Annotated in this window: 50 protein-coding genes and 1 pseudogene (2 of these 51 running past the window's edge); 25 read left to right on the plus strand and 26 right to left on the minus strand. The window is 63.5% G+C overall.

From position 1 onward, the window contains the following. The 8 genes and pseudogenes from LPA34_RS11130 to LPA34_RS11165 form a co-directional block, all read left to right on the plus strand. Positions 1 to 1,061 carry the 3' portion of an ABC transporter ATP-binding protein gene (locus LPA34_RS11130; protein ID WP_228977991.1) on the plus strand. Its footprint begins 784 nt before the window's first position, so 1,061 of the gene's 1,845 nt are visible here — the last part of the coding sequence; the start codon falls outside the window, past its left edge; its stop codon occupies positions 1,059 to 1,061. Continuing rightward, positions 1,058 to 1,372, plus strand: a complete 315-nt coding sequence (locus tag LPA34_RS11135) for a (2Fe-2S)-binding protein (RefSeq protein WP_228977994.1) — start codon at positions 1,058 to 1,060, stop codon at positions 1,370 to 1,372. Before LPA34_RS11130 ends, LPA34_RS11135 begins: the two co-directional genes overlap by 4 nt. Then, the gene (locus LPA34_RS11140; RefSeq protein WP_228977997.1) at positions 1,357 to 2,727 is read left to right on the plus strand and encodes an FAD/NAD(P)-dependent oxidoreductase; all 1,371 of its coding nucleotides are present in this window, start codon (positions 1,357 to 1,359) and stop codon (positions 2,725 to 2,727) included. Before LPA34_RS11135 ends, LPA34_RS11140 begins: the two co-directional genes overlap by 16 nt. Further along, entirely contained in the window at positions 2,724 to 3,902 is a 1,179-nt protein-coding gene (locus LPA34_RS11145; RefSeq protein WP_228977999.1) for an NAD(P)/FAD-dependent oxidoreductase, read from the plus strand. The genes LPA34_RS11140 and LPA34_RS11145 overlap by 4 nt, the downstream gene beginning before the upstream one ends. Further along, positions 3,899 to 4,276, plus strand: a pseudogene (locus LPA34_RS11150) (helix-turn-helix domain-containing protein); the annotation flags it as partial. The gene LPA34_RS11145 and the pseudogene LPA34_RS11150, both read left to right, overlap by 4 nt. A gap of 573 nt (positions 4,277 to 4,849) precedes the next feature. Continuing rightward, a complete protein-coding gene (locus tag LPA34_RS11155) occupies positions 4,850 to 6,106 on the plus strand; it encodes an MFS transporter (RefSeq protein WP_228978001.1) in 1,257 nt (418 codons plus the stop codon). A 207-nt stretch (positions 6,107 to 6,313) separates the two neighbouring features. After that, positions 6,314 to 7,390, plus strand: a complete 1,077-nt coding sequence (locus LPA34_RS11160) for a porin (protein WP_228978003.1) — start codon at positions 6,314 to 6,316, stop codon at positions 7,388 to 7,390. A 12-nt stretch (positions 7,391 to 7,402) separates the two neighbouring features. Continuing rightward, the gene (locus tag LPA34_RS11165) at positions 7,403 to 8,989 is read left to right on the plus strand and encodes a methyl-accepting chemotaxis protein (RefSeq protein ID WP_228978004.1); all 1,587 of its coding nucleotides are present in this window, start codon (positions 7,403 to 7,405) and stop codon (positions 8,987 to 8,989) included. On the opposite strand, the gene LPA34_RS11170 is transcribed toward LPA34_RS11165, so the two are convergent. Continuing rightward, positions 8,966 to 9,430 (minus strand): MarR family winged helix-turn-helix transcriptional regulator, encoded by a 465-nt coding sequence (locus tag LPA34_RS11170; RefSeq protein WP_411178935.1) that lies wholly within the window; start codon positions 9,428 to 9,430, stop codon positions 8,966 to 8,968. The genes LPA34_RS11165 and LPA34_RS11170 overlap by 24 nt on opposite strands. 164 nt (positions 9,431 to 9,594) lie before the next feature. On the opposite strand from LPA34_RS11170, the gene LPA34_RS11175 reads away from it, so the two are divergent. The 5 genes from LPA34_RS11175 (at position 9,595) to LPA34_RS11195 (ending at position 15,098) form a co-directional block, all read left to right on the plus strand. Then, positions 9,595 to 10,377 carry a crotonase/enoyl-CoA hydratase family protein gene (locus LPA34_RS11175; RefSeq protein ID WP_228978007.1) on the plus strand — a complete coding sequence of 261 codons (783 nt, stop codon included), beginning with the start codon at positions 9,595 to 9,597 and terminating at the stop codon, positions 10,375 to 10,377. A 75-nt stretch (positions 10,378 to 10,452) separates the two neighbouring features. Then, positions 10,453 to 12,336 (plus strand): feruloyl-CoA synthase, encoded by a 1,884-nt coding sequence (locus tag LPA34_RS11180; protein WP_228978009.1) that lies wholly within the window; start codon positions 10,453 to 10,455, stop codon positions 12,334 to 12,336. A 14-nt stretch (positions 12,337 to 12,350) separates the two neighbouring features. Continuing rightward, a complete protein-coding gene (locus LPA34_RS11185; RefSeq protein ID WP_228978011.1) occupies positions 12,351 to 13,253 on the plus strand; it encodes an amidohydrolase family protein in 903 nt (300 codons plus the stop codon). Between the two features lie 21 nt (positions 13,254 to 13,274). Beyond that, positions 13,275 to 14,048, plus strand: coding sequence for an SDR family NAD(P)-dependent oxidoreductase (locus LPA34_RS11190; RefSeq protein WP_228978012.1), 774 nt, complete (start codon positions 13,275 to 13,277; stop codon positions 14,046 to 14,048). A gap of 117 nt (positions 14,049 to 14,165) precedes the next feature. Then, on the plus strand, positions 14,166 to 15,098 hold the full coding sequence (locus LPA34_RS11195; protein ID WP_228978014.1) for an alpha/beta hydrolase: 933 nt from the start codon (positions 14,166 to 14,168) through the stop codon (positions 15,096 to 15,098). 84 nt (positions 15,099 to 15,182) lie between these two features. On the opposite strand, the gene LPA34_RS11200 is transcribed toward LPA34_RS11195, so the two are convergent. After that, positions 15,183 to 16,286 (minus strand): NAD(P)-dependent alcohol dehydrogenase, encoded by a 1,104-nt coding sequence (locus LPA34_RS11200; RefSeq protein WP_228978015.1) that lies wholly within the window; start codon positions 16,284 to 16,286, stop codon positions 15,183 to 15,185. A 27-nt stretch (positions 16,287 to 16,313) separates the two neighbouring features. After that, complete coding sequence (locus LPA34_RS11205; RefSeq protein ID WP_228978018.1) at positions 16,314 to 17,795, minus strand: benzaldehyde dehydrogenase; 1,482 nt, start codon at positions 17,793 to 17,795, stop codon at positions 16,314 to 16,316. A 340-nt stretch (positions 17,796 to 18,135) separates the two neighbouring features. On the opposite strand from LPA34_RS11205, the gene LPA34_RS11210 reads away from it, so the two are divergent. The 4 genes from LPA34_RS11210 (at position 18,136) to LPA34_RS11225 (ending at position 23,039) form a co-directional block, all read left to right on the plus strand. Continuing rightward, on the plus strand, positions 18,136 to 19,983 hold the full coding sequence (locus tag LPA34_RS11210; RefSeq protein WP_228978020.1) for a sigma-54-dependent Fis family transcriptional regulator: 1,848 nt from the start codon (positions 18,136 to 18,138) through the stop codon (positions 19,981 to 19,983). 225 nt (positions 19,984 to 20,208) lie between these two features. Continuing rightward, positions 20,209 to 21,255, plus strand: coding sequence for an aromatic ring-hydroxylating oxygenase subunit alpha (locus LPA34_RS11215; protein WP_228978022.1), 1,047 nt, complete (start codon positions 20,209 to 20,211; stop codon positions 21,253 to 21,255). A gap of 8 nt (positions 21,256 to 21,263) precedes the next feature. Then, positions 21,264 to 22,211, plus strand: coding sequence for a PDR/VanB family oxidoreductase (locus LPA34_RS11220; RefSeq protein ID WP_228978024.1), 948 nt, complete (start codon positions 21,264 to 21,266; stop codon positions 22,209 to 22,211). Positions 22,212 to 22,265: 54 nt separating this feature from the next. Beyond that, positions 22,266 to 23,039, plus strand: coding sequence for a GntR family transcriptional regulator (locus LPA34_RS11225; RefSeq protein ID WP_228978025.1), 774 nt, complete (start codon positions 22,266 to 22,268; stop codon positions 23,037 to 23,039). Between the two features lie 124 nt (positions 23,040 to 23,163). Here the strand turns inward: LPA34_RS11225 and LPA34_RS11230 are convergent, their stop codons facing one another. The 4 genes from LPA34_RS11230 to LPA34_RS11245 form a co-directional block, all read right to left on the minus strand. Continuing rightward, complete coding sequence (locus LPA34_RS11230; RefSeq protein ID WP_228978026.1) at positions 23,164 to 26,313, minus strand: error-prone DNA polymerase; 3,150 nt, start codon at positions 26,311 to 26,313, stop codon at positions 23,164 to 23,166. Between the two features lie 6 nt (positions 26,314 to 26,319). Continuing rightward, on the minus strand, positions 26,320 to 27,789 hold the full coding sequence (locus tag LPA34_RS11235) for a Y-family DNA polymerase (protein ID WP_228978027.1): 1,470 nt from the start codon (positions 27,787 to 27,789) through the stop codon (positions 26,320 to 26,322). After that, the gene (gene imuA, locus LPA34_RS11240) at positions 27,719 to 28,426 is read right to left on the minus strand and encodes a translesion DNA synthesis-associated protein ImuA (RefSeq protein WP_228978028.1); all 708 of its coding nucleotides are present in this window, start codon (positions 28,424 to 28,426) and stop codon (positions 27,719 to 27,721) included. The genes LPA34_RS11235 and imuA overlap by 71 nt, the downstream gene beginning before the upstream one ends. 500 nt (positions 28,427 to 28,926) lie before the next feature. Continuing rightward, complete coding sequence (locus LPA34_RS11245) at positions 28,927 to 29,559, minus strand: substrate-binding domain-containing protein (RefSeq protein ID WP_228978031.1); 633 nt, start codon at positions 29,557 to 29,559, stop codon at positions 28,927 to 28,929. Between LPA34_RS11245 and LPA34_RS11250 the strand changes: the two genes are divergently transcribed. Continuing rightward, on the plus strand, positions 29,537 to 29,683 hold the full coding sequence (locus LPA34_RS11250; RefSeq protein ID WP_411178938.1) for a hypothetical protein: 147 nt from the start codon (positions 29,537 to 29,539) through the stop codon (positions 29,681 to 29,683). The genes LPA34_RS11245 and LPA34_RS11250 overlap by 23 nt on opposite strands. 261 nt (positions 29,684 to 29,944) lie before the next feature. On the opposite strand, the gene LPA34_RS11255 is transcribed toward LPA34_RS11250, so the two are convergent. Next, a complete protein-coding gene (locus tag LPA34_RS11255; protein WP_228978032.1) occupies positions 29,945 to 30,559 on the minus strand; it encodes a TetR/AcrR family transcriptional regulator in 615 nt (204 codons plus the stop codon). 85 nt (positions 30,560 to 30,644) lie between these two features. Between LPA34_RS11255 and LPA34_RS11260 the strand changes: the two genes are divergently transcribed. Beyond that, positions 30,645 to 31,775, plus strand: coding sequence for an MBL fold metallo-hydrolase (locus LPA34_RS11260; protein ID WP_228978033.1), 1,131 nt, complete (start codon positions 30,645 to 30,647; stop codon positions 31,773 to 31,775). A 356-nt stretch (positions 31,776 to 32,131) separates the two neighbouring features. Here LPA34_RS11260 and LPA34_RS11265 read toward each other — a convergent pair whose 3' ends face one another. Beyond that, on the minus strand, positions 32,132 to 33,331 hold the full coding sequence (locus tag LPA34_RS11265) for a GGDEF domain-containing protein (protein ID WP_228978035.1): 1,200 nt from the start codon (positions 33,329 to 33,331) through the stop codon (positions 32,132 to 32,134). Positions 33,332 to 33,734: 403 nt separating this feature from the next. Here LPA34_RS11265 and LPA34_RS11270 point away from each other — a divergent pair, with 403 nt between their 5' ends. Further along, on the plus strand, positions 33,735 to 34,196 hold the full coding sequence (locus LPA34_RS11270) for a carboxymuconolactone decarboxylase family protein (RefSeq protein ID WP_228978037.1): 462 nt from the start codon (positions 33,735 to 33,737) through the stop codon (positions 34,194 to 34,196). 61 nt (positions 34,197 to 34,257) lie between these two features. Here the strand turns inward: LPA34_RS11270 and LPA34_RS11275 are convergent, their stop codons facing one another. The 14 genes from LPA34_RS11275 to LPA34_RS11340 are packed head-to-tail and all read right to left on the minus strand — an operon-like array spanning position 34,258 to position 47,582. After that, positions 34,258 to 35,661 (minus strand): MFS transporter, encoded by a 1,404-nt coding sequence (locus tag LPA34_RS11275; RefSeq protein ID WP_228978039.1) that lies wholly within the window; start codon positions 35,659 to 35,661, stop codon positions 34,258 to 34,260. Between the two features lie 26 nt (positions 35,662 to 35,687). Continuing rightward, complete coding sequence (locus LPA34_RS11280; RefSeq protein WP_228978041.1) at positions 35,688 to 36,935, minus strand: NAD(P)/FAD-dependent oxidoreductase; 1,248 nt, start codon at positions 36,933 to 36,935, stop codon at positions 35,688 to 35,690. Next, positions 36,932 to 37,894, minus strand: coding sequence for a VOC family protein (locus tag LPA34_RS11285; RefSeq protein ID WP_228978045.1), 963 nt, complete (start codon positions 37,892 to 37,894; stop codon positions 36,932 to 36,934). The genes LPA34_RS11280 and LPA34_RS11285 overlap by 4 nt, the downstream gene beginning before the upstream one ends. A 25-nt stretch (positions 37,895 to 37,919) precedes the next feature. Continuing rightward, on the minus strand, positions 37,920 to 39,410 hold the full coding sequence (locus tag LPA34_RS11290) for an aldehyde dehydrogenase (RefSeq protein ID WP_228978047.1): 1,491 nt from the start codon (positions 39,408 to 39,410) through the stop codon (positions 37,920 to 37,922). A gap of 33 nt (positions 39,411 to 39,443) precedes the next feature. Continuing rightward, on the minus strand, positions 39,444 to 40,262 hold the full coding sequence (locus tag LPA34_RS11295) for an aspartate dehydrogenase (RefSeq protein ID WP_228978049.1): 819 nt from the start codon (positions 40,260 to 40,262) through the stop codon (positions 39,444 to 39,446). Beyond that, positions 40,255 to 41,913 carry a thiamine pyrophosphate-binding protein gene (locus LPA34_RS11300; RefSeq protein WP_228978051.1) on the minus strand — a complete coding sequence of 553 codons (1,659 nt, stop codon included), beginning with the start codon at positions 41,911 to 41,913 and terminating at the stop codon, positions 40,255 to 40,257. The genes LPA34_RS11295 and LPA34_RS11300 overlap by 8 nt, the downstream gene beginning before the upstream one ends. Then, positions 41,906 to 42,712, minus strand: coding sequence for an SDR family oxidoreductase (locus LPA34_RS11305; RefSeq protein WP_228978053.1), 807 nt, complete (start codon positions 42,710 to 42,712; stop codon positions 41,906 to 41,908). The genes LPA34_RS11300 and LPA34_RS11305 overlap by 8 nt, the downstream gene beginning before the upstream one ends. Beyond that, entirely contained in the window at positions 42,712 to 43,560 is an 849-nt protein-coding gene (locus LPA34_RS11310; protein WP_411178936.1) for an IclR family transcriptional regulator, read from the minus strand. Before LPA34_RS11310 ends, LPA34_RS11305 begins: the two co-directional genes overlap by 1 nt. A 12-nt stretch (positions 43,561 to 43,572) precedes the next feature. Continuing rightward, complete coding sequence (locus LPA34_RS11315; RefSeq protein ID WP_228978064.1) at positions 43,573 to 44,472, minus strand: alpha/beta fold hydrolase; 900 nt, start codon at positions 44,470 to 44,472, stop codon at positions 43,573 to 43,575. A gap of 28 nt (positions 44,473 to 44,500) precedes the next feature. Then, the gene (locus LPA34_RS11320; protein WP_228978065.1) at positions 44,501 to 45,028 is read right to left on the minus strand and encodes a cupin domain-containing protein; all 528 of its coding nucleotides are present in this window, start codon (positions 45,026 to 45,028) and stop codon (positions 44,501 to 44,503) included. Positions 45,029 to 45,054: 26 nt separating this feature from the next. Next, positions 45,055 to 45,822, minus strand: coding sequence for an SDR family oxidoreductase (locus tag LPA34_RS11325; RefSeq protein ID WP_228978067.1), 768 nt, complete (start codon positions 45,820 to 45,822; stop codon positions 45,055 to 45,057). Next, complete coding sequence (locus LPA34_RS11330) at positions 45,815 to 46,906, minus strand: aromatic ring-hydroxylating dioxygenase subunit alpha (RefSeq protein WP_228978068.1); 1,092 nt, start codon at positions 46,904 to 46,906, stop codon at positions 45,815 to 45,817. Before LPA34_RS11330 ends, LPA34_RS11325 begins: the two co-directional genes overlap by 8 nt. Positions 46,907 to 46,954: 48 nt before the next feature. Then, positions 46,955 to 47,266: a recombinase-like helix-turn-helix domain-containing protein gene (locus LPA34_RS11335; RefSeq protein WP_228978071.1), complete on the minus strand. Its 312-nt coding sequence runs from the start codon at positions 47,264 to 47,266 to the stop codon at positions 46,955 to 46,957. Between the two features lies 1 nt (position 47,267). Then, positions 47,268 to 47,582, minus strand: coding sequence for a non-heme iron oxygenase ferredoxin subunit (locus LPA34_RS11340; protein WP_228978072.1), 315 nt, complete (start codon positions 47,580 to 47,582; stop codon positions 47,268 to 47,270). A gap of 437 nt (positions 47,583 to 48,019) precedes the next feature. Between LPA34_RS11340 and LPA34_RS11345 the strand changes: the two genes are divergently transcribed. Next, positions 48,020 to 49,093: a porin gene (locus tag LPA34_RS11345; protein ID WP_228978074.1), complete on the plus strand. Its 1,074-nt coding sequence runs from the start codon at positions 48,020 to 48,022 to the stop codon at positions 49,091 to 49,093. Positions 49,094 to 49,138: 45 nt separating this feature from the next. Here LPA34_RS11345 and LPA34_RS11350 read toward each other — a convergent pair whose 3' ends face one another. Further along, entirely contained in the window at positions 49,139 to 50,113 is a 975-nt protein-coding gene (locus tag LPA34_RS11350) for an IclR family transcriptional regulator (protein ID WP_228978075.1), read from the minus strand. A 344-nt stretch (positions 50,114 to 50,457) separates the two neighbouring features. Between LPA34_RS11350 and LPA34_RS11355 the strand changes: the two genes are divergently transcribed. The 4 genes from LPA34_RS11355 to LPA34_RS11370 all read left to right on the plus strand — a co-directional run bounded on the left by LPA34_RS11355 (position 50,458) and on the right by LPA34_RS11370 (position 56,116). Then, positions 50,458 to 52,140 carry a phospholipase C gene (locus LPA34_RS11355; protein WP_228978077.1) on the plus strand — a complete coding sequence of 561 codons (1,683 nt, stop codon included), beginning with the start codon at positions 50,458 to 50,460 and terminating at the stop codon, positions 52,138 to 52,140. Between the two features lie 90 nt (positions 52,141 to 52,230). After that, on the plus strand, positions 52,231 to 53,676 hold the full coding sequence (locus LPA34_RS11360) for a cytochrome-c peroxidase (RefSeq protein ID WP_228978079.1): 1,446 nt from the start codon (positions 52,231 to 52,233) through the stop codon (positions 53,674 to 53,676). 194 nt (positions 53,677 to 53,870) lie between these two features. Further along, positions 53,871 to 55,067, plus strand: a complete 1,197-nt coding sequence (locus tag LPA34_RS11365; protein ID WP_228978082.1) for an amino acid aminotransferase — start codon at positions 53,871 to 53,873, stop codon at positions 55,065 to 55,067. Between the two features lie 74 nt (positions 55,068 to 55,141). After that, the gene (locus tag LPA34_RS11370) at positions 55,142 to 56,116 is read left to right on the plus strand and encodes a 2-dehydropantoate 2-reductase (protein WP_228978200.1); all 975 of its coding nucleotides are present in this window, start codon (positions 55,142 to 55,144) and stop codon (positions 56,114 to 56,116) included. A 67-nt stretch (positions 56,117 to 56,183) separates the two neighbouring features. Here the strand turns inward: LPA34_RS11370 and LPA34_RS11375 are convergent, their stop codons facing one another. Then, complete coding sequence (locus LPA34_RS11375) at positions 56,184 to 57,101, minus strand: pyridoxal-phosphate dependent enzyme (protein WP_228978083.1); 918 nt, start codon at positions 57,099 to 57,101, stop codon at positions 56,184 to 56,186. 196 nt (positions 57,102 to 57,297) lie between these two features. Then, positions 57,298 to 57,671, minus strand: the 3' end of a protein-coding gene (gene benD / locus LPA34_RS11380; protein WP_228978085.1) for a benzoate diol dehydrogenase BenD. 403 nt of this gene lie beyond the right edge of the window; only the last 374 of its 777 coding nucleotides appear in the window; the start codon falls outside the window, past its right edge; the stop codon is at positions 57,298 to 57,300.

The raw sequence follows: 57,671 nt of genomic DNA on the forward strand, positions 1-57,671 counted from the left end.
GCCGTCCGGAGGCCGGGTTCGACACGCTGCCGGGCGCCGGCAAGCAGGTGCCGCCGTTGCTCGAAATTCGCGGCCTGGCAGCGGGCTACGGACACATTGACCGCTTTGGCTCGCCTGCCGTGCGCGTGCTCGACGACGTCAGCCTGTCGATCCCGCGCGGTAGCACGCTCGGCGTGATCGGCGAATCCGGCTCCGGCAAGACGACGCTCGCGCGCGTGGTGGCGGGTCTCGTCGACCGGGCGCGCGGCGAGGTGCTGTTCGACGGCAAGCCGTTGCCCGCGCAATTGTCACGGCGCACGCCGGAGCAGTACCGGCAGATCCAGATCGTGTTCCAGAACGCCGACACCGCGCTGAACCCGAGCCATGCGATCGCCGATATCCTCGCGCGGCCGCTCGCGTTCTATCACCATCTGCGTGGCGCGGCGGCGCATAAACGGATGCTGGAATTGCTCGATCTGGTGAAGCTGCCGGCCTCGATCGCCATGCGCGTGCCCGCGGGACTCTCCGGCGGTCAGAAGCAGCGCGTGAATCTGGCGCGCGCGCTTGCCGCCGATCCCGCGCTGATCCTTTGCGACGAAGTGACCTCGGCACTCGATACGGTGGTCGGCGCCGCGATTCTCGATCTGCTGGCCGAGTTGCGCCGTGAACTCGGCGTGTCGTACATGTTCATCAGCCACGACATCTCGACCGTGCGGGCGATCTGCGACGAAGTGATCGTGCTGTATGCGGGACATCGGGTGGAAGCGGGGCAGCGTGACCTGCTCGCGGCGCCGCCGTATCACCCCTACACGGGCTTGCTGGTCGATTCCGTGCCCACGCTGAAACCCGGCTGGCTCGATGCGCGCCGCGAGATCGGCCTGACCGCCTTGCCGCAACTAGGGCCGAGTGCCAATGTCCCCGAGCTGTGCGCGTTCCGGGCGCGCTGCCCGGTGCGCATCGACGGGATGTGCAATATGACGCCGCCGGACATGAAGAAGCTGCCTTCGGGTGCGGAGATTCTTTGCCATCATCCGGTGGCCGAGCTGCACCGGTTGCAAACCGTGGAGGTAACGCCGGCATGAACGGACGATTTGTGCGAGTCGCGGAGAGCGGGCGCAAGACGTTCCCGATCACCGTCGACGGCGTAGTGCGCGAGGCGGCCGAGGGCGACACGTTGATGGTCGCGTTGCTGACCAGTGTGACGACGCTACGCGATTCCGAATTCGGTGATGGGCGCCGTGCGGGTTTCTGTTTGATGGGCGCCTGCCAGGACTGCTGGGTGTGGACCACGGACGGCGAGCGCGTGCGCGCCTGCAGTACACCCGCCGCGCCCGGCATGTCGATCGTTACCACGCTGGCGATTGCCGGGGAGGGCGTATGGCCCCGCGTGTAGTCATCATCGGGACCGGGCCGGCGGGCGTGCGCGCCGCGCAGGCGCTGGTGGAAGCGGGGCTGCGGCCGACCGTGATCGACGAAGGACGGCGCGACGGCGGTCAGATCTACCGCCGGCAACCGGAAGGCTTTTCGCGCAGCTACGAGATGCTGTACGGCACCGAGGCCGCACGTGCCGCCGCGTTGCATCAGAGCTTCGATGCCCTGAAGGGCAAGCTCGACTATCTGCCGGAGACACTGGTCTGGAATATCACGCCGGACACCGTCCATCTGATGAGTGGCACGCGCTACCGGACGCTGTCGTTCGACAGCCTGATCGTCTGCAGTGGCGCGACGGACCGGCTGATGCCGGTCAAGGGCTGGCACTTCGCCGGCACCTATAGCCTGGGCGGCGCGCAGGTCGCGCTGAAATCGCAGGGCTGCGCGATCGGCGCGCGCACGGTAATGATGGGTAGCGGCCCGTTGCTGTATCTGGTGGCCGCGCAATATGTGAAGGCGGGCGCGCAGGTCGCGGCGGTGCTCGATACGTCGACTTTCATGCAGCGTGTGGCCGCGCTGCCTCGTTTGCTGGCGATTCCGTCCGCGCTCAGAAAAGGGATCGCGTTGACGCGCGTGCTGGCGCGAGCGGGTGTGCCGGTGCATCGCGGTGTGCAGCCCATCGAAATCAAAAGTTCGCCGCAGACAGGAGTGAGCGGTGTCGAGGTCGCCTTGCCGGGCGGCAAGCGCTTCGAGGTGGCCTGTGAGGCGGTGGCGCTCGGCTATCACCTGCGTCCCGAAACGCAGCTTGCGGACCTCGCGGGTTGCCAGTTCGTTTTCGACGACAACGCGCAGCAGTGGCTGCCGCGCATCGACGAAGACGGCCGCAGCAGTGTGAAAGGGGTCTATCTGGCCGGTGACGGCGCCCGCGTGCGCGGTGCGGACGCTGCTGAGCGTTCGGGCCGTCTCGCGGCGCTGGCGGCGCTGCAGGATCACGGCGTCCAGGTCGAGGGTGTCGAGCGTCTGCGTGCCGAACTGGCGCGCTTCACGCGCTTTGCCGCGGGCTTGCGGGCCGCTTTCCCTTGGCCCGCAAGATTCGCCGCGTCGATTCCGGACGAGACGATCGTCTGCCGCTGCGAGGCCATTACGGCCGGCGAATTGCGTCGTGTCGTGCGTGAGAGCGGCGCGCAGGAGGCCAATCGCGCGAAAGCGTTTTCGCGTGTCGGCATGGGCCGTTGCCAGGGCCGCTATTGCGGCCACGCGGGCGCTGAAATCATCGCGGCGGCGGCTTCGGTGCCGTTGTCGTCGGTGGGACGACTGCGCGGGCAGGCCCCTGTCAAACCGTTACCCGTGGCGCTGGTCGAGGAGGCGGAGCAATGAGCGCGCCGACCGCATCCAACGCCAGGGAAGCCGATGTCATCGTGATCGGCGGCGGCATCATGGGCACGACCACCGCCTTTTTCCTGCGTCGGCGCAACCGTTCGGTGATTCTGCTGGAGCGCGGCCTCACCGGGCAACAGGCGAGCGGCGTGAACTTCGGCGGCATTCGCCGCCAGGGGCGCGCGCTGCCGCAACTGGCCATGGCCAACCGCGCGTTGCGTACATGGCAGCGTTCGTCCGAACTGCTTGGCGAGGATATCGAATTCCTGCCCTCGGGCCACACGCGCGTGTGTTACCACCAGAAGGATGTCGAGAATTTCGATCAGTACGCGATCGACGCCCGCGCCTGCGGTCTCGAACTCGACGTGCTGCACGGCGAAGCCATGTTCAGACGCTTTCCGTTTCTCGGACGGGAAGTACTGGCAGCATCGATCTCGCTGCTCGATGGCCACGCCAATCCGCGGCTTGCCGCGCCCGCGTTTGGCCGGGCGGCCGCACGACTCGGCGCGCGGATCGTCGAGAACACGGAAATCGTTCGCGTGGAAAAAGACGGCGACCGGTTTCGTGTGGAGAGCGCGCGCGGCGACGTGTATTGGGCCGCGCAACTCGTGATCTGCGCCGGCGCCTGGGCAAGCCGGCTGACCGAACAGTTCGGCGAAACGGTGCCGCTGACCGCCAGCGGCCCGCAAATGGCGGTGACCGAACCGGTGCCGTACGTGTTCCGCTCATCGATGGGCGTGTTTACGTCAATCAAGGAAGAGAGCATCTATTTTCGGCAGATTCCGCGCGGCAATATCATCCTCGGCGGTGGCCCGGGCGGCCCGGCCGATGCGGCAACCTCGCGCGCGTCGGTCCTGCCTCGCAACACCGTACGGCAACTGGCGCAGTTGCGCCGCCTCGTACCCGCGATGGCGCCGCTGCATGTGATTCGCGTGTGGAGCGGTGTGGAAAGTTATCTACCCGATGGCGAACCGGTGATCGGCCCGAGCAGCAAGGTGGATGGCCTCTACTACGCGTTCGGTTTCAGCGGCTCGGGATTCCAGATCGGTCCGGGTGTGGGCGAGACGCTGGCCGAACTCGTCGACACCGGGAGCACGCCCATTCCGCTCGACGTGTTTTCCATCCTGCGCTTCGCGAAGAAAACAGCGGGCCGCTCTGAGACCGCGACGTCATGAAACAACCCCTGACCCTCAACGCCGCACGCGACTTCATCGAGGCGCATTTCGACGAACAGGTGACGCTCGCGCAACTCGCCAAACTGTCCGCGCTCAGCGTGTCAAGATTCGCGACCGTGTTCCGGCAGCAGTACGGTTCATCGCCCTATCGCTATCTGTGTGGCCTGCGCATACAGCGCGCGCAAACCTTGTTGCTGGAAGGCGTGCCCGGATCGGCCGTCGCGACCGAGGTTGGCTTCTTCGACCAGAGTCATTTCGGCCGGCATTTCAAACGATGCTGCGGCATGACACCGAGCACGTTTATCGAGCGCGCGGCGGCGAGCGCAGCGAGCTCGGCGAAGACAGCGACGCGTGGCGGCGTGCAAACTTCTGCTGCGTCGTCTGCGGGCGCGCGGCGCGCGGCCAGAGCAAAATCCACGGCCCCGGCGATGAGCGCCGAGCGCTCAGTCGAGCACCAGCTTTCCCGATTCCAGAATGCCAGTTCTGGCCACGTAATGTAGTCTTCACACGGTTCGACATTGCACGTCCGGCACGTGAGCATCAGGTTGTAGATCATTGCACCGGCCCGGAGCGCTGAGCGCCTGGTCACAAGCCTGCGCATCTCGACGATCCTGTTCAGGGCTACACAAGGATTCGTTTGCATTCTCCCATGGCGTGTCCCACGCCTGTCCGGATCAGGGTTTGACCGGCGGCCATCCAGGCTGAGACACGGCGATCCAGTACGGTTCAAGTTCATCAAGTGCGCCGCGAACATCGTTGCATATCAAGATTTCGGGCACTTTGCCGTCCAGATTTATCTCCATGACACCCCACAGTTGACAATATTGAAAGATAGGTCATTCAGCGTTTTCCCCTAGCAGGCGTCGCTTGCATTCACCGGTAAACAACTTATCATCTATAACAAATATAGATCATAAGTAAAATGCCGGACAACAGGAGACGCCTTCATGAGCACTACCCCCCAACACGACACAGCCTACGAGCGCAAGACACTCATCCTGCTCGGCCTTGGGTTCGGCCTTGTCGGTCTTGACCGATGGATCGTCGCGCCACTATTCCCTTACATGATGCACGACCTCGGGCTCAATTTTCAGCAGCTCGGCAGTCTGATTGGCATCCTGAGCGTGACATGGGGCATCTGGGCGATCGCCATGGGGCCGGTATCGGACCGCATCGGTCGCAAGAAAATGCTGGTGGTCACGATGGTCGCCTTCTCGCTCCTGTCGAGCCTGTCGGGGCTTGCCACCAGCTTCGCCAGTCTGATGCTGATCCGCGCGGTGATGGGTATTGCCGAAGGTGCATTCACGCCGGCCAGCGTCGCCGCCACCGGGGAGGCCTCGTTGCCGGCGCGCCGTGGCTTTAATCAGGGCTTGCAGCTCAGCATGTTTTCCCTCCTCGGTCTCGGTTTCGCTCCCATCCTCGCGACGCAGTTGTTGCGCGTCGTGCCGTCGTGGCACTGGGTATTCATGATTTCAGCGGTACCGGGGCTGATCGTGGCAGCGCTGATCGCACGCACGCTGCGCGACAAACCGCGCAGCGAACTGAAGACTGCGATGTCCGGTGCGACGCGACCGCGCTGGACGGCACTCTTCGCCAGTCGAAACGTATGGCTGGCCATGGCGGCGATCCTGTGTGCGATGGCCGGCATATTCGTCGTCAGCGCGATGGTGCCGACGTACCTCGTCGAAGTGCTGCATCTGGATACGCAGAGCATGGGTTTCGTCGTGTCGGCGATCGGCTTCGGCGGCTTCATCGGCTCGTTCGGCGTGGCGGGTGTTTCCGATTACATCGGACGCCGTAACGCGGCAGTCATCGCGTTCGTCGCGGCGGCGATTCTGCTGTATGTGTTCTCGCAGGCCGGCCCGAATCCGCCGCTTCTGTTCGTGTTGCTGTTCGGCATTTCGGTGTTTGCGCTCGGACTGCTCGGGCTGCTGAGCGGACCGATTGCCACGGAGGCCGCACCGTTTGGACTGGTTGCGTCGTCAGTCGGTTTTATCTCCGGTGCCGGAGAGATCTTCGGCGGCGGTCTCGCGCCTGCAATCGCGGGCTTCATTGCGCAGCACTTTGGTCTGGCATTCACGCTTGATTTCGCACTCGGTGGCCTGATCGCCGGCGCCGCCGTTTCGTTGTTCCTCGCCGAGACTGCGCCGCGCAAGCTGGAGAGCAGGGCTGCCACGCTCGGTACGTCGGGCGATCCAGTGTGACGCGCTAGCGCACCCGTTTCGGGTGCCCGGGCAAAAACGCCGGCGCGCATCCGCACATATTCAACCACCCGGATTCAGATCGGCCAGAAGGCTGGGGATCGGCTCGTCCGTATCTGCCGGGGCGAATCCGGGTCGTGTGACAGAAGTAGCAGCAAACCAACCGACGACGAAAAGTCGCAATTTATATCCAGGGTAAGGAGACAGTCGATGAAGATGAAAGCGGTTTGTGCAGCGGCCGGGATGCTGTTCGCGTGCCACGCGTTCGCCCAGAGCAGCGTGACGATCAGCGGCCTGATTGACGGTGGCGTGTCGTATGTCAGCAATCAGGGCGGCGGCAGCGTACTGAAGTTCGATGACGGGATTGCAGTGCCGAACCTGTTGAAATTTTCCGGCAAGGAGGATCTCGGCGGTGGCACGCGGGCGGTGTTCGAACTGACGAATCAGTTCGAACTCGGCAGCGGCGCGTTCATGCCGGGGCAGAGCCTGTTCAGCCGTACGGCGTTCGTAGGTCTCGATGACGATCGTTTCGGGCGTCTCACGCTCGGCAATCAGTATGATTTCATGACTGACTCGCTGTTCTTCGGCTACAACGACGCGGCTATCTATGCAGCGGGTATCTACGACTTCCGTAACGGGCCGTTCGACAAGCTTGCGCTGCCGGCCAATCCGACTGGCGCGTTCGACTGGGACCGGATGGCCGGCGAGCGGATCACCAATTCGGTCAAGTATCAGAGTGCGAGTTTCAATGGATTTTCGGCCGGCGCCATGTACGGCTTTGGCGGCGTGCCTGGTTCCATTGGCGCGGGCAACGCGTCGAGTTTCGGGCTCAATTATGTGAATGGCGCGTTCGGCGCGAATGCCGCGTACACGCTCGTAAAAACGGCGACGCCCGGTGGTCAGGACAGCGTGCGTAACTGGGGTGTCGGTACGCACTATCACCTGGGCGCGGTCACGCTGACGGGGCTCTTCACCACCGTGCGCAATAACCTGAATGGCGCCGGCATATGGCAGGTCGAGGCCGGCACCGCGTGGCAGATCAACCCCTTTTTGAGTTTGAGCGGCGCGTATTCGTATATGAAGGGTAACGCGGTGGTCGACGACAATCACGCGCACCAGCTGACGGCGATGTTGCAATATTTCTTGTCGAAACGCACAAGCGTCTATGTCGCGACCGTTTATCAGCGTGCGAATGAAGGCGCCAACGCGCAGATCAACGACGTGATGGTGGCGTCGAGTTCGGCGTCGCAGTTCATCGGCCGTATCGGCATGCAGACGCACTTCTGAGTGCCGGTCGATATGCTCGCCCCTCGCGGGTCGTTCGTGCTGGGTCCCGGCATCGCCACGATGCGGCGGCTTCGCCTGCGAAGCAAGTTTCTGTTGCTGGTGGCGCCGCTGGCGGTAGGTGCCTGCCTGTCGGTGGCTCACGCGCGTAGCGGCACGGCGTCGTTCTACCCGGTGGCTTCGGGTCTGTGCGTGGTGCTCTGGGCTTACTTCATGCTGTGCTTCCACGCGAGTCTGAGACTTTCCATCGGGGCGCTCGACGAGATGGTCAATATCCTGGCTGGGGGCGACCTGTCCAGATCGTGGCCGCTGCAAGGCTCAGACGAACTCGCTGGCATCGGCCGCAGCATGGACGCGATGATGCGTCGGTTCTCGCATCTCGTGTCCAGCATTCGCAGCGAGGCGCAACTCGTGGCGATGGCGGGTGACCAGTTGCTGGCCGGCGCGCGCGAGCTTGCCAGCCGCACGCAAGAGCAGGCGGGCAGTCTCAAGCAGACCTCGAACAGTGTGGCGGAGCTGGTCGGCGCCGTGGAGGTCAATGCGAGCGATGCGCAGCAAGCCGACGCGTTGACCGAGCGGGTTCGCCGTGCCGCGGAGAGCGGCACGGCGATTGTCGACTCGGCCGTGATTTCCATGCAGGGGCTGGAGGAGCGCTCCGGCCAGATGACCGACATGATCGGCGTGATCGACAGTATTGCTTTTCAGACCAACATCCTCGCGCTTAATGCGGCCGTGGAGGCGGCGCGCGCCGGCGAGGTCGGACGTGGCTTTGCCGTGGTGGCTGCCGAAGTGCGCATGCTGGCGCAACGCTGTGCGACGGCGGCCGCCGAGGTGAAGACGCTGATCGAAGGCTCGACGGCCGAGGTCAGCGTCAGCGTGAAGCGCATCCGCGAGGCGAGCACCGCACTGGGCATCGTGGTCGCGGACATCAGTCAGATCGCAGACAAGGCGCGGGTGATCTCCTCGTCCAGCGCCGCGCAGCTCGACGGGCTGCTGAGTATCGGGCAGTCGGTGCAGAGCCTCAATCGCATCACCCACAGTAATGCGCAGATGGTCGACAGCTCGGCCCATTCTGCCGAGCGACTACGCCAGCAGTCGCACCAGTTGTCGGCGGCGGTGATTTCAATGAAGCTACGCCAGGGGTGCGCCGACGAAGCGCGTGCGCTCGTCGAGCGGGCGGTGGCGCTGATCCGCAATGAAGGCGCGGCTGCTGCGATCAGACGCTTCCATCAACGTGACGGGGATTTTGTCGATCGCGATCTGTTCATCATCGTGCTCGATCGCCGTGGCTATTTCCGCGCCTTCGGCGCGGATCCGGGCAAAGCCGACAAGCCGGCGGTTGCAGCGCCGGGGGTGAACGTCGAGGAGTTGAACCGCAAAACCATGCAGTGCGCCGACAGTGGCGGCGGCTGGATTGAATTCCGCAGCCTGCATCCAGAGACGCGCGTTGCCGTGGACAAGATGGCGTATGTGATGCCTGCCGGACCGGATCTGATTGTGATGTGCAGCCTCAACAAGACCGACGGCGTGTCGTGGGCAGGTCCGTCGCCTGCCCCGGGTGGCAGGGCGGGTGTCGCTTCAATCCGTGAAGATCTTCCGTAATAGCGCTTTCAATTGCCTGCGTTCGGCAACGGAAAGTCGCCCTACGGCGGCATCGTCCGCGTTCACCGCCGCTTTCAGGGCGCGACCGCAGAGCTGTGCGCCTTGTGTCGTCAGTTCGACGAGCTGCGCCCGCTTGTCTTCGGGGTTGCGCTGCCGGGTGAGCAGGCCGCGCGCTTCGAGGCGGTCGAGCAGCGTGGCGAGATTGGGCGGCGCGACCACGAGCGCCTCGGCCAGCGCTTTCTGATTGATGCCGGGATTGCTTTTCACGACCGACAGCACGCTGAATTCAGCCTGCCGCAGATCGTGTTTTTCCATCCGCTCGTCGAACCGCGATTGAATGACGAGATACGCGCGGCGGAGATTGTAGCCGACGAGGCCGAGCAGTTCGGACTGGTCGGCCTGATCGCTGGCAGCGTTGTCGGGAGCAGGTTTTGACGCCATGGAAGTAGATGCTTTCGCACAAGAAAGGGCGCGCCGATCATAACACGCGGGGTTATCGAACAAGGCGCACGGGGTCACGGTGAAGACACCGGAACTTGCCACCTTAATAGTTATGTTGTATAACTAAATCCATGCTTCAACACCGACACTCAATGACCATGAACATGACGCAACCTTCTTATCAGTATCTGAATGTCCAGTTCGAGGAACCGATCGCGCTGGTGTGCCTCAACCGTCCCGCCAAGCGTAACGCGATTAGCGATGCGCTGGTGACGGAGTTACGTCACGTGTTCGAAACGATGCCGGCAACCGTTCGGGCGATCATCCTGCACGCCGAGGGCGAACACTTCTGTGCGGGGCTCGATCTGGCGGAGATGCGCGAGCGCGCCACGGTGGAGGCGATGCACCATTCGCGCATGTGGCATGCCGCGTTCGAACAGATCCAGTTCGGCCGCGCCCCGGTGGTCGCCGTGCTGAAGGGCGCGACCATCGGCGGCGGCCTCGAGCTGGCCTCCGCATGTCACGTTCGTGTTGCCGAGGAGTCGGCGTTCTATGCGTTGCCGGAAGGCAGCCGCGGCCTCTTCGTCGGCGGTGGCGCGTCGGTGCGGGTGCCGCGCCTGATCGGCGTGGCGCGCATGGCCGACATGATGCTGACCGGCCGCGTCTATGACGCGAAAGAAGGATACGACGCCGGCATCGCCCAGTACCTCGTGAAGAGCGGCGAAGGGCTTGCCAGGGCTCGCGAACTGGCCGGGCGGATCGCGCAGAATTCCCCCACGACCAACTACGCAGTGACGCAGGTGCTGCCGCGGATCGCAGACCAGTCGATTCAGGATGGTTTGCTGACCGAATCGCTGATGGCCGCGATTGCACTGAGCGATCCCCAGACCCAGGAGCGGCTGGCTGCGTTCCTCGAGCATAAGGTCGGTCGCGTGCGCCCGGCGTGAATCCGCGCTCGCGCACGGCGCAACAAGACGGCTGAACACGGCCGCTGCAAACAGGATGATGGACGGAGACAATTGATGTCAGAACATGCCTATCGACGCGTAAATTTCGGCGTCGGTCCCCTCGAAGTGACTGAAACGCCCGACGGCACGTTGCGCGTTCGCTCGACGACGCCGCTGGCGCCGTATCCGGAGCGTGTGATCGACCGGCTGTTCGCACATGCCGCGGCAGCGCCTGAGCGCACCCTGGTGGCGCGCCGCGGCCCCGACGGGCAATGGCAGCACGTCACCTACGCGCAAGCGGCGGCAGCCGCGCGCAGCATCGGGGAAGCGCTGCTCGCGCGCGGCCTGTCGGCCGAACGTCCGGTGGCGATTCTGTCCGGCAACTCGCTGCAACACGCGCTCGTGGCGCTCGGTTGCATGTGCGCCGGCGTTCCGTATGCGCCGGTTTCTCCCGCGTATTCGCTGCTCGACAAGAGCTACGGAAAACTGCGCCATATTCTGGCGATGTTGACCCCGGGGCTGGTCTTTGCCGATGATGGCGCCCGTTTCGCTCCGGCCTTGCGCGATGCGGTCGCGGCCGACATCGAAGTGGTCGTCAGCGACGCGCCGCTCGCCGGGCGCAAGACAACATCGTTAGACGAACTGCTCGCCACCGTGCCGACCGACGCCGTCGACCGGGCGCGGGCCGCGACCGGCCCCGACACGATCGTCAAGTTCCTGTGCACGTCAGGCTCGACGAAGATGCCGAAGGCGGTGATTAATACGAACCGGATGTGGTCCAGCAACCTCGTGATGGAAACCGCGGCATGGCCGTTTCTTGCCGAAGAGCCGCCGGTGTTCATCGACTGGCTACCCTGGCATCACACGTTTGGGGGCAACCAGAACTTCGGACTGACGCTGTTCCATGGCGGCTCGCTCTACATCGACGACGGCAAGCCGACAACGGACGGCATGGCGACAACGCTCGCCAACCTGCGCGAGATCTCGCCGACGGTCTATTTCAACGTGCCGAAAGGGTGGGAAGAAATTGCCCGCGCGCTTGAGCACGATGCCGGATTGCGCGAGACCTTCTACCATCGGCTGCGCATGCAGTTCTATGCCGGAGCGGCACTCGAGCAACCCGTATGGGACCGCCTTCACGCGAACGCCGTCGCGCATTGCGGCGAGCGGATCGTGATGAATACGGGCCTCGGCATGACAGAGACTGCGCCATCGGCGCTGATGATCGTCGAGACCGAGGTGATGGCGGGTCAGATTGGCGTGCCGCTGCCCGGCATGGAACTGAAACTCGTGGCCGTTGGCGACGGCAGCAGCCGCAAGCTCGAAGTGCGCTATCGCGGCCCGAATGTGACGCCGGGCTACTGGCGTGCGCCGCAACAGAGCGCCGAAGCGTTCGACGAAGACCACTTCTTCTGTTCGGGCGACGCGGTGCGCTGGCTCGATCCGGCCAATCCTGATCGTGGCTTCGTGTTCGATGGCCGGGTGGCCGAAGACTTCAAGCTGAATACCGGCACCTGGGTGAGCGTGGGTCCGCTGCGGCAACGCGTGATTGCAGCCGGAAGCCCGTATGTCGGCGACGTCGTGGTCACCGGGCACGATCGCCACGAGATCGGCGTGTTGCTGGTGCCGAACCTCGCGGCCTGCCGTCAGCTTTGCGGTGCGTTTGCCGACGTACCGGCCGCGCAGGTCTACGCGCATCCGGAGGTGGTGGCGATATTTGCCGCTCTCGTCGACGAACTGTATGCCGGGGGCACGGGCAGTGCGAGCCGGGTGGCGCGTGCTGCGCTGCTCGACCCGCCGCCGTCACTCGCGAGCGGCGAAGTCACCGATAAAGGGTCGATCAACCAGCGCGTGGTGCTTGCGCAGCGCGCCGCAACCGTCGACGCGCTCTATCGCGGCGACCCCACGCTTACCGTCTGGGTGCCGCGTTCGGTCGCGGCGGCCGGGAACAGTCATTGACGGAGAAAGGCTTGATGGATATCGATAACCTGATTGCAATCGACACACACGTTCATGCCGAGGTGTCGTGCTGCCAGCCGCCCGACCTGTTCGGCAAGGAGTTCGACGACGCGGCGGACAAATATTTCGGCACCGTGTTGCGCCAGGGGCGCCGCCCGACCATTCCCGAGACGATCGACTATTACCGGGAACGCAAGATCGGTTTCGTCATGTTTACCGTCGACGCCGAAAGCCAGATGGGCCGCCGCCGGATTCCGAATGAAGAGATCGCTGAGTTTGCTGCGAACAATAGCGACATCATGATCGCGTTTGCGAGCATCGATCCGCATAAGGGCAAGATGGGCGCGCGCGAGGCCCGGCGGCTGATCGAGGAATGCGGCGTGCGCGGTTTCAAGTTTCATCCGACCGTGCAGGGTTTCTATGCGAACGACCGGATGGCTTATCCGTTGTACGAAGTGATTGCCGAGTACGGGCTGCCTGCGATATTCCACAGCGGTCACTCCGGCATCGGCAGCGGCATGCCCGGCGGCGGCGGACTGCGGCTCAAGTACTCGGAGCCGATCCACCTGGACGACGTCGCAGCCGACTTCCCCGACATGAAGGTGGTGATCGCGCATCCATCGTGGCCGTGGCAGGACGAGGCGCTGTCGATCTGCCTGCACAAGCCGAACGTCTACATCGACCTGTCCGGCTGGTCGCCGAAGTATTTCCCGCCGCAACTGGTGCAGTACGCGAACTCGCTGTTGAAGGAGCGGATGCTGTTCGCTTCCGACTTCCCGCTGATTCACCCGGACCGCTGGCTCGACGATTTCCAGAAGGCCGGCTTCAAACCGGAAGTGCATCACCTGCTGCTCAAGGATAACGCGGTGCGCCTGCTCGGTCTCGGCGCGAAACCTGAACCGGCACAGGCCGGCTGAACTTTTAAAGGAACTCAGGACATGCAGGCAGAAGGACAGGCGGCACTCGTCACGGGTGCCGCATCGGGGCTCGGCGCGCAAACGGCGCGTGCCCTGGTTGCAGCCGGCGCACGGGTCGCGCTGCTGGATGTGAATGAAGCAGCGGCGCAGGCGCTGGCTGAAGAACTGGGCCACGCGCATGCGTTCGCCCAGCGTTGCGACATCACGGATACGGCTTCGGTCGAAGCGGCCCTCGACGCAGCCGAACGGGCGCACGGCGTGGCACGGATTCTGGTCAACTGCGCGGGGATCGGCGGGGCGAAGCGGCTCGTCGGACGCGACGGCGCGCCGATGCCGCAGGAGGACTTCGCACGCGTCATCAACGTGAATCTGCTTGGCACATTCAATGTCATCCGTATTGCAGCGGCACGCATGACGGGTACCGAACCGCTTGCGGATGGCGAACGCGGCGTGATTGTTTGCACGGCGTCGGTGGCCGCCTACGACGGGCAGGTGGGGCAGGCGGCCTACGCAGCGTCCAAGGGCGGGCTCGTCTCGCTCACGTTGCCGCTCGCACGCGATCTTGCCCAGTACGGCGTACGCGTGATGACGATCGCGCCGGGACTGTTTCTCACGCCCTTGCTCCATGCACTGCCGGAAGAGGTTCAACAGTCGCTTGCCGCTTCGATCCCGTTCCCGAAGCGGCTCGGCAAGCCCGAGGAGTTTGCGGGTCTGGCGCTGCATATCGTGCACAACGTGGCTTTGAACGGTGAAGTGATCCGGCTTGACGGCGCATTGCGGATGGCCCCGCGGTAAGTGGCGCCCTCAAGCGGCGTCCATAAGGAACATCGGACGGTTCGGCGCGGGCCGTCGCGTCAGTTGAAATGAACGCGCACTTTCGCTACTCACTACTTCAACTGCTCAGGATCGATCATGCTGGATAAACAACTCGAAGCCATCGTTACACAGGCGCGCGCGGCCGGTGTGCCCGATCTGTGCGACCTGCCGGTCGTCGCTTCTCGCGGCTTGTACCGGCAAATCCTCGCGGCCGCTGACGTCGCGCCTGCTGACGTCGACGTGTCCGATCGCACAATCGAAGGCCCGGGCGGACCGCTTGATTTGCGCGTCTACACGCCGCGCGGTGAGGTGCCTCACGGTATCGTCGTCTACTACCACGGCGGGGGCTACGTACTCGGCGATCTGGATGGTTATGACAACGTGTGTCGTCAACTGGGCGAAGACGCTGGCGCGGTGGTCGTGTCGGTCGACTACCGCCTGGCACCCGAGCATCCATTTCCGGCCGCGGTCGACGATGCGTGGGCCGCGTTCGAATGGGTGGCGGCGCATGCGGGCGAGCTGTGCGGCGAGGATGCCCGCCTCGCGGTGGCAGGCGATAGCGCGGGCGCCTCGCTTGCAACGGTAACGAGCCTGCTGGCGCGAGATCGCAATGGTCCCTCGATTGCATTCCAGGCATTGATGTATCCGCCGGCAGCGGCCGGCGTCCATGGCGACTATCCGTCGCGCACCCGGCATGCCGGGGGACCGACACTGACCCTGCGCTCGATCGGGTATTTCAATCGCCACTATTTGGGCGAGGGCGTAGTGCCTTCGGACTTCCGCGCAGCGCCGCTGCTGGCTACCGATCTCTCCGGCTTACCCCCGGCGCTGCTTCAGATCGCCGGGTTCGACGCGTTGCGCGACGAAGCCCTGGCCTACGGCGAGTGCCTGCTTGCGGCCGGCAATGCGGTGATGGTGATCGAATATCATGGGCTCGCGCACGCCTTCATCAGCATGGGCGGCGGCGTCACGGCGGCTCGCCTCGCGCAACAGCAGATCGGGCAGGCGTTGCGCAGCGCGCTGCGTTAAGTGCCAGGCGCCGCGTCGTAGACGCGGCGTGATTTCATATGAGGGCGCCGGGTTAGCTGACCGGCGCCCTCACTTGCCTGTCGCTTAAGCTTCCATCCGCACGACCGGTTTGATCGTGCGTCCTTCGAGTGAATCGGCGATCGCCGTATTGATCTCGTCAAGCGGATAGAACTTCACCATCCGGTCGAACGGAAAGCGCCCTTGCCGGTGCAGTTCGATCAGCGCCGGGATGAAGGTGTCCGGATCCGATTCGCCTTCGACGATCCCCATCAACCGGCGCCCGCCGCTCATGAAATGCACCTCGTCGAGGACGATCTCGGTACCGGGCGCCGACGCCCCGAGTACGCCACAGGTGCCCCGTGGCGCGAGACTGCCGGCCGCCTGGCGGATCACTTTCGCGAGACCGGTCGTGTCGAGTGCGTAGTCGATCCCGTAGCCTGTCAACGCAACCAGCGAGGCGACCACGTCGTCGCGCGACGGGTTCAGCGTATGTGTTGCACCGACACTGCGCGCGAAGTCGAGCCGCTCGTCATGCAGGTCGATCGCCACGATCGTCGTGGCGCCCGCGACGCGCGCGGCCATCACCGCCGAAAGCCCGACCGAGCCGGCGCCGAACACCGCGAACGATGCGCCGGCAGGCACGCGCAGGGCGTTCATGACGGCGCCAGCGCCGGTCTGCACGCCGCACGCGAGCGGGCCGAGCAGTTCGAGCGGTGCATCGCCCGGTACCTTCACGACATTGCGTTCGTGACACAGCGCATGCGTCGCAAACGACGACTGGCCGAAGAAGTTGCCGTGAATCCGCGTACCTTCCTTCGACAGCGCGCTACTGCCGTCTGGGCGCGTGCCGAAGAAGTTACGCGGAAAGAATGCGTGGCAATAGCTCTGCGCATGCGCCGCGCACGACGGACACTCGCCGCATGAGTCGTAGGTCATGACCACGGCGTCGCCTGCTGCAACTTTGGTCACGTTGCGTCCCACCCGCTCGACGATACCCGCGCCCTCGTGGCCGAGTACCACCGGATGCGGTGTCGGCAACAGGCCGTCGCGCACCACGACGTCGGTGTGGCAAACGCCGGTCGCCACCACGCGCACGAGAATTTCGTCATCGCGCGGGTCTTCGAGGTCCAGTGTTTCGAGCGTGAGCGGTCCGCCTTTGTCCCGCACCACGGCTGCCTTGATTTTCATCGTTTGTCTCCTTGTTCTGACCGGTCGTTAAAACGGTGTAGGGGCGGCCGCGCCCTTCACCGTCACCCATTGCCATTGCGTATATTCGTCGAGGTCGGATGGTCCGCCCACGTTGCAGCCGTTGCCCGACTGGCCGCGTCCGCCGAACGGGTTGACGCATTCGTCCGCCACGGTCTGGTCGTTGATATGCAGCAGGCCGCACTTCAGCCGCTCGCCGATTGCCGTCGCGCGCCCAACCGAGGCACCGATCACCGCGCACGACAGGCCGTAATCGGTGCGGTTCGCGAGGGCGACGGCTTCGTCGTCGGTATCGAACGGCGTCACGGCCGCCACAGGCCCGAAGATTTCCTCGTCGAACGCGCACATGCCGGGTTGAACGTTCGACAGCACCGTCGGTTTGTAGAACAGCCGCTCATAGGTGCCGCCCGCTTCAAGCACCGCGCCTGCCTCAACGGAGGCGCGCACGATCGCGTCGACGTGCTGCAGTTGCCGCGCGTTGATGAGCGGTCCGAGCGCGACGGTGCCGCTTGCGGGGTTGCCGACCGGCAGGTGCGTGGCCTTCTCGACGAGCCGCCGTGTCAGTTCCGCCACGATCTTGCGATGCGCGACGATACGCCCGGTCGCCATGCAGATCTGGCCTTGATGGAAAAACGCGCCGAACGCGGCATTGCTGGCGGCGACATCGAGGTCGGCGTCGTCGAGCACGATCAGCGTGTTCTTGCCGCCGAGTTCGAGCGAGACTTTCTTCAGATGGTGTCCTGCAAGCTCGCCGACCTTGCGTCCCGCGGTCGTCGAGCCGGTGAAGGCGATCATCCCGACTTCGCGCGCTTCCACGAGTGCCGCGCCGGCGTCGGCGTCGCCGGGCAGTACCTGCAGCAGGCCCGCAGGCAGGCCGGCTTCCTCGAACGCGCGGGCAATCAGAAAACCGCCGGAGATGGGTGTCTGCGCATCGGGCTTCAGCACGACGGCGTTGCCGGTCGCAAGCGCAGGGGCAACGGAGCGCATTGACAGGATCAACGGAAAGTTGAACGGTGAGATCACCCCGACCACGCCGTGCGGAACACGCCGCGCGTAGCTTAGACGGCCGGCGGTCGTGGGCAGTACGAGTCCCTGAGGCTGCAGCGGCAAACCTGCTGCGAGGTGGAGGAGCGTCGCCGCTTCGGCGACTTCGTGGTGTGCCTTCGCAAGGATGCCGCCGGTTTCGCGTGCAATGTAATGCGCGAGCGCATCGGCGTCGCGTTCGAATGCGGCGGCGGCGCGGCGAAACACGGCTGCCCGTTCGCGCGGCGCAAGCGCGGCCCATGCCGGCTGCGCCGCTGCGGCGTGCGCGCAGGCGCGTGCGACATCCGCGGGGCGCGCGAGACCGACCTGCGCGAGGCGTTCTCCTGTCGCGGGTTCGATGACGTCGCGCGTTTCGCTAGCCGGGTACCAGGTGCCGTCCGCACCGCCGAACAGACGGCCGCTCCAGAGGGCGTGATCGATGAGCCGGTTCGGCTGGGTGTCTGCCATGGTGTTTGTCTCCTTGGTTTGAATAGATGAGTGCGCTCGTATCAGGTTCACGCGCACGCAACGTTCCTTGCAATAGCCGTGCCATTACCGTCGCGCATGCCGTTCCGGTGCCGTGTCCTGGCACCGGAACGGCAGTGGGACGGGCTGGGCCATGGCGGCACCTTGCATCGAAGCGGCACTTGAGTGGCACCTCGCGGGTGGGGCGGGACATCCTCAGCTTGCGCAAATGATAAAAGTTATATCAAATAACAAATATAAAAATTGATTATTTCATCAAATAACTATCTGGCGAAGCCTGGTCTTTACAACTTGACGCAAACAGGAAACGGAAGGAGACGCGATGTTCGATTCAGCCACACGACGGCCCACCGATGCCATCCGAGTCTCGCTTGCCGATGCGGTGCGCCTGTCCGGTGCGCTGATGAAGCCCGGCGACAGCGCGCATCTCGATGCGGGTGCGGCGCCGACGCTCGGCGACCTGGCCGAATGCCTGTTCTTCTCTCCCGGCGATGGCCGGATCTGGCTCAATGACCAGCGGATGCTGTTGCTGCACAGCGCGACGTTCGGTTCGCTGCGGCGCGAGTTGATCGAGTGCGTCGGAACCGACTCTGCACGCCGCCTGCTGACGCGCGCGGGCTATGCGTCCGGGGCGCGCGATGCGGTGCTGGTGCGGCAGCGCTGGCCCGAGGCTGATGGCGCATCGCTGCTTGTCGCGGGTACGCGCCTTCACGCGCTCGAAGGCGTGGTGAAGGTCGAGTCGCTGCATTTCGCGTTCGACGCTGCGAGCGGACACTACGACGGCGAATTTCTCTGGCATCACGCGTCGGAAGCGGACGAGCATATTGCGGCCTGTGGAGTCGGTCACGAGCCGGCCTGCTGGATGGAACTCGGTTACGCGATGGGCTATGTGACCGGGCTGACGGGAACGCTGGTGGTTTTTCGCGAGGTCGAATGCCGGGCGATGGGCAGCGCGCGGTGTCGTGTCATTGGGCGCGACGCGCCACGCTGGGACGACGTCGCGGACGATCTTCGCTATCTCGACACACCTGTCGTGGCCGGAGGCGAGGGGGCGCATGTCGACGCAACCGCTTATGAACCCGGTCACGCAGCAAGGGACCGGCAGAAGCGCCGCTCGATCGTGCGGCCCGCATCGATGGCAGATGACGGTCTGGTCGGGCAGGCAGCTGCGTTTGTCGCGGCGCGCGACGCGATGACGCGCGTGGCCCCAACCGGCACGGCAGTGCTGCTGACCGGCGAGTCGGGCGTGGGCAAGGAATTGTTCGCGGCGACACTGCACCGTCGCAGCCTTCGTGCGGCGGGTCCGTTCGTCGCGGTCAACTGCGCGGCGCTGCCGGACACGCTCGTCGAAGCTGAGCTGTTTGGCGTCGAGCGCGGCGCGTTCACGGGGGCGATGCAGTCGCGCGCGGGGCGCTTCGAGCGCGCGGCGGGCGGCACACTGTTTCTCGATGAGATCGGCAGTCTGCCTTATGCCGCCCAGGGAAAACTGCTGCGCGTGCTGCAGGAGCGCGAAGTCGAGCGGGTCGGCGGTTTGCGCACACTGCGGGTCGATGTCCGCGTGATCGCCGCGACCAATGTCGAGTTGCGCGAAGAGGTGAAACGCGGCCGGTTTCGCGAAGATCTGTTTTACCGGCTCAATGTGTTCCCGATCGTGATTCCGCCGTTGCGGGAACGCCGCGACGACATCGCGTTGCTGATCGACGGTTTTTTGCTGCAGTTTTGCCGGGAGCACGGCCGCACGACCCCGGGCCTCACGCCACGTGCCCGGCGCACGCTGCTGAATTACGCGTTTCCCGGGAATATTCGCGAGCTGCGCAACATGGTCGAGCGCGGCGTGATTGCCGTCGACGATGGCGAGCCGATTGACCTGGCCCATCTGTTCCGTCATGAGCCCATGCCCGCGGCCGAACTGTATTCGGTCGATGGCGGCATCCTGCGGGCAGAATGCGCCGACGTGTCCCAGGCGCAGGGGGAATTGACGGCAGGTGCCACGGCGAGACCCCGTGCCGAAGTGCCTGTATCGATCGACGCGGTCGAGGCGCAGCTGCTTGCCGATGCGCTCGCTCGTGCGGGCGGCAACGTCTCGGCCGCCGCGCGGCTTGTCGGTCTGACGCGCGCGCAGTTCGCTTACCGCATGACGAAGCGGACAGGCAAAAGCCGAGCTTGCTGACGTATCGCCTCGCGGTGCGCGTCACATCCGTGTTTACCCGCGAACCGTGATGAAAGATTAGACGCCTCGCCTAGTTTGTATACAATAAGTATCCAGAATGATCCGGCGACATACTGTGCTTTTGGCTTGTTTTAAATTTTATGGCTTTAAAAAGGCCATATATACACAGTGGCGACGGCGGGCCCTAAGTAAATTCTACGAAGAATGTATACATAAGGTGGAGACATGTTCCTGAAGAACACCTGGTATGTGGCGTGCACGCCCGATGAAATTGCCGGCCGGCCACTCGGCCGCCGGATCTGCAACGAAAGCATGGTGTTGTTTCTCGGTCCTGACGGCACGGTCGCCGCGCTTGAAGACTTCTGTCCACACCGCGGTGCGCCGCTTTCACTGGGTTTCATGCGCGACGGCCAGCTGGTCTGCGGCTATCACGGCCTGGCGATGGGGAGCGAGGGCAAATGTGCCGGCATGCCCGGGCAACGGGTCGGCGGGTTTCCATCGATTCGTCGTTTCCCTGCGGTCGAACGTTACGGCTTCATCTGGGTATGGCCCGGTGATGCGGCGCTGGCCGATCCGGCAAAAATCCATCATCTCGAATGGGCAGAGAACCCGGAGTGGGCGCACGGCGGTGGCCTGTATCACATCGCCTGCGACTACCGTTTGATGATCGATAACCTGATGGACCTCACGCACGAGACCTACGTGCACGCATCAAGCATTGGTCAGGCGGAAATCGAGGAGTCCGCGCCGGAGACAAAGATCGAAGGTGATACGGTCGTCACGCGCCGTTTCATGGAGAACATCATGCCGCCACCGTTCTGGGCCGCCGCGCTGCGCGGCAACGGACTTGCGGACAATGTGCCTTGCGACCGCTGGCAGATTTGCCGCTTCACGCCACCGAGCCATGTGATGATCGAGGTGGGCGTGGCCCATGCCGGCAAGGGCGGTTATCACGCAGACGCGCAGCACAAGGCGTCGAGCATCGTCGTCGACTTCATCACACCGGAGACAGATACGTCGATCTGGTATTTCTGGGGCATGGCGCGCAATTTCAATCCGCAAGATACCAGGCTAACCGAAACGATCCGCGAAGGGCAGGGGAAAATATTCGGGGAAGACCTCGAGATGCTAGAGGCGCAGCAGCGCAACCTGCTGGCGCATCCCGAGCGCAATCTGCTCAAGTTGAACATCGATGCGGGCGGTGTGCAGTCACGCCGGATCATCGAGCGGCTCATCGCGGCTGAGCGTCAGACCGTCGCGGCTGTCTCCTGAGGTCCAGTATGCAAGTCAGAATTATCCATAAGTACGACGTTGCTACCGACATCTGCGCGTTTGAACTGGCGAGACCGGACGGTTCCGCGTTACCTGCTTTTGCGGCGGGCGCGCACATCGACGTTCACGTGGGCGACGGACTCGTGCGCCAGTATTCGTTGTGCAACCGGCCCGGCGATCTTCGCAGGTACGTGATTGGTGTGCTGCGTGAGGTCCATTCGCGCGGCGGTTCGATCGCGATGCATGCGCTGGCCGAGGGCAGTCTGCTGGAAATCAGCGAGCCGAAGAATCACTTCCCGCTTGCGGAGGCGGCGACTCATTCGCTGTTGCTCGCGGGCGGCATCGGGGTGACGCCCATTCTCAGCATGGCCGGGCATCTCGCAGGTTCAGGGTCGTCCTTCGAGATGCACTACTGCACTCGCGATCCGGAGCGCGCCGCGTTCCGCGAGCGGCTCACCGAGGCGCGTTTTGCTGGTCGTGTTCATCTATACTTCGACAGCGCGCCCGCAGACGAACGCGTGAACCTGCGCGCGCTATTGGCCGCGCCTGAAGCGGGTAAGCATCTGTATGTGTGCGGGCCGGCCGGCTTTATCGGTGCAGTGCTGGATGCCGCTGTCGCAGCGGGTTGGGACGAGCGTAACCTGCATCGGGAGTACTTCGCCGCAGTTGCGCAACCAGAGGCTTCGGGCGCCGATTTCCGGGTTGAACTGGCCAGCAGCGGTCAGGTGATCGACGTCAAGGGCAGCCAGACCGTCATCGCAGCGCTGATGGCCGCCGGCGTCGACGTGCCGACCTCGTGCGAGCAAGGCGTCTGTGGCACCTGTCTGACGCGGGTGCTTTCGGGTGAGCCGGATCATCGGGACGTTTATCTCACGGACGACGAGCGGGCCGCTAACGATTGTTTCCTGCCGTGCTGTTCGCGTTCGAAATCACCCGTGCTGGTGCTGGACCTGTGACAGGCGCTTGCTGCCACGACGCGGCAAGCGCCGATTATTTCCGGAGTACAACGCGTGGAGCAAATCGATCCGACTCAACTCGATGCCAGTGCATCGAGTTCGGCGTCGCAAACGGTGAAGGCGCAGTTGGGTCTGCGCGAACTGATTCTGGCGGGCGAGCTGACCCCGGGGTCGCGCATCACCGAATTGTGGGTGGTGGACAGACTGGGCGTGTCGCGCACGCCCGTGCGGGCGGCGTTGATGCGCTTGCAGGACGAAGGTCTGCTCGATCCGTTGCCGTCGGGCGGCTATGCGGTGCGCTCGTTTACGGCATCCGAGATCTACGACGCGATCGAACTGCGCGGCACCCTTGAAGGCCTGGCCGCGCGGCTGGCGGCTGAGCGCGGGGTCGATGCGTCGTTGATGGCGTTGCTGCACGACTGCGTCGCGCGGATCGACGACGTCCTCGAGGACGCCGATCTGTCGGAGCAGAAGTTTTCGCAATACGTCGAACTCAATGAGCGTTTCCACCGTTTGCTGGCTTCGGCCTGCGGCAGCAGTGTGATCGAAAAACAGTTGTCCCGAGCGATGGCATTGCCGTTTGCGTCGCCGAGCGGGTTTGTCAAGGTGCAGGCGGTCGCGCCCGATGCACACAACGTCCTGATCGTCGCGCAGGCTCAACATCGCGCGGTGCTCGAAGCCATCGAACGCCGCGAGGGCGCGCGCGCCGAAGCACTGATGCGCGAGCACGCCCGGATCGCCCATCGCAATTTGCAGAACGCCTTGAAAAATCAGCAGGCACTCTCGCAGTTGTTCGGGGGCAACCTGATCCGGCAGTGGTTACGCTAAGGCCTGTTTGCATTTTAGAAATCCTGAAATTGCCAACGTCTAAAACAGAACATTCGGCCAATCTTGTTATATTCAGGATGTCTGTATAAAAAAAGGAAACAGAGGTTCCTGACACCATGTCTGGTCAGCAAAAATTTCTGCTTGGCGCAGTCAGACCGCCAAGTAGATGCGACATGTCGATGAGACGTTGCGCGACGAGATGTCGTACCTCGCCTTCACACTGCCATACGCCAAGCACTCCGAGTAACGATGCGCCGAGGACTTCCTTGCGCTGCTGCTCAAACACCTTGGGCCATATGATGACGTTCACATTGCCCGTCTCGTCTTCGATAGTGATGAAGATGACACCCTTCGCGGTCTCCGGCCGTTGACGCATGGTGACGATGCCACAGGCGCGGGCCAGCCGGCCGCTCCGGTAAGTCTGCAGCGTTGAGGTCGGCATCAGTTTGCTGGCAAGCAACTGAGGTCGCAGAAGTTCAAGAGGATGGCGTCCGAGTGTCAGTCCCATGGACCGATAATCGCCGGCGATGTCTTGAGCTTCGGAAGGTGCACCCAGCTCTGGTGTTTCGTCTTCAACCTTCGCGACCGACAGCATGTCTTTGTCAGGCACGGAGGCAACCGACTGCCATAGCGCTTCGCGTCGATTGCCGGCAAGAGATGACAGTGCGTTCGCCGCGGCAAGCACCTGCAGGTCGTGACGGTCCAGCTGAGCGCGTCGCGCGAGGTCATTCACTGTCGTGAACCGCCTCACGGCTCGCGCATTTTCAATGCGCTCCGCGGCGCCGTCCCGCATGCCCCGGAGCAACGACAAACCAAGCCTGACGGCGGGCTTTTCAGCACCGTCCACGTGCTCAAGCGACGAGTCCCAACCACTTGTCGTGACGTCGACCGGCAGTACCTGGACTCCATGTCGCGTCGCATCCTGCACCAGTTGCGACGGCGAATAGAAACCCATTGGCTGGCTATTCAGCATCGCCGCAAGAAAGGCTTCCGGTTCGTGGCGTTTCAGCCAGCTGCTTGTGTACACGAGCAGTGCGAAGCTGGCGGCATGGCTTTCCGGGAAACCGTACTCGCCGAAACCGAGAATCTGCTGAAAGATGCCATCCGCGAATGTTTTGTCGTACCCGCGCTCGAGCATGCCATTGACGATGCGGTCGTAGTATTTATCCAGGCCACCCTTGCGCTTCCAGGCTGCCATCGCCCTTCGCAACTGGTCCGCTTCTCCAGCAGTGAACCCTGCGGCAAGAATGGCCACCTGCATCACCTGTTCCTGGAAAATCGGAACGCCCAGCGTGCGGCCCAGGGCAGTCTCAAGCGCTTTGCTGGGGTAAGTCACCGGCTCGAATCCCTGGCGACGCTGCAGATACGGATGAACGGCGCCACCCTGAATCGGTCCCGGGCGAACGATGGCAACTTCGATAACCAGGTCATAGAACGTGCGGGGCTTCAGTCGTGGCAGCATGCTCATTTGCGCACGCGACTCGATTTGAAATACGCCAACGGTATCCGCATGCGAAATCATGTCGTAGGTTTGCGGGTCTTCTGCAGGTATGTCCTGCATCTCGAACCGTTCGCCTCGCTGGTCTGTTATCAGGTCAAGTGCGCGGCGGATTGCCGACAGCATCCCGAGTGCCAGTACGTCAATCTTCAGCAGGCCCAGTGATTCGAGGTCGTCCTTGTCCCACTCGATGACCGACCGGTCCACCATTGCAGCATTTTCAACCGGCACGAGGCGCGTAAGTTTGCCCCGGCTGATAACAAATCCACCGGAGTGCTGGGACAGATGCCTGGGAAAGCCAGGCAACTGCGACGCGAGAGACGCCCAGGCCTGAATCAGCGGAGTCTCCGCGTTCAGGCCGGACTCCGTAAAACGTTTGAGGAGGTCCTGTTTGCCATCAAACCATTGATGCCCCCTGGCCACGGCATCGACAATCTGCGGGTCGACGCCTAGTGCCTTGCCGGTCTCCCTCAAGGCGCCGCGGGATCGATACGTCGAAACGGCGGCAGCAATTGCCGCCCGGTCGCGACCGTATTTTTTGTAAATGTACTGGATTACCTCTTCGCGCCGTTGATGCTCGAAATCGACATCGATGTCCGGCGGTTCGCCACGCTCCTTTGAGATAAAGCGCTCGAAAAGCATATTGCCACGTGCAGGGTCAACTTCAGTAATACCGAGGCAATAGCAGATCGCAGAATTGGCGGCAGAGCCACGTCCCTGACACAGAATGTGTTGGCTTCGTGCAAACCGCACGATGTCATATACCGTCAGGAAATAGGGTTCATATTGCAGGTCCGCAATCAGCTCAAGTTCGTGTTCAATCTGCCCCTGAACGTTGTGTGGAATGCCTGAAGGAAAACGTCGCTGTGCACCGGTATACGTCTCCTGCCGCAGATAGGTCGCAGGCGTGAATCCGGGTGGCACCAGTTCGTCGGGGTACTCGTACCGAAGCTCGTCGAGTGAGAAAGTGCAATGTGCGAGGATGTTGGTCGTCTCGCCGAGCGCGTACTCCGGATAGAGGTTTGCGAGTCGCAGCCGGGAACGCAGATGCTGCTCGGCGTTGGGTGCCAGGTCATATCCGCATTCGTGCACCGGCCTGCCCACACGGATAGCCGTCAACGTATCCTGCAACGGCTTGCGCGAGCGCACATGCATCACCACCTGGCCGAGCGCGACGACGGGTATGCGATGCCTGTTGGCAACGTATTCAACGGCACCGCGATGGATGTCATCCATCGCCCGTTGATGAAGCACGAGCCCACACCACGCACGCCCTGGAAATGTCTGGTCGAACCACTCAAGCTGTGCATCCAGAACATCCTCTTTCGTGGGAAAGTCGGGCACCAGTATCGCGAGGCAATCGGGCATGCCGCGCAGATGGCTGTTTTCCCGGTCGGGCCGCGACAGGTCCTGCGGCCTCAGCCGATACTGGCCTTTCGGCGCGCGTGTGCGGGCAAGCGTGATCAGCTCTGAGAGGTTCCCGTATCCCTCGCGGTTCTGGGCGAGGAGGATGAGACCGAACGCCGTTGAACCGTCGGCATTGACGAGCCGGAAGTACGAACCGATGACGAGCGGAAGCTTCGCTTCCTTGGCCGCAACGTGCGCCCGTACGATACCCGCAAGCGAGCATTCGTCCGTTATCGCCAGACCCGAGTAGCCGAGTTGCGCTGCGCGCCCGACCAGTTCCTCTGCATGCGAAGCGCCATGCAGGAATGAAAAATTCGAAAAGCAGAACAGCTCGGCGTACGCCGGCAGTGTGGAAAAGGTGGAATCCATGGCCTGTCATCCGAAGAGGCCGTGGAGAAACCACCGCTGGTCTTCTTCCGCGTCGCGACTGCTGACGCGCTCGCGGTATATCCAGAAGCAGGTCTGGTCTTCAGTCTGTGCGACGAAATAGTCGCGCGTCATCAACTCGCCATCGAACCATCCAGCCTCAATGCGCTCACCCGGCGACACCATCCGCAGCGGTGAACCATAAAACGGTCGGTGCTTGCGCATGAGCAGACGTACCGGCTTCTCAAGCAGCCATGTTGGTCGTGGAAGTCCCTCTGGAAGCATGGTGCTTTTCGACGTGTTGCCGACTGGTACCCATCGATTCGCGATTTCCGGCCGGTAGTCTGCCGTTGGCGAAGGTTTGAGCACGTTGTCTTCGCCAAGCCTTGCGACCAGCAGTTCGACGAGGCGGGCATGCTCCTCCGCGGAGCCACCGGGTTCTGGAAAGAGCGTGCTGGACACCGGTACCGCCGGTTGCACGTCCAACGCATCAAGTCGCAGTGCGATGACCGGCGCGGTCAGTTCAACACGGGCAAGCCGTTCCTTGATGAGCCGGACAAGATGGTCCTCTCGCCATGTGGGCTCACCCAGCGCAATCTCGATGGGCGTAGGGTCTATCGCCTGCCTGCCGCGTTCATGTTCGAGCAAAAGCGTCGCGCCTGTGAGTGCCAGATGCTTCGCGCAAAGCCAGCCACAAAGCTGCACAACAAGGCGATGAGCGCCGAAAAGTGCTGCTTCCGCATGCTCGATGCGGTCGGGCATTTCAATGCGCGCAGAGAACGTTGGAGGCAATTCAAGCCAGTCAAACAGCTCTGGCGTCGTGCCGAAAGCACGGTCGAGTGAATCAAGCAGGTGCTCGCCGCAACGGCGCTGCAGCCCCGCGCGCGGCAGCCGTCGGACATCTGCTATGGTCTCGCAGCCAAGCCCGGTAAACCAGTCGGTGAACGGTCGCACTTCCGGCACCGACAGCAGCGGCAACGCGGACAGTTGCCGTTCAAGCGAGTCAATCTTGAGTACGCGCCGACTCCGGTGCCTTGCCAGCAGCCATGCGCCTTGCCCTGTGGGCGCGGCACTTATCCGCGCGGTCAGTCCAATGGCTTCGAGTATCGCTTTCGCCTGCCGGCATACAGCAAGTAGTCCACCAAAAAGCCGAAGGCTTGCGCCGACGTCGACCACGACGACAGCCTCTTCGAGCACCGCGACATCGGGCGAGAACTGCATGAGCGCCACTGCCACTTCGCGCTGCGCGACATGTTCACGGCCGGGGTCGCGCTCGTACATTTCTACCTCTGGCGCGAGCGTCAACACACCGCCGCGCTGCATGCCAACCCGCACGCCCGCAGACCTGGCTACCCCGTCTGCGGCGAGCACCTTGTCCCTGTCCAGGACCACGCAGCCGTGTGCGGGCTCAGGCCGCCACTTCGGCTGGAAGACCTCGAGTTGCAACCGGGGCAAGTGGACGGCGAGAAATACGCGCATGGTGGGAAAACAGGACAGGTGTTGGTTGAAGTGGGACGGACAGAGGTTCTGCGCGTGCTGGACCTCGTCGCTTCGTAATGTCGACGGTCAGACCGTCGCGTTCTGGCCGGAGGACCAGTCTTAAAACCGCGGGAGAGGCGTCCTGTGCTGCCGCCAGCGGGCGGACCATGAAGAACAACGTTTCCGAAGACTGTGCTGCGAGATGCAGTCGCCGCAGCGACGAGGTCTGAACGTATTGCGCCCAGAACAGCAGTGCGCCGCAACTGCCTGCGCGCAGAATCTGCTCTGCTGCCCACAATGCGTCCGCTGTCTTCGAGGCCCGAATCTGCATCAGTTGCCCTGGCGAGAGCCCGATGTACTCAAGGCCAGGTCCGTTGGGAATGTGCGGCGGCTGCACCATCGCAACCGGTCGCTTGCCCAGTTCTCTGAGCGCAGGGCGCAGCAGCCGCATCTCACCCACGCCGGCCTGCTGGACCAGCAGATCGACGAGCGCGCCGACGGGCCAGCCACCGCCAGGCAATTCTGCCGACAGCGCCGCATATCCAGTCTCGACCGTACGGCCGCGGCCACGCGCAAGCTGCGACGCCCGCCAGAGCGATGGATGTATTGCTTCCGGAATGGGGGACGGGACAGTCACTGGATTTCGAAAATACCTGTATGGATGTACAGTATCCTACACGGATTTCCGTAGCGGTGAACAGACACTTTTTGGGGTGAAACTTCATGGACAGGCGCGTTCGCAAGCCGGTCGGCCAGGCGTACAGCAACGACTTGAACGCGGCTGCAACGGGTTTCCTGCTTACCGAATCGCGACGGCTGCTATCTTTCGAGCCGGTGCATCTCGATACTTCGCATGACACTTGGGTCAGACGATGCAGTTCGAGAGACGTTACCTTGTCATCGCGGTTCCGGTAGATCACCCACAGGATTTCCGTTTCACCCGGCGAGTCAGTGTCAAACAGATGCTCACGCCAGAAATCCGATGCAGGGCTGATGTACGACGGCGTGTCGCTGTCGGCGCGAACGGGCTTGCCGAGCATCCAGCCATACGGCTCACAACGGATCGCATCGAGCGGTTCAACCGGAATGGAGAGGGTGGTCAGCATGTCGGAATACTCGTGTTGATGATGGGAGCGTTCAGGCGCGCGAAATTGTTTCGTCCGTGGGTGGGAACTGCGCGAAATCGGGGCCATGTTTCAGGCTGAATTCGAGCACCACGTTCAGTGCAAGTCGTGTGATCGACTCGGAAAGCAGGCTATCGGGCGTGCGCCGAAACGCGGCGACGAGCGGCAACGCGGGCACCCGATGCGTCACTTGCAGCAGTTGCAGTTGACCGGCTTCGAGCTCGCGCATGACAAATGCGGGAGGCAGCACGGCAATGCCGAACCCGTCCACCACGAGCCGGATGATGGCTGCCACCGACGACAGACAGTTGATCTGCACCTGCACGTCGCCGCTAGCGGCGAACAATCCCGTCAGAAACTCGTGTGGCGGCGAATGACGCGCGAAACTGATAACCGGGTAGGCAGCCAGTTCTGCCTCCGTCAATGCCTGAGCTGACAGATTGAGCGCCGGGCTCGCCATCCAGCGCATCGGCAGACTGCCTGGCGGCACATTTGCCATGTCCGAGCCGCTGACGCCCGTCGTCTGAAATGAAACGTCGATGTGGCCGCTTACAAGTTGCGTCGCAAGACTGGACGAGGTATCGCTGGTCAGTTCGATCACGAGATTCGGATAGTCCTCCCTGATGCGCTTGAGAAGATCCGGCACGCAATACGACGGTGTGATTGGAAGAATCGCATTCGCTTCGCACGGCGATCTGAAAGACGCGGCAATCACGATTTACCAGTTCAAGGACAAGAAGAAGATGGTCGTTGATGTCATCCGGATGTAGAGACGGGCATAAGCAGGTATTCGGCACCAGACAACCAGCAGCGATATAGCGCCCAAGTGGATCTTCACATTTGCCGTCAGGATTTATGCAACAACACCGAAACGCCCCATCAGTGCGGGACGGATCGTGTGATCAGGTTAGACGTGTCCGTACTTTGCCAGCCGAAACCGGGCGAGGGACGCACCCTGGTTTCGGGATCAAGAAAGTCAGCAGTCGGTCCGGTGGACATGAAGATCGAAACGCAAGCCCCCAGACGACGGCTCATGCATAGCGTGCGAGAAACATGTCCGCAGCCGACTCAGCGACCTTCCTTTGCTCCCGTTCGCCGAGCGGTGCCTGGCCCATCGTCACCTGCGGCCAGAACGCAAAAGCCTTCACCAGTGCCTGCAACTGCAGTGCCGCGAAGAGCGGATCGTCGATCTTCAGACGGCCGTCTGCGACGGCCGCCCGGACCCACACGGTCAGGTCTTCCTCGCGCTCGCCGAGACGGGCGACCATGTCCCGCGCCCGCTCCGGCGAATGGATTCCAGCCGCGATCGCCACACGCGCAAGCGACAGAAAGGACTCGTCGTTCAGCAGCCGGAGCTTGCGGCCCAGAAGGTCGAGCAACTGCGCGCGCAACGGTTTGTCGGCGCGGTAGGTGAGCGCATGGCCCCGCTGGCTCGCGTCCCACAGTTGATGGAGAATCGCGGCGAAAAGGGCTTCCTTGCCTGGGAAATGGTTATAGACCGTACGTTTCGAGACGTGCGCGCGGGCGGCGATACGGTCCATGCTGGTCGCGTCGTAGCCGGCCGCGAGGAATTCCTCGATCGCGGCGTCGACGATAGCAACACGCTTGCGGTCAGTCAGACGTTGATGGGTGGCACCTGGATCCATGGCTGAATTTTACACCAGGCAGTTTACTTTTCTCAAAAATAAACTACACTGCCAGGTGTACATTTCCATCTGGATGGCCTACCTCATGACGTCGCTTCCCGCATTTGTCAGCCGCGCGCTCGGCTTTAGAGCCGCACAACGCAGCCGCGCGTTGTCCAGCACCTCGCCGCAGCATGATGGCGAACGCTTTCACAACGTCAAGCCACGTCCTGCCGAAAGTTTGCGCAAGACGCTCGGCATTGTGTGGAACATATTGCTCAACAAGCCGCGCGGCACCGCGCCGACAGACGCGTTGCCCATCGATGCGCTGACGCGTGCGCAGCTCGATGCGGCGCCCGACCGCAGCCTCTACCGGCTCGGTCATTCGACGATGCTGCTGAAGCTGCGCGGCCAGTTCTGGCTGACCGATCCCGTGTTCGCCGAGCGTGCCTCACCGTTTCGCCATTTCGGTCCGAAGCGCTTTCATGCGCCGCCAGTTGCGCTGGCCGATTTGCCGCCGCTGCGAGGCGTGATCCTGTCGCACGACCACTATGACCACCTGGACCGCGAAACCGTGCTCGCGCTTGCGCAGAGCACCGGCGTGTTTCTGACACCGCTCGGCGTCGGCGACCGGCTGATCGAATGGGGCATCGACGCTTCGAAGGTGCGGCAGTTCGACTGGTGGCAAGGCACCGAGGTGGACGGCGTGCAGTTCACCGCTACGCCCGCGCAGCATTTTTCCGGCCGTAGTCTGTTCGACGGCAACAGTACGTTATGGGCGTCGTGGGTGATCGTCGACAATGATCTGCGCGTGTTCTTCAGCGGCGACACCGGCTACTTCGACGGCTTCCGGGCGATCGGCGAGCGCCTTGGGCCATTCGACGTCACGCTGGTCGAGACGGGCGCGTACGACGCGCAGTGGCCATACGTTCACATGCAGCCAGAAGAGACCGTGCAGGCGCACATCGATCTGCGCGGTCGCTGGCTCGTGCCGATTCACAATGGCACCTTCGATCTCGCGATGCACCGCTGGCAGGAGCCGTTCGAAAGGGTAACGGGGCTGGCCCTCGCGCGCGGTGTCGCGCTGTCGACGCCCCGCATGGGCGAGCGGCTGGATCTGGGCGCGCCGCATCGCGGTGAACGCTGGTGGCGCCACACCGTCGAGACCATCGCCGCGCCGAAGGCCGCATGGCGTTTGTGCGCCTCGCGTAATGCCACAGACGCGAAGTCTTCGTGATTCCTTGTGAGCATGCCTGCCTGAGGCAACGCCTGGTGCATTGTCAGTCTGGGGGCACTGGAGTACGTTGCGGGCATCACTGTCGGCGTCGCCCGGTTATCGTCGCGCGACTGCGGCAAACGGCAGCCAGATCAACCTGTCCGGGGTTCGTCGTCCCTCTTTGCACAGCACCACGACGCGCACGCGGTTATGGTCTTCCAGCCTTGAACGGCAGGGCGCCGGATGGACGGCATCCTGCCAGCGAGGTTCGCCGCATATGTTGAAAGTGCGTTATTGACAGATACGAAGGGCGCTTGAAGGAAGTCGCCGTGCAACTTCTGCAAAGTCATGTGCGGCAGGACGACGCCAGGATAGCCTCAGGCGCTCGTGCTCTCGCCTTGAACCGACCGGACCCGTTGACCGGCAGCCAATGATGTACCGACAACGCAATCCCGGCCTAAGGCTTTCGCTGCATATAACGCGGCATCGGCGCGTGCCATCATGTCTGCGAATGTGTCGCCCTCACGATACTCGTCGACACCGGCGCTGAACGTGCACGGTACGGCGCCAGATGAGATCGTCCAACGTGATGAAGCGACCTGGGCACGGAACCGGTCCATCAGGCGAATGGTGTCGGCTTGCCCGGTAGATGGACACAATATGGCAAATTCTTCGCCCCCCAGGCGTGCAAAGATATCGCCGCTTCGCAAGCCGCCCGATACCGTCGAAGCAAAATGCGCAAGCGTCCGGTCGCCGACCGCGTGCCCATGTTCGTCGTTGATGGCCTTGAACTTGTCGAGGTCCAGGATTGCGATGGACAACGGCAACCGGGAACGTTTCGCGTCACTCAGCAATGCCTCTGCGCGAACAAGGAAAGCACGGCGTACCAGCGCGCCAGTCAGTCCATCGACGTTTGCAAGCCGCTCCATACGCTCTGCCATGCGGTCGTGAGCGAGCATGACGACGCCTGCCGAGAGCGCCGGCAGCGTCAATATGCCGAGGCCGAGAAACGCAATGTTCATCGGCGTGGGCGCAAGAAAGCTGGTTTGATGCTCCCACCCCAGCATGCAGACGAGACTGCGCGACAGATGGATAGCCGCTCCGAGAAATGCCACAACGGACATAAAGTAGTAGCCGTACTTCGGCCTGTCCGGCGGGCGCAACTTATATGTAATCCAGCCGATGACAATGCGAATGTATGCGAGAAACGCCGACATCAGCGCAGCGCGGGCATTGACGTTGGGCGACACATATTGCCAATAGACTATCGCGAGCATCAGGGCGCCGTACGCGACATACTCGAACGAATGTGATGGGCGCAGTCCAAAGAACTGCCGGCAGCCTTGCAGCATCAGAAGCGCCGCAGCCGCGAGCAACGCGCTCCCGATGAGGATGACCATACGCGCCGGCATGGGGGCTTGCAGAGCAAGAAGGCCGAGCGCGACAGCCAGCAGGGCGTTTGCGCCAATCCAGCGCGGCAATCCCGGTATGTCAGCGCGTAATAGCGAACTGAAAACCGCCATGCTCACCGCGCAGGACATAATCGCGACAACGAGAAAGCTGACGGGACTGAGCATATCGGGTGGTGGGCGCGTATTGTAAGGCGCAAGAACAGGGCTTTGATGGCATCAGACGGCGCTGTCATGTGCCAGCGTTCCTGCGCGGAACTTCCTTCTGAACTCCGCACAACACGGGTTCTCGTATGCGTTAACGGCAGGCAGCGGACATTCTTTAGCCCTGGATGTCATGCCAGGCGACCATGAAACCGGCATGGCGTGATCGCTGGCCCGACAGCAGACGCGTGATGCACGCCGCCGCGCCCGGCGCGTCAGATGTAATCGCCAGCGCGATTCCCTTGCTACCCGTCGTCCGACGATGGCGGCGAGGAAGATACCCGTACCTGTCACAAACGGACCGTCCCGCACGTCTGGTAGATATGCAACGCGCGAAGGGCGCAAGCACAATCAGAGGATGAAAATCATGACGGCAGCACGCATCAACTTCTTTCAACTCGCTCCGGCTAACCTGAAGGCGATGATCAATCTTTCGGGCTCTACCAAGCAAAGCTCGCTTGGCCCGAGGATCGTGGAAATGGTGAATTTGCGGGTCTCGCAGGTCAACGGCTGCGGCGTCTGCATCGACATGCACTGGCGAGATCTGATCAAACAGGGCGCCGATCCGCGCCACCTTAACGCGATTGCCGGCTGGCGCGAGGCGCCGTTCTTCGATGCCCGCGAGCGCGCGGCGCTGGGTTGGGCCGAAGCCGTCAACGCGTTGCCTCATCAGGACACCACGGACGACGCTTATCGCGAGTTGCGCGAGCATTTCAACGAGACCCAGATCGCGGAACTGTCGTACACCATCGCCGCGATACGTGGCTGGAACGCGATCAACCTGAGCCTGCGCAACCAGATTCCGGAGAATCCGGCGCCGGGATTCTGATCGGAAGCCAGCCTGAAGTTCGCGCGCGGCGCTGTCACATCGACAACGCCGCGGCCTGAAATCAGGCTTCCAGTTGCTCCAGCACTTTCCCCTTGGTCTCGATCCCGAGGAAATGCACGGCGATCGCCGCGAGGAACGGCACGGCAGCGAGAATATAGAACGCGACATCGAGGTTGCCGCCGATCATCGTCTTCGACACGATGGCCGGCGCGAAAATCGCCGCGATCTTCAGCCATGCACCGCCCACGCCGCAGCCGAACGCGCGGATGCTGGTCGGATACAGCTCAGGCGTATAGACATAAGCGGTGATAAAGCCGCAAGCCAGAAAACCCAGCGAGAGTGCGCAGAACGTCGCGACCACATACACCGACGAAGCATGGAACACGCCTGCCAGCGCGAGTGAAAGCGCGCACAGCAGGAACGACACATTGATGATCGGCTTGCGCCCCACCTTGTCGACCAGCAGCGCGCAGGTCAATGAGCCGAGCACGCCGAGCACCGAGGCCGCCACGGCGAGGTTCAACGCGAGCTGCAACGGCGCGTGATAGACATTGCGATAGATCGTCGGCAGCCAGGTCGACAGACCGTACTGAATGAAGCCGCACGTGATCCACAGCATCGCGACCGCCATCGTGCGCTTCAGATACGCGGGACCAAACAGGTCCTTCATGCGGCGCTTCGGATGGCGACTGGCGAGCGCCTCGAATTCGGCGGCGTGTGTCACGGGCTCGAGCGGCCCCTTCGTGGCGCGTTCGAATGCGCGCACAGCGGTATCGGCTTCGGCCATCCGTTCGCGTTCGGCGAGCCAGCGCGGCGATTCCGGCACGAGCCTGCGCAGCACGAAGAACAGGATCAGCGGCATACCGCCGATGAAATACATGGCTTCCCAGCCGAAACGCGGCACGATCCACGCGCCCAGTGCGTTCGACGCGAGCAGCCCGATCGGAAACACGATTTCGTACAGCAGGACGAAGCGCCCGCGCCCGTGGGCCCGGCTGATCTCATTGATGTAGGTCGCGGCGACGGGTAGTTCGCCGCCAAGCCCGAAGCCCTGAATCACGCGTAGCGCGACAAACATGGCGAACGTCGGCGCAAAACCGCACGCGATGCTCGTCACGCCGATGATCCCCGAACTCCACGCGATCGCGCGAACGCGTCCGTTCCGCTCGGCAAGCCACGGGAACAGGAACGCGCCGAACAGCTGGCCGACAGAACCCGATGCAATCAGAAAGCCGATTTCCCAGGGCGTCAAATGCCATTTCTGGATCAGGATCGGCAGCGTCGCGGCGATCGCGATGACGTCGAAGCCGTCGAAAAACGTGGCGAGGCCGATCAGGATACGCGCGCGCACCTGCATCGCGTTGCCCGGCAGCCGTTCGAGCCGCGCGATGATCGAGCCGCGGGTGACGGGACCGGAGACACCGGCGCCGCCTCGATATTCAATGGTGTTGTCGATGGTTCTCATGCCTGGTGTCCTGTCCATAACTGGAATTAGGCGAGCGCCTTGCCGGCGTCGGTCAGCGTCGCGAGATCGACCGCACGCCCCTGGTTCATCCATTTCCGCGCGATCTTCAGATCACGCGGCGTGTTGATCGCGATCGCGCCGCGCAGGTTGCCGTCCTGCAGATAGAACAGCGTCGCGCTTTTCTGCTGCACGCTGCCGCGCACGGCGAGTTCCGCATCCATCGGGATGTCGCCGAGAATCTGCAGGTTCACGTCGTACTGGTCCGACCAGAACCACGGGATGTCGGCGTAGGCTTCCTTGACACCGAGCACTGCTTTCGCGGCGGCGATCGCCTGGTTCTGCGCATTCGCCCACGATTCCAGCCGCACGCGGCGTTTGAGCCACGCATTCGGATGATTGGCGACGTCGCCGCACGCGAAGATGCGCGGGTCGGCCGTGGCGCCAAATTCATCGACGACGATGCCGTCGGCAACCGGCAATCCCGCCGCTTCGGCAATCGCCGTGTGCGGCGCGAGACCGATGCCGGCGACGGCGAAATCCGCGTCGAGCGTCGAACCATCGGCGAGTGTGGCGCGCACGCGGTTCGCGTCGTCGGGGTGATCGTCGAGCGAAACCAGAGCCGCGCTCAACCGCACATCGACGCCATTCGCGCGATGCAGTTCAAGCAGGAAATCCGATACGGCAGGCGGCAATGAACGGACGCACAGGCGCGGCGCGCCTTCCACCACCGCGGCTTCGACGCCGAGCTTGCGCGCGGTCGCGGCCACCTCGAGTCCGATCCAGCCGCCGCCGATCACCAGCACGCGCTGGCTTTGGCGCAACCGTTCGCCGAGCGCGACAGCTTCATCGAGCGTGCGCAGATACGTGATGTGCGAGGTCTTGACGAGCGCATCGGGCAGGCGGCGCGCTGCACCGCCGGTCGCGATCACGAGCCGGTCATACGTGATCTCGCGGCTCGAACGCGTACGTACCACGCGTGCTTCACGATCGATCGACGTCGCGCAATCCGGCTGCCACGTCTCGACGTTCAGCGCGGCAAAATCGTCGGGCTTCACGATGCGCACGGTGTCGATATCGGCTTCACCGGCGAGCACGGCTTTCGACAGCGGCGGGCGCTCGTACGGCGGATGGATCTCGTCGGCGATCATCACGAGGCGGCCTTCGAAGCCTTCCTTGCGCAACGTCTTCACGATCCAGCCAGCGGCCTGGCCGCCGCCGATCACGACGATCGTTTGCGGTGCGTCGCCGGTTTCCTGGGTTGCATCGAGGGTCATTTTTTCTGCTCCGTCATGAACTTGCCTTGCGGCGCGTCCGCGTTTTTCTGGCGGCGCGTGTTGCCGTCGATGCCGCCGTCGATGGCCCATTCGGCGAACACGGTCGGGCCGGGTTCGAAATCGCGCGGCTGCCATTCGGGCGTCAGCATGTCTTCGTCGGCGTAGTACTCGATCAGGCCGCCGGCCGGATTCCTGAAGTACCAGAAGTACGCGGACGACACCGGATGACGTCCCGGCCCGAGCTGCGTGTCCCAGCCGCAACGGCTGATGTGCATGCCGCCGCCGAACACTTCATGGATATCGCGCACGGTGAACGCGACGTGATTCAGGCCGCGTTGTCCGTTCGGCAGTGCGAGCAGGAAAATGTCGTGGTGGCCGCCGTGCGGCGCGCAGCGCATGAACGCGCCACGACCTGGATAGCGATCCGACATTTCGAAGCCGAGCAGTTCCTGGTAGAACTTCTCCTGCTCCGCAAGGCAGTTCGTGAAGAACACGACGTGTCCGACTTCGACCGGTTCCGCGCGTTCGTACACCGGCGACGGCTGATCGACGCGCAGCGTCTGGCCCCACACGTTCGACGGCGAACCGTGCACGTCGATGGCGCGCCTGCGCGTGACTTCGACGCGGATCGCCATGCCGGCCGGGTCGAAGCAGCCGACGGCGTCGTCCGTTTCGAAGTGGCCCGGCCGGCCCGCGAAGCGGCCGCGCAGTGCGTCGAGTTCGGCACGCGTTGCGACGCCCCACGTCACTTCACGCAGCGTCGGACCTGCTTCGAACGCGGCGGGCAGCGACGGGTCGTTCGCGTCGACAACAAGAACCGTGCAGCCGTTCAGCGTTTCGAAGCGCGCACGGGTTTCGTCGTGCGCGGCTTCCTTCAGACCCCAGTCGGTGAAAAACTGCCGGCAGGTGGCGAGATCCGTCACGCCGTAAGTAATCTGTTCGATGCCGAGAATGCTCATTGCTTACCTCTTCAGTGTGCCGCGTTCAGTTTGCCCACGGCAGCGGCGCGTCGTTCAAGCCCCAGTACAGGCTCTTTTGCTGCATGTATTCGCGGATGCCGAGCCTGCCTTTCTCGCGACCCATGCCGCTGTCTTTCCAGCCGCTGAACGGCGTCGAAATCGAAAACAGCTTGTATGTGTTGATCCATACGGTGCCGGCTTCGAGCGCGCGCGCCACGCGCCACGCGCGCTTGTAGTCGCGAGTCCAGATGCCGGCGGCAAGGCCGAACACGCTGTCGTTCGCTTGCCGGATCAACGCTGCTTCGTCGTCGAACGGCATCGCGACGAGTACCGGTCCGAAGATCTCTTCCTGGCAGATGCGCGCGCTGTTCGGCAGCCCTTCGAGAATCGTCGGTTGATAGAAGAAGCCTTTTTCGCGACCTTCTCCGACCGGACGCTCGCCGCCGCACAGCAGGCGACCGCCTTCTTCCAGGCCGAGCGCGACATAGCGTTCCACCGATTCCCGATGCTTCGCGCTGATGAGCGGTCCCATCTGCGTTTCCGTGCTCGACGGATCGCCGACCCGCAACCTGCGTGCGCCTTCGGCGAGCCGCTTCATGAATTCGGCGTACACCGGACGCTGCACGAAGAGCCGCGAGCCCGCGATGCACGCTTCGCCCGACGAGCTGAAGATGCCGTACAGCACGCCGTTGACCGCATGATCGAGGTCGGCATCGTCGAAGACGATGGTCGGCGACTTGCCGCCCAGTTCGAGCGAAACAGGCATCAGCTTGTCCGCCGCGATGCGCGCGATGCCGCGGCCCACGTCCGTGCCGCCGGTGAACGACACCTTCCTGACGAGCGGATGGCGCACCAGCACATCGCCGATCACCGAGCCCTTGCCCGGCAGCACGCTCAACACGCCTTTGGGCACGCCGGCTTCCTCGCAGATGCGCGCGAGCGCCAGCGATACCAGCGGCGTCACTTCGGCGGGCTTCAGCACGACCGCATTGCCCGCGGCGAGGGCAGGGGCGAGCTTCTGCGCGTCGGACGCGATCGGCGAATTCCACGGTGTGATCGCCGCGATGACGCCGATCGGCTCATGCACGCTCATCGTCATGTAATCGCCGCGCGACGGTGTGAGTTCGTCGTCGAGCGTTTCGAGGCACGCCGCGAAATAGCGGAACGTGGCCGCCGCGCTCGCTACCAGCACGCGCGTTTCGGCAATGGGCTTGCCGTTGTCGCGGCGTTGCAGTTGCGCGAGCGCTTCGTGGCGCTGCGTGATCAGATCGGCGATGCGATACAGGATCAGTGCACGTTGATGTGGCTTGAGCCCGGCCCAGTCCGGCTTGCGCCATGCGATGTCGGCGGCTTCGACGGCTTCCTTCGCGTCTTCCGCGCTGGCCGTTGAAATTTCCATGTTCACCGACTGGTCCGCCGGGTAAATGCTCGCGAAGGTCGCCGCACGGCCGCGTCGCCATTCGCCGCCGATGAAGATGTCGCCAGAGGGAATGAGGCGGGTGTCGAAAGGAGTCATGTCGGAAGTCCGTCTTTACAGAAGCTCGGGTACTTAAATCACGCAACGCGCGGCGCGGTTGCGCAACGCGCGGATCGCGCTGTAGGCGGTGAGCGCCGAAGTCTTGGGGTTGTCGGGCAACGGCTTGCCGCACATTTCCAGCGACATCTCGCCGAACGCGCCGCGCGCGACGATGCGATGCACGTTGCGCGTCACCGCCGGATCGGCGATCAGGCGCACGGTGGTCTGATCGAGGCCGAGGCCCGCGAGCGCGATCGTCGCCGCGACGTTCGCGTTCTTCGGATAGAGCCGCGCTGCTTCGCGCGCGCTGCCTTCGAAGATCACGCGTTCTTCACTGAGCGTGCCCAGATCGCACAGCGCTTCGGCGGGTGTGCCGAGCCAGCCGCCCGGCGGCTTGCGGCCCGTGTACAGCACTTCGTCGAGGCCGCCGAGCTTCGCCGCCGCGAGCGCATCGATGCCGCCGATCGCACCCGACAGCAGCGTCATCGTCGCATCGCCCTGATCGGCCGCGGCCGACAGCAGTTCGAGCAGCATGACGTCGGACAGCGCGCCGATCGAGGCCACCGCGCAGTCGGTGCCGGCCTTCAGCAGCGGCACGACATGGTCGACGAGCGCTTCGTGACCGGCGCATTCGAGCGCGAAGTGCGGACGGCTCGACAGCGCAGCGACTGACGAGACCACGTCGACCGACGCGCCCACCGCGTCGCGCACCGACGCCGCGTAACGCTCGGGCACGATCACATGCGAGACGTGAACCAGCGGATCGGCGGCGACCGCGCGATACACCGTCTGGCCGATCGCGCCGAAGCCGATCATCGCGACGTCGATGGGCGCATGGAATCCGTCACGCATGTTCCGGCTCCTCTTTCTTGACGGGCGGCCCGGCAAACGCGGTCGCGAAACTGCCGACGGCCTGCATGTCCACTTCGACGAGCACAGGACCGACCTTCGCGAGACCTTCGCGGATGATGTCGTCGGCCTGATCCAGCGACGACAGGCGATAGTGCGTGAGACCGAGGCTCGCGCAGAACTGCGAGAAATCCGGCTGATGCAGGTCGACGTAGTAGCGGCGACCGCCGTACTGCGCGTCCTGGATGTTGCGGATCACGCCATAGCACTGGTCGTTCATCAGCACGATCATCACGTTGGCGTTTTCCTGCACGGCCGTCGCGAGCTCGCCGACGTTGACCATCAAACCGCCGTCGCCGACGAGACATACCGTCTTCGATGCGGATCCGGCGAGCGCCGCGCCGATCGCCATCTGCATGCCCTGGCCGATGCCGCCGCCCAGCGCATGGACGCCCGCGCGCGGCGTGAAGATTTTCAGCATGCGGTTGCCCCACGTGCTGTTCGAAATCGTCACGTCGCGGACCCAGTTGTAGTCGCGCCCCACGAAGCGTTGCAGCGATTCGACGAGCTTGCGGTACGGCCCGAGACCCTTCGCCGTTTCCGCGACTGCGGTCTCGCGTGCGGCGGCCAGATCGATGGCGAACGTGGGGTCGATCTTCAGCTTGCCTTCGAGGCGCGTGGCGAGTGCGTCGAGTACCGCAGCGGCGTCGCCGTGGATGAAGAGTTCGTTGCGATAGCCGCGGTTGTCGGCCAGCGCGTCGGCGTCGATGCGGTACAGCGGCTGCGGCAGCGCCAGCTTGTACTTCAGCGTCTCGTTGCCGCGCAGGCGCGAGCCGACCACGACCAGCGCGTCACACGTCTTGTAGAAACTTTCGACGGCGGGATGCACGTTATACGCGCCGAGCGTCGCCGGATGATCTTCCGGCAGCACGCCGCGACCCTGCACGCTCGTCACCACGCCAAAGCCGAGCGCGACGAGACGCTCTACGGCGGCGCGGGCGTGACGCGTGCCGCCGCCGAGCCACAGCAGCGGACGCTTTGCGCTCGCGAGCGCTTCGGCGAGCTTCTCGACGCGCGCTTCGTCGTGCGTGAGCGTCGTGATGTGTGGGCCGGCCAGATCCGTCGGCCATTCGATTTCGGCCGCCTGGATGTCGATCGGAATTTCGACGCTGACCGGGCCGCTCGGCGCCGTCTGCGCGACGCGCACCGCTTCGCGGATGGTCGGCAGCGCGGTGTCGGCGGAGCGCACACGGAACGCCGCCTTCGAGATCGATGACAGCATGGCCAGCTGGTCCGGCGCTTCGTGGATATAGGCGAGGTCCTGATCGAGGTATTCGGTTTCGATCTGGCCGGTGATGTGCAGGAGCGCGGTGCCGGCGGTCAGCGCTTCGACCATGGCGCCGGCGGCGTTGCCCGCTGCCGTCCCGGTGCTGGTGAACGCGACGCCGAGGCCGCCCGACACGCGGGCGAGGCCGTCGGCCATGTTCACCGAGCCCGCTTCGCCGCGCGCGCCGACGTAGCGGATATTGCCGCGCCGGCCGATTGCGTCGAGGATCGGCATGTTGTGAATCGAGATCACGCCGAACGCCGTACGCACGCCGCATTGTTCGAGAAAGGCGGCAATCAGCTCGCCGACGGTGGTGGTGTTAGACATGTCGTGCATTGCCTCCAGAAACATCGATATGACTGCCGGTCGTGTAGGACGACAGGTTCGTGGCCAGATAAAAGAGTGCCTGCGCCGCTTCCTCGGGACGTCCGAAGCGGCCAAGCGGAATGTTTTTCTTGCGCGCGAGCTCGCCGGTCCAGTCTTCCCAGCTTTGGCCCGGCTGCGCCTGCGTGTCGAAACGGCGGCGCCATTGCCCGGACTCGACGATGCCGATCAGGATCGAGTTCACGCGGATGCGTTGCGGCGCGAGTTCAACGGCGAGCGAGCGGATCAGGTTCTGCACGCCGGCACGCGCCGACGAGGTCGCGACCATGTGCGGCTCCGGCTGCAACGCGAGCAGCGAATTCACGCAGACGATCGACGCATTGCCTGCACCGGCCGCATCGCGCAGCATCGGCAGGAACGCACGCGTCGGGCGGATGATGCTGAAGTACTTCAGGTCGAGCTCCTCGCGCCACGCTTCATCGGTGGTGTCGGCGAAGGTCGATACGCGGCCCTGGCCTGCGTTGTTGACCAGCATGTCCGTGCGGCCGAACCGCGTTTGCACCTGCAGCGCGAACGCGTCGACGTCGACGGCGTCCAGCACGTCGCAGCGTGCCGCGAGCAGCGGTGCCTGTGGATAGCGTTCGCGCAGCGCGGCTTCGGCATGGGCGAGACGTTCGCTGTCGCGCCCGCAGATCGCGACCGACGCGCCCGCTTTCAGGAAGAGTTCGGCAGTCGCGAGGCCGATGCCGGACGAACCGCCCGTCACCACCGCGACCTGACCGGTCAAATCGATTTGAATCATCAGATCCCCAATGCCCTCATGTACTGGCTTCGTGCGGGCGGCCGGTAGTTGAGCCGCTCGGAGAGGTCGTCCGCCGCGTGGCGGACCTTGTCGATGAGGCCGCTATAGAGCAGTGCTGCGTCGATCTCGTGACGCGGAATCGTCGTCGTGATCACCGCGACGATGCGGCCGGTGTCGTTGCGCACCGGCGCGGACACCACGGAAATGCCACGCTCGAACGACGATTCGCTGATCGCGAAACCGCGATTCGCATCGTCGCGGATGCGTTCGTAGAGCGCTTCGACGGTTTCTGGCGTTTGCGGCGTATAGCGTTCGAGTCGCGGCTCGGGATACAGCGCGCGCAGATCGTCGAGCGTGAGGTCGCCCATCAGGACCTGGCCGTGCGTCGTCGCATGCGCCGGCAGACGCGTGCCGACGTTCACGCTCACCGAGCTGAAAATCGGCGCGTGGCTTTGCGCCTTCGCGACGAACACGACATCGCGCCCGTCGCGAATCACGATGTGGCTCGTGAGACCGGTCGCGCTGCGCAGCGCTTCGATGACCGGCAGGCCGAGGTCGGTCAGTTCGAGCGAGCTCAGATATTCGAAGCCGAGGCGCAGCACGGCCACGCCCAGGCGATAGTTACGGTCGCGATCGGCGCGTTCGAGGAAGCCGAGCGATTCGAGTGTCTGCAACAGACGGAATACCGTGGTGCGCGGAATGCCGAGCCGCTTCGACAGTTCGGGCGCTCCGAGCACCGGCTCGCGCGGTGAAAATTCAGCGAGGATCCGCAGGCCGCGTTCGAGACCCGGCACGCGATAGTTCATATCGCCGCGGTCTTCGTCTGTTGCGCGGCCCGGATCGGACATGTCGGGGGTCATTCAAAAGCTCCGGTTGCCAGCAGATGCATCGCTCGCGCGGCAGAACGTGTCGAGGATCGTGTTGTATGCCGCGGGTGCTTCGATATAGCCGGCGTGTCCGGCGCGCGGCACGGTCTGGAACGGCGCCCGCGCGATCCGCGCGAGGCGCGCGCATGCGGTGGGCAGCGTGATGCTGTCTTGCGCACCTGCAACAACCGCCACGCGTCCGGTGAATGCGGCGAGATCGGCGGCAAGATCGGCATTGGCGAGCAGATGCGTCGCCTGCGCGTAGCCGTGCGGCACGATGCGCGACATGTTCCAGCGCACCCAGTCGCGCGCGGTTTCATCGGCGTGCGGGGAGAGCATGTTCGCGCTGCGCGTTTCGGCGAGTCCGGCCGGACCGAGGTCGGCGAGCATCGCGAGACGCGCATCGCGCTTCGAGGCTCGCACTTCGGGAGCCGCCGTGCCGTATCCACCAGCCGGAGAAACCAGCAGCAGACCGGCGACGCGCGCCGGATTCGCAGCGGCAAATGCACCCGCGACGATGGCGCCGAGCGAATGCCCGACCAGCACGCAGCGCGCGATGCCGAGCGCGTCGAGCCATGCCTTCAATACGTTCGCGTAGTCCGAAGCGAACGGCGAGCCGGCCGCAACCGGCGTGGACTCGCCATAGCCTGGCGCATCCCACGCGAGCACGCGACGTGTCGTCCCCAGCGCTTCGAACTGCTGCACCCATGACGCCGCACCCGAACCGATGCCATGCAGCAGCACGAGCGGCAACGCTACACCGCGTGCATCGCCGGCTTCGCGATAACTCACGACGTGCTGTTGCGCGACGGCGACCTGCTGCGCGGGAAAGCGCGCGAGGCGCGTTTCGAGCGGCAAGACAGCGTGAGCGTTGGGGGCAGTGGCGTGTGACATGGTTTCGATCGCGAACAGGAGGTAAGGCTTAGCGCTTGAGCTTTGCAAGCGGCGAATCGGGCGGATACGTCGGCGTGACGGGCTTCGCCGCACCGAGCATCACGCACATCAGCGCGTCTTCTTCACCGATGTTCACTTCGGTGCGATACACCCCCGGCGGCACCGAGATCAGATCGCGTTCGCCGATCACCGATTCCCACGTTTCGCCGTCCTTCTCGCAGATCACTTTCATCTTTCCGCGCAGCACGAAAAAGATTTCTTCGACATCCATATGAATGTGGCTCGGACCGATGTTGCCGGCCGGAATCACCATCGTCGAAAACGTGAAGCCGCCGGCCGGAACCGTGTTCATGTCTTTTGCGACGCCCGTGCCGCCCGTGCCCACGTAGCGCATCTGCGCGCGGCGGTACTTCGGGTCGTAGTCGGCCTGGAACTTCAGCGCGTCCCAGTCATAGCGGCGCGTCTCGAGCCGCGCGACGCGGCTTTCCATCCACTGCGCGAAGCTCGCATCCGCGGGTTGATCCCACGATTTGCGTTCGATATCTGCATCAGCCATCGATTTCTCCTTTCTGTTCGACATGGTCAATTCATCACGAAGCCGCCGTTGACCGGCAGCAACTGCCCGGTCACGAAGCGCGCGGCGTCGGATAACAAAAACAGGACCGGGCCTGTCACATCTTCAGGAACCTGCGGCCGGGTCAGCGCGCGCCCCTCGCGGTAATACGCGTGACGCGCGGCAGGTACATACGCCGTTGCCTCGACTTCGGTCAGACCTGGCGCGATGGCGTTGACGGTGACGCCGTCCACGCCGAATTCACGCGCGAGCGAATGCGTCATCGAGATCACCGCGCCTTTGCTGGCCACGTAGGCGAGCAGCTTCGGCGCGCCCCACAGCGCGGTATCCGATGCGATGTTGACGATCGCGCCGCGGCCCGAGTCGCGCAGATGCGGCAGTGCCGCCGTACTGGCGAGCCACGTGCCGCGCACGTTCACGTTCATCACCGCGTCCCACGTTTCTTTGGTCAGTTCGGTGGCGAGCTTGCCGCCGGAATTCGTGATCGCCGCGTTGTTGATGAGGCCGTCGATACCGCCAAGGCGCTTCGCGGCATCGTCGACGAAGCGCGCGATGCTGTCCGGCTGCGCGAGATCGAGCGGCAGGTACGACACCGCGTGGCCCGCTTTGCCAAGCGATGCGGCGAGTGCCAGGCCTTCGTCGTGCAGCAGGTCGCCGAACACGACGCTCGCGCCTGCCTGCGCCAGCGCGCCGACGAACGCCGCGCCGAGTCCGCGCGCGCCACCCGTGACGAGCACGCGCCGGCCGGTCAAGGCGGCCGCGGTGGCGTTATGCATGGCTGTGGCCCGCGTGGCTGACTTCCGCAGCCGCGCTCGCGGCGTGGGCCCGATGTGCGTCGAGGTCGGCGAAATGCTGCTGGGCGCGCTGGCGCAACATCCGGCGCACACGTGTCATGCCGACGTCGTGCTGATAGAGAAATTCGTGATCGCGTGCGTGCGGCGCCATGCTTTCGAGCACGTAGCGGTCCTGTTCGAGCACCGCCCAATGCAGGCCTTCGAGGCGGTTGCGATACATGAAGCGCCACGCGTCGCGCTGCCAGCCCGACACCTTGCGGGTGCGCCAGAAGTACACCTGGCAGTGGTCCGCATCGACGGGAACCGCGAAGCCGATGATCCCGAAGTTACCGCCGGGGCCGAACTTCTTCCTGTACGGAATCGCGAGGCGCATCCACAGGCAGCCGGTCTCGCCGAGTTCGACCCAGTCGAAATTCACATCGCGCTGGCCGACCTTTTCGAACATCAGGCCGGTCTCGGTCTTGCGCACGCGCATGTCGGCCTGCTTGTCGCCTTCGGCCATCGAGTGCGACGTCGCGTGCAGGTACGCGCCGTGCATCGGGTCCATCACGTTGTCGATCGCGTACTGATAGTTGCACTTCCAGTGCGACATGCACAGGAAGCTCGCGTATTCGTCGCCGGTCAGCTCTTCCGGCAGCACGAGCGGCGCCGGTTCCTTGTGCGCGTCGTCGCCGAACCACAGGAAGATCGCGCCCGCGTGTTCCTCGACGGGATACGACTTCACGCACTGTGTTCCTTCGAGCGGACAGCCCGACACCGCCGGCACTTTCTGCACGGTACCGCCACCGTCGATCTCGATGCCGTGATACCAGCACGCGACGCTGCCACCGAGATTCCAGCCGAGCGACAGACGCGCGCCGCGGTGCGGGCAGCGGTCTTCGAGTGCGTGAACGTGGCCTTCCTGATCGCGCCACAGCACGATCTGGTCACCCAGCCGCGTGATGCCGACCGGCGCGTTGCCGACCTGCCAGCTCGGCGCGACGGGATACCAGTAATTGCGCAGGCCGCGATCCAGATATGACTGGATGTCGTCGGTCGCGGTGTTGCTTGTCGTGGGGGACGTCATGGAAACACTCCGGGATACGTGTTCTTGAGGCGGGGTCGCGCGGGCCGCTTATTCGGCGAGCAGACGGAATTCGGCAGTCAGGCGTTCGGCGTTCCACGGGCTGCCTTCCGGCGTGCGGAAACCGATGCGGTTCAAGCCTTCGACGACTTCATCGAGTTCCACCGCGCCGGCTTCGAACACGGTTTCGAGCGCATCGCCGAAGTCGTTCTCGTATTGCGTCGGCTCGGCCTTGCGGGTCTGCCAGATGAAGTTTTCGTTCTCACCCGGTTTCTCGATAACGCCCTTGCCCGCGACGTTGTTCGGCTGCGGCGCGAGCCACGGCTTCAGATGCGGATTGAAGTTCACGGTCACTTCTTTCATGTCATTCCACCTTGATCTGGATTTCTTCACCGGCAAGGCGCACCGCGTACATTTTCAGATCGCGGCCACCGGGTTCTTTCAGACACTTGCCGGTCGGGATATGGAACACGGCTTCGTGCAGCGGACATTCGACGGTGTCGCCGTCGACAAAGCCCTGCGTCAGCAACGCGTATGCATGGGGGCAGACGTTTTCGAGCGCATACAGCGCGTCGCCCACCTTGTAGATGCCGATCTCCGTGCCGTCGAGCTTGTACTCGAGCGGCGCGTCGTCAGACAGATCGCCGGTATGTCCGGCGCAACGCCATTCTTCAGCCATTTCGCACCTTTTCCTGAAGCTCGTGCGTTCCATATAAGGAACGTCAGTTCGTGTATGGGCATTATAGGAGTCGATTTCGAACGACAAAATAAAAATCTGCCGCTTCCAGGGAAAACACCGAGTGTGTGCCGGGGATTTTGTAGGGATGTGGTACGAGGAATCGAAGCTTCGCATATAGAAATGCCCGCCCGGTAAGGCTTTACGCGAATTTCAGCAGTCTGGAAAAGGGTGCGGATGAGGGTTTTCACTGTCTCTAAAAGTATTTTGATCGGCATGCAGAATCACTATACTTTCCATAGGCGATACATATGTCCATATGTGAAACAAAAAGAAGGGGCTAACCCGATGCAGGAGACCGGGGTCGCCGCCAGTTCAATAAAGGCCAGGGGACCCGGAGCGAGGCTCCGGTTACTCATCACACGTTCAGGAGTACATAGGTGAAGCACATCATCGCTGCGGGACTCACCGGGATCTGCGCCGCGTCGGGCGCATGGGCACAAAGCAGTGTCACGCTCTACGGCAGTCTCGACGCCGGCGTCGCGTACATCAGCAATGTCGGCGGTCACGCCAAATGGATCGAGGAGCAGGGCAACATGCAGCCGGACCGCTGGGGTCTGAAGGGCGTCGAGGATCTGGGTGGCGGCACGAAGGCGATCTTCCAGCTGGAAAACGGCTTCTATACGACCACGGGTGCGTTCGCGAAAGCCAACACGCTGTTCAACCGCCAGGCGTACGTGGGGCTCAGTTCGGACCGGTTCGGCACGCTGACGCTCGGCCATCAGACGCCGTTCGCCTTCGATGTGCTCGGTCCGTTCGCGACGGCTTACCTCGCGGCGAGCTGGTATGCGTTCCACCCAGGCAATATCGACGAACTCGCCGACACCGGCGTCGTGCCCTACGACAATTCGGCGAAGTATCGGTCGCCCACGTGGTACGGCTTTTCGTTCGGCGCGATGATGGGTCTCGGCAACACGACGAACTTCTCGACTGGCCGCACGATGAGCTTCGCGGCGAGCTACGTGAATGGGCCGTTCAAGGCGGGCGCGTCGTGGTCGAACGAGCACAACCGCACGCCGTCGATCGTGACGACGGGGATCACGAATTTCCAGGGTGTCGCCGCTGCGAACTACATGGCCGACAAGGTCGAAAATACCGGTGCGGGCCTGTCGTACCAGTTCGGCAAACTGCTCGTGCACGGTCTGTACACGCACGTGAAGCTGGAGTCGAACGGATTCTCGGACACGTATCAGAGTTTCGACGCCGGCGCGAACTACCAGTTCACGCCAGCTAACAGCGTGGCCGGCGGGGCCGCGACGACGACCTTATCGGGTCGTCGCTGGACGCAGTTCGAGATCGGCGATGTCTACGCGCTCTCCAAGATGACGCAGGTGTATGTGAACGCGCTGTACGAGCGTGCGAACTCGAATGCATCGGCCGCGTTCTTCACGGCCGGCGTGTCGAGCGGCCGGAACCAGGCGATCTTCCTGACCGGCATCCACCACTCGTTCTGACGTATCGACGCGTTTTCAGCGATGAAATGACGGTCGTGGCGGCGTTCAGCCTGCCGCGACCGGTTTGCCGCGTGCGTGCGCGACGGTCGGGTCGTCCGCGTTGGGACGATAGTTCAGACGCGTCGACAGATCGACTGCCGCGCCGCACACCGCGGCGATCAGCGGCTCGCGCTCGCCGGGGCCGCCGATGTCCGAACGCGGCACCGTCGCGGTGATCGCCGCGACGATCTTGCCCGCCTGGTCGCGGACCGGCGCGGTGACCACCGAAATTCCACGTTCAAACGACGCCTCGCTCAGCGCATAGCCGAGCGCGGCGCTTTCGCGCACGCGTTCGTAGAGTTCATCGACGGTAGCCGGCGTGCGTTCGGTGAAGCGCTCGAGTTGCGGCTCGGGATAAAGCGCGCGCAGCTCGCCTGGCGTCAGGTCGCCCATCAGCACCTGGCCATGCACCGTGGCATGCGCGGGCAAACGCGTGCCGACGTGCACCTTCACCGAACTGAACATCGGTTCGTGCGTCTGCGCCTTCGCGACGAAGACGACGTCGCGTCCATCGCGGATCAGCAGATGCGTGCTGAGGCGCGTCGTATCGCGCAACTGTTCGAGTACCGGCGTGCCGAAGTCGGTCAGTTCAAGCGAGCTCAGATATTCAAAGCCGAGCCGCAGCACCGCGACGCCCAGCCGGAAATGTCGATCGCCGTGCGCGCGTTCGAGAAAGCCGAGTGCTTCGAGGGTTTGCAGCAGACGGAACGTCGTGGTTCGGGGAATGCCGATGCGCTTCGACAACTCGGGCGCGCCGAGTACCGGCTCCCGCGCCGAGAACTCGGCAAGGATGCGCAGACCGCGTTCGAGACCCGGCACGAGATAGGTGGACGACGCGGCGCTGTCGCCATCAGACGCGTCGGCAGTGTCGGCAGCGTCCTCGGGTTGAGCGGTCGTGGCGGATCTGTCGCTGGCGGACAGCGATTCGCCGCGTGCACCGTTGCCAGTGCGCCCCGTTCCCGTCTTGTCTTCTTTGGCCATGTCCGGCTTTCGTCCAGCTGAATGTGTGCGGAACAACATGATAGCGCGAAGCGCCCCGGGCAAATTCCGGCCGGCGCTGCACGCGCCGACAGCCCAGCGTGCGTGCGGCTGACGCGTACTTCATGCGCGGCCCGGACCGCTTGCGACGAGCATAACGAAAGCAAAACGAATAAAACCACAGGCTTTTAGAAAGTAATGCGCCCTTAAACCATAACACCGGGGTGGTGCAATGCGCGCTGTTTCAACGGTATGTCGCAACCGCTACATCTCTAACAACAGCGCCAGCGCCGTCCTGTCCGGGTAACTGGCGGGAGCGCTGAACAGCGAATCTGGAGCCCCAGGAAATGTTTCGTAGAGCCCTTTTGCCCATCCCGTTCGCCGCGCTTGCGCTGGCCGCGTGCGGTAGCAGTAACGACAACAAGTCCGCCGCATCGCCACCGCCGGTCGCTGCCGTGTCGGTGCAGGACGCCGCTGCGACCGCTACGCCGATCAAGCATCTCGTGGTGATCTTCGGCGAGAACCGTTCGTTCGATCACTACTTCGCCACATACCCGGCGGCGGTGAATCCGGCAGGCGAGCCGCAATTCCTCGCAGCGTCGAATACGCCGACCTCGGTCAACGGACTGACGCCGGCGTTGCTCACGGCGAACCCGAACAAGAGCGCGGCCGGTAATGGCGCGAACGCCGCGAACCCGTTCCGTCTCGACCGCACGCAGGCGAACACCGAAGGCCAGAATCACGCCTACACGGCCGAGCAGCAGGCCTACGACAACGGCCAGATGGACCTGTTCCCCGAGTTCACGGGTAACAACACGGTCAGCAGCACGGGCGTGTTCGGCACGCCGGGTCTCGTGATGGGCTACTACGACGGCAACACCGTCACGGCGCTGTGGAATTACGCGCAGAACTTCGCGATGAACAGCAATACGTATACGGATACGTACGGCCCGTCTACGCCTGGCGCGATTCACGTGATCTCCGGCCAGACGAACGGCGTGATTCCGAACGGCGGCGTCGCGGTGGCAGGCACCATGATCTCCGACGGCCAGGGCGGCTTCACGATCACAGGCGATCCGGATCCGACGGGCGATATCTGTTCGGGTACGACGTCCGGCCAGATGTCGGCGTTAAACAGGAATATCGGCGATCTGCTGAACGCGAAGGGACTGACGTGGGGCGGTTTCATGGGCGGCTTCGATCTGAGCGCGACCAATCCGAACGGCACGACAGGCTGTGCCCGCACGACGTACTCGTCGGTGCTCGCATCGTCGCCGAAGGACTACAGCCCGCATCACAACTGGTTCCAGTATTACCCGACGACCGCCAACCTGGCGCACACGCGTCCGACCTCGCTCGCGACGGTGGGCTTCACCGATCCGCTCGACAGCACCGCGACGCCGGTTCATCACGAGTACGACGTCAACGACTTCTTCGCGGCGGTGAAGTCGGGCAACTATCCGTCGGTGAGCTATCTGAAGGCACCGGCCGTGCAGGACGGTCACCCGGGCAATTCGGATCCGCTCGACGAACAGGCGTTCTACACGAAGGTCATCAATTTCCTTCAGCAGCAGCCTGACTGGAAGAACACGGCTGTGATCCTGACGTACGACGATTCGGACGGCTGGTACGACCATCGTTATGCGCCACCGACGACGGCATCGTTCGACGCGTCCGACATGCTGAACGGCGCCGCGACGTGCGGCACATCGGGCACGACGCCGCAAGGTCTGAGCCCCGCGGGTCTCGCGATCAACGGCCGCTGCGGCCCGGGCACGCGGATTCCGTTCATCGTCGTATCGCCGTATGCGAAGGTCAACTTCGTGGATGACACACGCCTCACGCAGGCGTCGGTCGTGCGCTTCATCGAAGACAACTGGCTTGGCGGTCAGCGCATCGGCGGCGGCTCGGACGATGCGGCTGCGGGCAGCATCGTGAACCTCTTCGACTTCACGAACGGCGGCAGCACGCCGACGCTGTACCTCGACGAGAACGAGGGGACGAAGCTCTCTGCCGCACCGCCGATCTGACCGGTTCGTTGCACCCGTGATGCGAGTCGAGCCAGCTTCGTGCTGGCTCGACTCGTTTGTTCGTGTTCCGCGTTTTTCATTGCCATCGCCATGACCCTTCGTACAAATGTCGCCTTTCCGCCGCCGATGCCGGCCGGCAAAAAACCCGATCCCCGCGCGGCACGTCGCGTCGTCATGCGCGCGCTTTTCCGGGTCATACCCGGTGTCGTGATCGCGCTCGCCGCCGTGGCGGGCTATGCGCTCGCGTACCCCGAACGCATGCCGGAGGCTGTCGGCCAGTTCGTCGAGGACCTGACCGGCGCGAACCCGCATCCGGTGCATCTCATGCGGCCCGACACGGCGCCGCTCAGTTCCGTTGCGTTGCTTGGACGCGAACTGTTCAACGATCCGTCGCTGTCGGCATCGGGCAAACAGTCGTGCGCGTCGTGTCATAGCGCGCAGCACGCGTACGGCCCGCCGAACGACCTGTCGGTGCAACTGGGCGGCCCGCATATGACGGACGCCGGCTACCGTCCTCCGCCTTCCCTGACGTACCTGTATCGCCAGGCGCCGTTCAGCATCGGACCGGACGCGGGCGATGCCGACGTCGTCGTGAATCTCGATCAGGCCGCCAGCGCCGCGCGCGGTGTGCAACGCGCGGTCAAGACAGCGGGTGCCGCGCCCGCCGCGCCGGCGATGGTGCCGCAGGGCGGTCTGTTCTGGGACGGCCGTGCCGATTCACTGCAACGCCAGGCGATCGGGCCGATGCTGAATCCGGTCGAGATGGCGAACAAGGATGTCAATGAAGTGGTCCGCAAATTGTCGACGGGCAGGTATCGCGCCACGTTCAGCAAGCTCTTTGGCCCGGGTGTTTTCGATCACCCGGATCTGCTGGCTTCGGAGGCGATGTTCGCGATCGGGCGCTTTCAGGTTGAAGATCAGTCGTTCCACGAATTCAGCAGCAAGTACGATTACTGGCTGGAAGGGCGCGCGCACCTGACGCAGGCGGAGCTGCGCGGCCTGCGACTTTTCAACGACAAGGACAAGGCGAACTGCGCGGGCTGTCACGTGAGCCAGGTGAGCCGCGACGGCCTGCCGCCGCTCTTCACCGACCAGCAGTACGAAGCGCTGGGTGTGCCGCGCAACAACACACTGCCGGTCAACAAGAATCCGGACTTCTACGACATGGGTGTGTGCGGGCCGTTTCGCCATGACATCGCGACGCAGACGCAGTATTGCGGCATGTTCCTCACGCCGACGTTGCGTAATGCCGCTGAACGTCACGTGTTTTTCCACAATGGCGTCTATCACGACCTGAAGCAGGTGATGAACTTCTACAATCTGCGCAACACGAGTCCGGAGAAAATCTATCCGCGCGACGCGTCGGGCAAGGTCATGAAATACGACGATATCCCCGCGAAATACGTGGCGAATATCGACGTGGCCGACGCACCGTTCGACCGCACGGCCGGCGATCAGCCCGCCATGACCGACGCGGAAATCGACGACATCATCGCGTTCATGAAAACGCTGGACGACGGCTACAAGGTGCAGTGACGCGGGCGCGGGAAACCGTTAGCGCAGGGCGTCCCGGCCCCGCCGCTCGCCTCGCCGGCGATTGAGACGATCGAGACGATTGAGCATGGATTTGCGCCCCGCTGGCATGGGGGTTTTTCACTTCCTCGAACAAGCTCGTGACTGCGGGTATTCTGTCATTCCTGCGCCCGCAGTTATACATCGAGGAAATAGCCATGTTCGAAAACGTGCCTGTCTACGCTGGCGATCCGATTCTTTCGCTGAACGAGGACTTTCAGCGTGATCCACGCGATCACAAGGTCAACCTGAGCATTGGTGTCTATTTCGACGATGTGGGCCGACTGCCCGTGATGCGTGCTGTACGGACGGTGGAAGCCTCACTGCTCGAAACCGCGGCGCCGCGCGGTTATCTGCCGATGGCAGGGCATGCGGGCTACCGTGCTGCCGCACAGGCGCTGGTGTTCGGCGAAAACCATGATGCGCGTCGCGCAGGCCGCATCGCCACGCTCCAGACGCTCGGTGGTTCTGGCGCGCTCAAGGTGGCCGCCGATTTTCTTCGCCGGCATATACCGGCTGCCCAGGTATGGATCAGCGATCCGAGCTGGGAAAATCATCGCGTCGTGTTCGAAGGCGCCGGACTCACCGTCAACACCTATCCGTACTACGACGCCGCGACCGGCGGCCTGCGCTTCGACGCCATGCGCGATGCGATCGATGCGTTGCCGGAGCGAAGCGTCGTCCTGCTGCATGCGTGCTGTCATAACCCGACGGGTGTCGATCTCAACCTGGCGCAATGGGTCGAACTGATCCCCGTGCTGCAGCGCCGAAACCTGATTGCATTCGTCGACATGGCATACCAGGGTTTTGGCGACGGTCTCGAAGAAGACGCTGCGTGCGTGCGCAGACTCGCGGATGCAGGCGTGCCGCTTATCGTCGCCAGTTCGTTCTCGAAGAATTTCTCGCTGTACGGCGAGCGATGCGGCGCGTTGAGCGTCGTCTGCCGCAGCGCTGAAGAGGCGCAGCGCGTGCTTGGGCAACTAACCTTTTCGGTCCGCTCGAACTACAGCAATCCTCCCACGCATGGCGCGAAGCTCGTCGCCGGCGTTCTTTCGAATGCATCGCTTCATACAGCGTGGGAAAACGAGCTGGCGGACATGCGACAGCGCATCAAATTGATGCGTGGCAAGATACACGACGGGCTCGCCGGGCGCGTCGACGATGTGATGCGTGCGCGCTATGTCGCGCAGGTTGGCATGTTCACTTACACCGGATTGAGCGCGCAGCAGGTGGACCGGCTGCGCGATGAACATGCAATCTATCTGCTGCGCTCAGGGCGGATGTGCGTAGCGGGCCTCAACCAGCAGAACGTCGACTATGTCGCCTCTGCGATCGCATCGGTCGCCGGTAAGTAAGGCCAGCGTAGCGAAATAACCGGGACGTGTGTCCAGCAGATCGATAGCGCACGGATGCGCTTACGGGAGTCATGATGAAAGTCTGCATATACGGTGCCGGTGCAATCGGCGGCTGGATCGGCGTGAAGCTCGCGCAGGCCGGATGCGAGGTGAGCGTCGTGGCGCGCGGCGCGGCGCTGGCCGCGATCAGGCAGAACGGGCTGAGTCTTGTCGACGCCAACGGCACGCAATCCGTTACCGTCAAGGCCAGCGACGTGCCCGCCGAATCCGGTGTGCAGGATCTCGTTGTCGTTGCGGTCAAGGCGCCGGCCATGCAGTCGGTCGCCGCGCAACTCGGGCCGCTCGTCGGTCCACAGACACTGATCATGACCGCGATGAACGGTGTGCCCTGGTGGTTTTGCGCGGGTCTGACGGGTGCGTTTGCGAACACGCCGCTCGAGTCGGTCGACCCCGGCGGCCGGATTGCCGCCGCGATTCCCGTGCGACAGACGCTCGGCTGCGTGGTCCACGCGAGCTGCCGTATCGAAGCGCCGGGCGTGATCCGGCACAACATGGGCGCCGGGTTGATCGTTGGGGAAGCCGCGAGCGAATCGGGGGCACGCGTGGACGAACTGGTCACGCTGTTGCGCCACGCGGGCTTCGATGCGTCCGCGTCACCCAGGATTCAGCGCGACGTCTGGTACAAGCTATGGGGCAATCTGACGATGAATCCGATTAGCGTGATCACCGGTGCGACGACAGACAGGATTCTTCGTGACGAGCTGACGCGGGGCTTCGCGACGCAGGTGATGATCGAAGCGAAGGAGATCGGCACGCGCCTTGGCATTCCAATCGGGCAGGAACCGGAAGACCGGCACGCAACCACGTTGCGGCTCGGCGCGATGAAGACATCGATGCTGCAGGACGTCGAGGCGCGCAAGCCGGTTGAACTCGATGCGCTCGTGGGCGCAGTGTGCGAACTCGGAAAACTTGCCGGCGTACCGACGCCGTTTACGAATGCGCTGCTCGGCCTCGCGCGGCTGCATGCACAAACCCTTGGCCTTTACTGAACGCATGTTGCTGCGCAGACCATCAGGGCCTGCGTAGCGTGACGCGTGTCGGGCAGGGCAGAGCGGTTCAGGTAGCGACGAGATACTGTTCGAGTTGCCCGACCGTCACGCCGGCTCCGCCGCAAACAATAACGAGAATCTTGCTGAATCCTTCGAGCACGCCCGCGTGGTCGTACACCGGTGCGAGGCTTGCGCCGCACGCGGGTTCGACGAGCACGCGGTGATCGTCCAGAAAGCGCCTGCAGGCCGTGACGGCAGCCGCGTCGGTCACGGTGACGGGCCGGATGTCCGCGCTTTGTGCGAGATTGAACGCCTGCTCCGAAACCTGTTTCGCGCCCAGCGAAGTCGCAATGCTGCGAATGGCGTCGAGTTCGATCCGCTTGCCTGCCTTGACCGATTGGGCGAACGAATCGGCACCTTCCGTCTCTACCGCGATGATGGGCACGTGCCCGAGCCCGTTGCGGCGCAGACCTTCGTGGACGCCGCAGAGCAAACCGCCACCGCCCACCGACAGCACAACCGCGTCGGGCTGTTCGCCTGCGGCGGCGACTTCGTCGATGATCGTTGCGTGACCGGTCCATAGCAGCGGGTCGTCGAACGGATGGATGAAGGCGTCCGTTGCGCCGACCAGCGAAAGTGCCATGCCGTTCGCTTCCTGCCACGTCGCGCCGTGCACGATCACCTCCGCGCCTTCCATCGCGATCAGGTCTCTGGCACGCTGGGTGGTGGTTTGCGGAACGACCACAATGGCAGGCAGGCCAAGCTGCCGCGCGGCGTACGCGACCGCGATGCCCGCGTTACCGCCCGAAGAAGAAATGAAGCGTTGCTTGCCGAGGCGTGCGTGCTCTTCGCACGCGTAACCGATTCCGCGAATCTTGAACGATCCGGGTGGCTGCATTGCGTCGAGCTTGAGAAGAACAGTGGCGCCGGCAGCAAGGCCAAGAGGCTGGGATGTCAGGAGTGGTGTTTGAACATGAAGCGGCATGGGAGACCCGTGAAGCTAAACTTCTGTGAGCGTACCTGAAATGCAGCATCAATGTGTCGCACGTGCATCGATCCAGATTGAGACGATTGAGCATGCAAGTGAGCGTCACGGATGTGGGCACGGACCGGTTGTGTTCCTGGAACCGGATAGCGGGCAGTCTGGCGCGTCTGCCGGGTTGGCTCACGGCATTCCTGGGTCAGCCGGTATCACCGCCGGCGACGGGCAACACGGTACCAGTGATATAGCTCGCTTCGTCCGAGGCGAGGAACAGAATCGGTGCGACCTGTTCGTCGATGCTGCCGTAGCGCTTGAAAAAAGTTGATTCGGTAACCTGCTTTACCGCATCGCCCATCCAGACTTTTTCCTGCTCGCTGTCGCCAGCAGTATTGCGCTGGACGCGTCTCGGAGGCGCATCGGTTCCACCCGGCGCCGTGGCGACCACACGAATGTTGTGCTCTGCGTATTCCATCGCCAGTGACTGCGTCATCGCGTTGACTCCGCCCTTGGCCGCCGAATACGGTACGCGACGGATACCGCGCGTGGCATTCGAGGAAATATTGACGATGGTCC

Origin of the sequence: Paraburkholderia gardini (assembly GCF_907164575.1) — a bacterium.
Taxonomy (GTDB): Bacteria; Pseudomonadota; Gammaproteobacteria; order Burkholderiales; family Burkholderiaceae; genus Paraburkholderia; species Paraburkholderia gardini.

Coding starts and splice junctions, on each gene's coding strand:
- LPA34_RS11280 (WP_228978041.1), bottom strand. CDS start 36,935: ATGACCCTCGATGCAACCCAGGAAACCGGCGACGCACCGCAAACGATC.
- LPA34_RS11210 (WP_228978020.1), top strand. CDS start 18,136: ATGTTCGATTCAGCCACACGACGGCCCACCGATGCCATCCGAGTCTCG.
- LPA34_RS11325 (WP_228978067.1), bottom strand. CDS start 45,822: ATGCATAACGCCACCGCGGCCGCCTTGACCGGCCGGCGCGTGCTCGTC.
- LPA34_RS11155 (WP_228978001.1), top strand. CDS start 4,850: ATGAGCACTACCCCCCAACACGACACAGCCTACGAGCGCAAGACACTC.
- LPA34_RS11275 (WP_228978039.1), bottom strand. CDS start 35,661: ATGAGAACCATCGACAACACCATTGAATATCGAGGCGGCGCCGGTGTC.
- LPA34_RS11250 (WP_411178938.1), top strand. CDS start 29,537: ATGCGCTTGAGAAGATCCGGCACGCAATACGACGGTGTGATTGGAAGA.
- LPA34_RS11315 (WP_228978064.1), bottom strand. CDS start 44,472: ATGTCACACGCCACTGCCCCCAACGCTCACGCTGTCTTGCCGCTCGAA.
- LPA34_RS11140 (WP_228977997.1), top strand. CDS start 1,357: ATGGCCCCGCGTGTAGTCATCATCGGGACCGGGCCGGCGGGCGTGCGC.
- LPA34_RS11230 (WP_228978026.1), bottom strand. CDS start 26,313: ATGGATTCCACCTTTTCCACACTGCCGGCGTACGCCGAGCTGTTCTGC.
- LPA34_RS11220 (WP_228978024.1), top strand. CDS start 21,264: ATGCAAGTCAGAATTATCCATAAGTACGACGTTGCTACCGACATCTGC.
- LPA34_RS11215 (WP_228978022.1), top strand. CDS start 20,209: ATGTTCCTGAAGAACACCTGGTATGTGGCGTGCACGCCCGATGAAATT.
- LPA34_RS11255 (WP_228978032.1), bottom strand. CDS start 30,559: ATGGATCCAGGTGCCACCCATCAACGTCTGACTGACCGCAAGCGTGTT.
- LPA34_RS11350 (WP_228978075.1), bottom strand. CDS start 50,113: ATGGCCAAAGAAGACAAGACGGGAACGGGGCGCACTGGCAACGGTGCA.
- LPA34_RS11170 (WP_411178935.1), bottom strand. CDS start 9,430: ATGGCGTCAAAACCTGCTCCCGACAACGCTGCCAGCGATCAGGCCGAC.
- LPA34_RS11335 (WP_228978071.1), bottom strand. CDS start 47,266: ATGAAAGAAGTGACCGTGAACTTCAATCCGCATCTGAAGCCGTGGCTC.
- LPA34_RS11295 (WP_228978049.1), bottom strand. CDS start 40,262: ATGCGTGACGGATTCCATGCGCCCATCGACGTCGCGATGATCGGCTTC.
- LPA34_RS11320 (WP_228978065.1), bottom strand. CDS start 45,028: ATGGCTGATGCAGATATCGAACGCAAATCGTGGGATCAACCCGCGGAT.
- LPA34_RS11360 (WP_228978079.1), top strand. CDS start 52,231: ATGACCCTTCGTACAAATGTCGCCTTTCCGCCGCCGATGCCGGCCGGC.
- LPA34_RS11285 (WP_228978045.1), bottom strand. CDS start 37,894: ATGAGCATTCTCGGCATCGAACAGATTACTTACGGCGTGACGGATCTC.
- LPA34_RS11185 (WP_228978011.1), top strand. CDS start 12,351: ATGGATATCGATAACCTGATTGCAATCGACACACACGTTCATGCCGAG.
- LPA34_RS11145 (WP_228977999.1), top strand. CDS start 2,724: ATGAGCGCGCCGACCGCATCCAACGCCAGGGAAGCCGATGTCATCGTG.
- LPA34_RS11235 (WP_228978027.1), bottom strand. CDS start 27,789: ATGCGCGTATTTCTCGCCGTCCACTTGCCCCGGTTGCAACTCGAGGTC.
- LPA34_RS11340 (WP_228978072.1), bottom strand. CDS start 47,582: ATGGCTGAAGAATGGCGTTGCGCCGGACATACCGGCGATCTGTCTGAC.
- LPA34_RS11375 (WP_228978083.1), bottom strand. CDS start 57,101: ATGCCGCTTCATGTTCAAACACCACTCCTGACATCCCAGCCTCTTGGC.
- LPA34_RS11305 (WP_228978053.1), bottom strand. CDS start 42,712: ATGATTCAAATCGATTTGACCGGTCAGGTCGCGGTGGTGACGGGCGGT.
- LPA34_RS11195 (WP_228978014.1), top strand. CDS start 14,166: ATGCTGGATAAACAACTCGAAGCCATCGTTACACAGGCGCGCGCGGCC.
- LPA34_RS11175 (WP_228978007.1), top strand. CDS start 9,595: ATGACGCAACCTTCTTATCAGTATCTGAATGTCCAGTTCGAGGAACCG.
- LPA34_RS11160 (WP_228978003.1), top strand. CDS start 6,314: ATGAAGATGAAAGCGGTTTGTGCAGCGGCCGGGATGCTGTTCGCGTGC.
- LPA34_RS11260 (WP_228978033.1), top strand. CDS start 30,645: ATGACGTCGCTTCCCGCATTTGTCAGCCGCGCGCTCGGCTTTAGAGCC.
- LPA34_RS11370 (WP_228978200.1), top strand. CDS start 55,142: ATGAAAGTCTGCATATACGGTGCCGGTGCAATCGGCGGCTGGATCGGC.
- LPA34_RS11265 (WP_228978035.1), bottom strand. CDS start 33,331: ATGCTCAGTCCCGTCAGCTTTCTCGTTGTCGCGATTATGTCCTGCGCG.
- LPA34_RS11300 (WP_228978051.1), bottom strand. CDS start 41,913: ATGTCTAACACCACCACCGTCGGCGAGCTGATTGCCGCCTTTCTCGAA.
- LPA34_RS11355 (WP_228978077.1), top strand. CDS start 50,458: ATGTTTCGTAGAGCCCTTTTGCCCATCCCGTTCGCCGCGCTTGCGCTG.
- LPA34_RS11310 (WP_411178936.1), bottom strand. CDS start 43,560: ATGTCCGATCCGGGCCGCGCAACAGACGAAGACCGCGGCGATATGAAC.
- LPA34_RS11365 (WP_228978082.1), top strand. CDS start 53,871: ATGTTCGAAAACGTGCCTGTCTACGCTGGCGATCCGATTCTTTCGCTG.
- LPA34_RS11180 (WP_228978009.1), top strand. CDS start 10,453: ATGTCAGAACATGCCTATCGACGCGTAAATTTCGGCGTCGGTCCCCTC.
- LPA34_RS11200 (WP_228978015.1), bottom strand. CDS start 16,286: ATGAAAATCAAGGCAGCCGTGGTGCGGGACAAAGGCGGACCGCTCACG.
- LPA34_RS11330 (WP_228978068.1), bottom strand. CDS start 46,906: ATGACGTCCCCCACGACAAGCAACACCGCGACCGACGACATCCAGTCA.
- LPA34_RS11205 (WP_228978018.1), bottom strand. CDS start 17,795: ATGGCAGACACCCAGCCGAACCGGCTCATCGATCACGCCCTCTGGAGC.
- LPA34_RS11270 (WP_228978037.1), top strand. CDS start 33,735: ATGACGGCAGCACGCATCAACTTCTTTCAACTCGCTCCGGCTAACCTG.
- LPA34_RS11290 (WP_228978047.1), bottom strand. CDS start 39,410: ATGACTCCTTTCGACACCCGCCTCATTCCCTCTGGCGACATCTTCATC.
- LPA34_RS11135 (WP_228977994.1), top strand. CDS start 1,058: ATGAACGGACGATTTGTGCGAGTCGCGGAGAGCGGGCGCAAGACGTTC.
- LPA34_RS11165 (WP_228978004.1), top strand. CDS start 7,403: ATGCTCGCCCCTCGCGGGTCGTTCGTGCTGGGTCCCGGCATCGCCACG.
- LPA34_RS11190 (WP_228978012.1), top strand. CDS start 13,275: ATGCAGGCAGAAGGACAGGCGGCACTCGTCACGGGTGCCGCATCGGGG.